Origin of the sequence: Vogesella facilis (genome assembly GCF_042648525.1) — a bacterium.
Classification (GTDB): domain Bacteria; phylum Pseudomonadota; class Gammaproteobacteria; order Burkholderiales; family Chromobacteriaceae; genus Vogesella; species Vogesella facilis.
Genome location: NZ_JBHRXN010000031.1, coordinates 156,959 through 213,568, shown reverse-complemented (window position 1 = coordinate 213,568; position 56,610 = coordinate 156,959). Strand labels below are relative to the sequence as shown.

Here is a 56,610-nt window from a genome sequence, read left to right as displayed (position 1 = left end):
CTTCAGATCGTCGATCCGCTCCTGCAGCAATGCCAGCAGTCGCTCCAGCTGCGCCTGCAATTGCTGCGGGGTGGCATCGCGCGCCGGTTCGCCATCCGGGTCCAGCAGCAAGGCATGCTGCGCCAGCAGGCTGGCATGAAAATCGCTGCCCGGCTGCGCCGGCGCTACTGGCAGCGCTTGCGGCAGCGGTGGATGCGGCAACTGCTCGCTGAGCGCGCCCGAGGCGTTCACCGGATCGATACGAATCATCACTCTCCTCCCGCAGCGCGCCGCGGGCACGCCGGCTCAAAAGCCGAACAGATGCCCCAGCTTGGCCTGCTTGGTGTTCAGGTAGTGGTCGTTGTACTCGTTGCGGCCAACCTGCAGCGGCACCCGCTCCACCACATTGATGCCGGCCTGCTGCAAGGTGGCCACCTTGCGCGGGTTGTTGGTCATGATGCGCACCGCCGGCACGTTCAGCAGCGACAGCATTTCGCGCGCGATGCGGAAGTCGCGCATGTCGGCCGGGAAGCCCAGTTGCTCGTTGGCCTCCACGGTATCGGCGCCGCCATCCTGCAGCTTGTAGGCGCGAATTTTGTTCAGCAGGCCGATGCCGCGACCTTCCTGGCGCAGGTACAGCAACACGCCGCGGCCCTCGCGGGCGATGGCCTCCAGCGCGGCTTCCAGTTGGAAGCCGCAGTCGCAGCGCAGCGAAAACAGCGCATCGCCGGTCAGGCATTCGGAATGCACGCGCGCCAGTGGCGCGTCGCCCTGCAACTCGCCCAGGGTCAGCGCCACATGCTCGCGCCCGCCTTCTTCTTCAAAGCCGTGCATGTCGAACACGCCAAACGGTGTCGGCAGTTGGCAGCTGGCCACCAGCGCAACGCGTGGCGCCTTATCGGTTTGGCTCAAAATCTACTCCGGTTATCCATGGCAGCAGCGGCATGGTAGCGACCGCGGCCCACCTCACAAAGCGCAAAGTTTTGCAGGCTATATCAAAAATTTTCAACAGGGCTGGCGGCAAGCTCCGCAAAGGGCTGCGCCAGTGCCAGCGCCAGTGCGGCCAACAGCGCCTGCCGCTGTTCATCAAAAAATCCGGCCCTGGCATCTTCGGCGTCCAGAATCCCCAGCACCGTGCCGTCGGCTGCCAGTACCGGCAGGCAGACTTCACTCTGCACCTTGGGATCGCACTCGTAGTAGGCACCACCGGCCCGCTGCCAGGCCTGCACATCGGCGATCACCGCCCCTCGCCCGCTCAGGCCGACGCGGCTGTTATTGCTGAACAGCGCGAAATCCTCGTGCAGCGGAAACTCGGCGCGACTGGGCAGGCCGCGATAGGCCAGCTTCACCAGCCGCGGCAGGCCGTCGCGCTCGAAACGGCAGTACACCCCCAGCCAGTCGGCCGGCAGCAAGCGCAGCGTGGCCTGCACCAACGCATCCAGCGCACGCAGCCGGGCTGCGGCCGTGGCGCTGCGGCCGCCCAGCCACAGCGACACGTCGTATGGCTCGGCGTCCAGCTCGTCCACCAGCGAGCAGCTGCCGCCCTCTCCCAGTTTGGGCACCCGGTAGCGGTAAAGTTCATCCTCGCTGCGCGGCGTGGCCGGCTGCGCCAGCGCCTGCTGTAGCGTGGCGATGCCCTGCTGCAGGACAGGCAACGGCAGCGTCAACCCGCTGCGCTGAAGATAGGATGCGGCATGCGGCATGAGCGACCACCCGGACAAAGTAATTTAGTCGGGTATTATCGCCCGTTTTCGCCTGCGGACTCCAGCCATATCCCCGCCGGCGGGCGGAAAAAACGCCGCCGGCCCGGCCCCGCGTGCAGACGGGCAGGGCTGCGGACTGCGGCCAACGTGTAGCGCGAACGAACGGGGACAAGAACGAAGACAGGACGGCGGCGCGCGACCGCCGGCAGCATGGCCAGATGCGCCGGCCAGGACCGGACGCCAGGGAGAAGCGTACTCACGCTGCCGGCTTGGCGCGCCAGCGGGCGCCGGGCCGGCAGCCGGCATCAGGCGGCGGCGGATGCCACCGGCGACAGCAGCCAGCCGTGCTGCTCCATGTCGCGGCCAACCAGACGGTTGCGGCCGTTCTGCTTGGCCTGGTACATGCGGCTGTCGGCCAGCTCCAGCAGCTGGCGCCAGTCGTTGACGCCGTCTTCCTGCCATTCGGCCACGCCGATGCTGGCGGTCAGCGGCTGGCCGTCCGGGCGCAGCCCCAGCCCGCCCTGGCGCAGCCGGCCCAGCGCATGCACCGCCTGGCCGGCATTGGTATTGGGCAGCAACAGCAGGAACTCCTCGCCGCCCCAGCGCACCAGCACATCACCCTTGCGCAGCTGGTCTACCACGCGCTCGGCCAGCACCTGCAGCGCCAGGTCGCCGGCATGGTGGCCGTACTGGTCGTTGATGCCCTTGAAGTGATCGATATCGATGAAGGCCACGCACAGCGGGCTCTGGCAGCGCATGGCCAGGGTCGCCTGCAGCTCCAGCACTTCCTCGCCACTGCGACGGGAGAAGGCGCCGGTCAGCGGATCGCGCACCGCCTGCTGCACCAGCGCGATCATGAATGCCAGCTGGCTGATACAGGCCAGCGCCGCCACGCCGGCAATCAGCACCTGCAGCCAGAAACTGCCCCAGAACGACGGCCAGTCCACCGTGGTCCATTCCAGCATGCCGCCCAGCATGTGCGCCGCCAGCGCCGGCAGCGCAAAGCCCAGGCTTTCGGTCAGCGTCAGCGGGAAAATGGCCAGCCCGGCCAGCAGCACGAAGGGCAGGAAGGCGTAGCCGGTGCCGATGGCCGCCGAAATCCCCTCCAGGTGGTGATTCAACAGCAACAGGTGCGACACCACATAGAATATGGAAGGAATGGCAAACAGGCACACCATGCCGCCCCACGCCTGCAGCAAGGAACTGTAGGCGCGGTAGTGGCGGTGCAGGCCGAAGAAGGCCAGCGAGGCGACGATGCGCGCCACCGCCAGCTGCCAGCTCAGCGCCAGCGGCAGCACCAGCAGATCCACCACGATCCACAGCGGCGTCAGGATGGCGAACAGGCAGGCCACCAGCCGCACGCGGTTGACGATGATGCGCGCGCGGCGGCCGTTCATCAGCGGCATGTGGCCGTGCGGGGACAACAGCCAGCGGGCCTCGCTGTGGTTGACCTCCCCCGGCAACAAGCCCACCAGCTTGAGCCACAACTGCCTGGATAAACCGCTCATTTCGCCATCCCTCATAGTGAGAGCCGAATTATCGGTATTCCGCGCTACTGCACGGTTTGCCGAAGATCAAGCAAGCCTCACTCAGGCGCAAACAAAAACGGCACCACCGCCAGGTGATGCCGTTCCGCTGTCGCACAGGGCCGGTTTAGCTGTAGACGAAGTGCGCGCGCTTCACATTGCACAGCAGCTCGTAGCTGATGGTACCGGCCTGCGCCGCCACCTCGTTCACGCTGATGCTGTCGCCCCACAGCTCCACCTCGCTACCCACCCCGGCCTGCGGCAGGTCGGTCAGATCCACCGTCATCATGTCCATGGACACGCGGCCGATCACCCGGCTCTTGGCGCCGGCGATCAGCAGCGGGCTGCCGGTGGAGGCCAGCCGCGGGTAGCCATCGGCGTAGCCGCAGGCCATCAGGCCGACACGGGTTGGCCGCGTGGTGACGAAGCTGGCGCCGTAGCCCACCGGCTCGCCCACGCCCAGCTCGCGCACGCCGAAGATGCGGGTGGAAAGCCGCATCACCGGCTTGAGGCCCTCGGCCGCCGGGTGGCCGTCCGGCAGCGGCGAAGAGCCGTACAGCATGATGCCCGGGCGGCCCCAGTCGCGGTGCGCGCGCTCGTGGATCATGATGCCGGCGGAGTTAGCCACGCTGACGTCGCCCTCCAGCCCGGCGGTAGCGGCATCAAAGGCGGCAATCTGCGCAGCGGTGGCATCGCAGCCCGGCTCGTCGGCGCGGGCGAAGTGGGTCATCTTCACGATGGCGTCCACCTTGCCGCTGGCCAGCAGGCGCTGGTAGGCGGCGGCGTAGTCGGCCGGGAAGAAGCCGGCGCGATGCATGCCGGAATCCATCTTCAGCCACACGCGGTACGGCTGGTCGGCCGGTGCGGCCAACAGCATCTCCAGCTGCTCGCGGCTTTGCACCACCAGCCACAAGTCGTGCGCCTGCACCTCGGCCAGCTCGGCCGGCTCGAACACCCCTTCCAGCAGCAGGATCGGGCCGCGAATGCCACCGGCGCGCAGTTGCAGCGCCTCTTCCAGGCAGGCGACGGCAAAGCCGTCGGCCACGTCGGCCACTGCTTGGGCGCAGCGCACCGCGCCGTGGCCGTAGGCATTGGCCTTCACCACGGCCAGCGCGCGGCCGCCGTGGCGCTGGCGGGCCAGCAGATAGTTGTGACGGAAGTGATCCAGACGAACGTGGGCAATCAGGGGACGCATATCGGGCTTCTTGGAAACGGGTTCTGGCAGACAAGAAAAATCCCGCCGCGCGCGGCGGGTCGACAACGCTGTGACCACACCGCGGGGCAGGAATTCAGCGAACGATCAGGCCTTGGCGATGGCCGGCTGGTACATCGGCACTACCAGGGTCTCGCCGCTCTTGGCGTAACGCTGCATGGACAGGCCATCCACGCTGATTTCCGGCTTGGCGCCGACGATCTGGTCGGCCAGCACTTTGCCGGAACCGGCGCACATGGTCCAGCCCAGGGTGCCGTGGCCGGTGTTCAGCGACAGGTTGGCAAAGCGGGTGCCGCCGATGATCGGCGTGCCGTCCGGGGTCATCGGACGCAGGCCGGTCCAGAACTCGGCGCGGGACACGTCGCCGCCATCCGGGTACAGATCGGTCACCACCATTTCCAGCGTGGCGCGGCGCTTGGGATTCAGGCTCAGGTCGAAACCGGCCAGCTCGGCCATGCCGCCGACACGGATGCGGTCGTCGAAACGGGTGATGGCGATCTTGTAGGTTTCGTCCAGCACGGTGGATACCGGGGCGCCCTTGGCATTGGTGATCGGCACCGTCAGCGAGTAGCCCTTCACCGGGTACACCGGAATGTCGATGCCCAGCGTCTTCACCATGTCGCGCGAGTAGCTGCCGGTAGCCACCACGTAGTGGTCGGCGCTCAGCAGCTCGCCCTCCACGCGCACACCGGTCACCTTGTTGGCATAGGTCTCGATACCGTCGATGCTCTTGCCCCACAGGAACTTCACGCCCTGCTCGGCGCACATGTCGGCCAGCAGGGTGGTAAACAGCTGGCAGTCACCGGTATCGTCGTTCGGCAGGCGCAGGCCGCCCTTCAGCTTGTGCTTGGTCTTGGCCAGCGCCGGCTCGATGCGGGCACAGCCGTCGGCGTCCAGCACCTGGTATTCCACGCCGCACTCCTTCAGCACCTCGATGTCCTTGCCCATCGCGTCCACCTGCTGCTGGCTGCGGAACAGCTGCAGGGTGCCGCCGTTGCGACCTTCGAAGTTGATGCCGGTCTCGGCCTTCAGCTCGCGGATCTTGTCGCGGCTGTACTCGGCCAGGCGCATCATGCGGCCCTTGTTGACGTTGTAAGCCTCGTAGTTGCAGTTGGCGAACATGCGCGCCATCCACTCCCACTGGTAGGTGCTGCCGTCGACGCGGATCGCCAGCGGCGCGTGCTTCTGGAACAGCCACTTCAGCGCTTTCATCGGGATGCCTGGCGCCGCCCACGGGGCGGCATAGCCCGGGGAAATCTGGCCGGCGTTGCCGAAGCTGGTTTCCAGCGCCGGGCCCGGCTGACGTTCGATCACGGTCACGTCCACCCCGGCCTTGGCCAGATACCATGCGGTAGAAATCCCTACGACACCACCACCCAATACGATGACTTTCATGCGCTTCTCCGGAACCCTCTGCGGCGGGCGAGGCCGCCTGCCTGATGTGTGTTTCGCGGCCTGGACGCCGCTCAGTGATTTTGCGTAGTATATTGAGAGAAACACAGTTTTTTTCACTTACTTTCACTACATAGCTAGTGATTTTTCTTTTGAAAATTGGTGTTCACAGTGAAATCGCAACGCACAATAAATGCGCTCCAGCGCCAGCTTGACCGCATCGATCTGAAGATCCTGCACCACCTGCAGGCCAACGCCCGCATCTCGATGACCGAGCTGGCCGACAAGGTGGGCCTGTCCACCACGCCGTGCACCGAACGGGTGCGCCGGCTGGAGCGCGACGGCGTGATCGAGGGCTACCATGCGCGCCTCAACCCGCAGGCGCTGGGCGCCAGCCTGCTGGTCTTCGTGGAGATCAAGCTGTCCGCCAAGTCCGGCGACATCTTCGACGCCTTCCGCCGCGAGGTACAGAAACTGCCGGACGTGCTGGAATGCCACCTGGTATCCGGCGAGTACGACTACCTGCTGAAGGTGCGGCTGCCGGACATGTCGATGTACCGCAAGGTGCTGGGCGACATCCTGCTCAAGCTGCCGCAGGCCAACGAGTCGCGCAGCTATGTGGTGATGGAGGAAGTGAAGGAAACCGCCATCCTGCCGCTGGATAACTAGTCCGCACCAAAGCGGCGCAAAAGGTTGGCCGCGCACCGTTTTGCCGCCTGACAGGCACCAAAATCGCCCAACGGTCGACCGCAAACCCGTATTGGTGCCTGGCTACGCCGCTGGCACCGAAATTGCTCATGAACGCCCCAATATCACGCATAACCACGGGACGCCTTCATGACCGCCATTTCTCCCAATGACGTTCTCTTTCTGCTGCTCGGCGCGGTGATGATTCTGGCCATGCACGCCGGCTTCGCCTTTCTGGAGCTGGGCACGGTACGCAAGAAGAATCAGGTCAACGCGCTAGTGAAAATCCTCACCGATTTCGCGGTGTCCGCCATCGCCTACTTCTTCGTAGGCTACAGCGTGGCCTACGGCGTGAATTTCTTCGGCGACGTGCAGCACATCAGCCAGCACAGCGGCTATGAGCTGGTGAAATTCTTCTTCCTGCTCACCTTCGCCGCCGCCATCCCCGCCATCGTCTCCGGCGGCATTGCCGAGCGCGCCAAGTTCCACCCGCAGTCCGCCGCCACCTTCCTGCTGGTGGGCCTGGTGTACCCGTTCTTCGAAGGCATTGCCTGGAACGGCCACTTCGGCGTGCAGGACTGGCTGGCGGCCAACCTTGGCGCGCCGTTCCACGACTTTGCTGGTTCGGTGGTGGTACACGCGGTCGGCGGCTGGATCGGCCTCGCCGCCGTGCTGCACCTGGGCGCGCGCCGCGGCCGCTACAGCAAGGAAGGCCGCATTGCCGCGCATCCGCCGTCGTCCATCCCCTTCCTGGCGCTGGGCGCCTGGATCCTGATCGTCGGCTGGTTCGGCTTCAACGTGATGAGTGCGCAGAAGATCGCCGGCATTTCCGGCCTGGTGGCGATCAACTCGCTGATGGCGATGGTGAGCGGCACGCTGACCGCGATGTGGCTGGGCAAGAACGACCCCGGCTTCATCCATAACGGCCCGCTGGCCGGGCTGGTGGCGGTGTGCGCCGGCTCCGACATCATGCACCCGGTAGGCGCACTGCTGGTCGGCGGCGTGGCCGGCGCCATGTTCGTGTGGCTGTTCACCCTGACGCAGAACCGCTGGAAGATCGACGACGTGCTGGGGGTGTGGCCGTTGCACGGCCTGTGCGGCGCCTGGGGCGGCGTGGCGGCCGGCATCTTCGGCCAGCATGCGCTGGGCGGCGCCGGCGGCGTGAGCCTAGCCGCGCAAATCGCCGGCACCCTGGCCGGCATCGCGGTGGGCTTTGGCGGCGGCTACCTGGTGTACGGCCTGCTGAAGCAGACCGTCGGCATCCGCCTCAGCGACGAAGAGGAATTCAACGGCGCCGACCTGTCCATCCACCAGATCACCGCCACGCCGGAGCGCGAGGCCAACTGGTAAGCCGGCAAGCGGCGCAACGCAGGCCGCATGCGGCCAACCCCGGCCCGCTTCGACCGCAGCCACATGACAACGCCCGCAGCCGGCCTCCGCGCTGCGGGCGTTGTGCTGCCGGTTCAGGGCTGCGCGTCGTGGGTTTCGAAGCGGTGGTCACAGCTGCGGCAGCGCTGGGCGGCTTCCTGCGTCCAGTACACATGGGTCACCGTCTTGCTGCCATTGCGATTCTCGCGCTCGTACACCGAGCTTCTGCCGTTGGCGGACTGCCGCACCAGCACGCCCCAGCTGCGCGGATCGTCACCGATGTCGATGTCCGCCGCACTGGCGCTGCCAGCACCTGCGGCCAAGGTGGTCACCGTATCCAGGTGCGTGTAGATCAACGTCAGCTGCTCGAAATCATGGGCATTCGGCGTGGTGCTGAGCGTGCTGCCGGCATTAGCGCCGGTATTGGAAAAGTAATCCATGCAGGTGTTCAGCGAGCCGCCGTCCACCGACTGGTGATCCAGGCCGAAGGTATGCGCCACCTCCTGGCACACCACGTGCCGTTTCTCGTTGGGCGTGTTGTAGCTCTGCAGGTTGAAGTAGGAGTCGTTCATCTTGGCGGTGCCCTGGGTGATATGGCTGCCGCCGCTGATGTTGATGGATGCCAGCCCCAGCCAGCCGTTGAAACCGTACTTGCCATTACAGACCTGGGTGGTGCCGGCCACCATGCTGCAAGTGCGCTTGCTGGAACGGCCGGCCACCAGCATCACCTTCAGCGGCGTACTACTGGCGCCAAAGCCGATCGGGTTGTTCCAGTCCTGCACGCTCAGTTGCAGATGGGTGGTCCAGTCGGCAGTCATGTTATTCCCCACCTGCAAGGCAAAGGGGTTGGCCGTGCGTGCCCAGTGATACGTGCCCCAGGCATGGCTGGCCCAACTGTGGCCGGCCAGCATGGAAAGCAGCAGCGCCAGCAGCCCGCGGCGCCAGTGCCGGTTACCAGAGTGATTCATGGTGACATCCTTTACTCAAGGGCATGGCGGACGATGCCGCGACATGCCGGCGATGGAAGGGCCCCCTTGGCACGATCAAGGCCGGGCCTGTCGGCGGCGGCACGATGTTTTCATCGTTATAGCGCGTGACGGTTTGCCAAGGCGAGTCGATGGATGTCGCGTCACGGCCAGTCGGCATAGTTGCGCATCGCCAGTGTGTCGGTGCTGGCCACCGGGCTTTTGGCGGCACTGCGGTAGCGCGCCGGCGTCAGCCCGGTGCGCAGGCGGAAGAAGCGGCTGAAATGGGTGGTGCTGCGAAAGCCCAGCTCGGCCGCCACCTGTTCGATGCTCAGGCCGGAACGCACCAGCCGCAGGCAGGCTTCGTGTGTCAGACGGTCGTGCAGCAGATCCAGCGGCGTGCGCTGCAGGCTGCGCATGCAGATATCGTGCAAGCGGTCGTGCGAGATGCCCAGCGCACCGGCGTAATCGGCGATCTTCCAGTGTTCGCGCAGATGCAGCTCGGCCAGGTGGCGAAAGCGCATCAGCAGCGCCGAGTTGGTGCTGTGGCCCTGCTGGCTGATGTCTTCCAGCCCGGACAGCCGCCAGCAGTGAATCAACACCAGCGCCAGGTGCGCGCTCAGAAAGCTCCACGATGCCTTGCCGCCGCGCTTGAGCTCGCGCTCCACGCTGCGGCAGGATTGCGCCAGCTCCTCCAGCGATTCGGCGTCTTCGAGCTGGTTCTGCACCACTCGCCGTTCCGCCAGATAGCGCAGCGGCGCCGACTCGGCACCCTGCCCCACCGCCTCCTTCACCAGCACGTCCGACAAGGACAGCAGGTAGCCGGCACTGCCGGGGCTGACACGCAGAAAGCTCTGCGGCAGCACCTCCACCCACGCCAGCGCCGGTGCGGCCAACTCGATGCTCTCCCGCCCCAGCCCGATCAGCGCGCTGCCGGCCTGCAGCACAATGGCCGCCCGCGCGGTGTCGTGGCGGCCATTGGCCAGCGCGTAGCGCCGCGCGTCCAGCGTGGTGTCGATGCGGTGCGCGGCGGCATTGGTGTTGATGCGCTGCCGGTAAAGGATGGAAGCCTGGGTCATGGATGCAAACGGTAAACGGGGCGGCAATCCGCATGATAGCGGTACTGCCGCCCTTGCCGCTTAGAACGGTACGGTCAGCCGCAGCTTGAACTCGTTGCCCTGCGGCCGGTTGGCGACGCGGGTTTCGTGCTGCCACTTGGCGGTAACGAAAAAGCCCTTGCCGTTGTCGTACTTGATCGACGGGCCGATGGCCAGCGCCTGGCCACGGTTGCCGTGCGCCGCCACGTTCGGCCCCTGGTCATCCGTGACCTGGCGATAGGCATAGCCGCCCACCCCGGCCACCCAGCCATTGCCGAAGCCCCAGCCCAGCGCGTAGTCGGCGTGCAGCTCCTGCCCGCTGCGGTAGTCGGTGTCACGGTTTTTCCAGTTGTAGTCGTACATCAGCTTCAGGTCGGCGTTGATGCCCTTGGACTGCACGTAGCTGACGGCGACCAGCGGCTCCACGTTCCAGTAGTTGCGGCCAACGTTGACCAGGTCATTTTTGTCAAACTGCCCGGTCGGCGCATTCACGTCCACGCCCACATAGGCATGCAGCTGCTCGGACAGATGGTAGGCGGCGCCACCACCCAGCACGATGTCACCCAGCTCGCGCTTGCGCTGCGGCTGGCCGTTCACCGTGGCATCGACCTCCAGCAGCGGCGTGATGGCATGCATCGCCAGCGTGCCGCCCGCCAGCGGCAGATCGCTGACCCAGATAAAGCGCGGTGCCAGCGCGTTGACCTGCAGCTTGAAATCCACCGGCACCTTGTTGCCGTTGTTGTCGCGCAGCGAGCTGGCACGGTAGCTGGAGGCATAGCTCAGCACGTAAAAGCCGGGCGGCGGCAAGGCGCCGGTCAGGTAATTCTCGTTGCCGTTGGGGTACATGCCGCCACCGCCTTCGGTGGCCCAGCTGTTGCCGGCCAGTGTGGCGAGCAACGCCGCGCTGCTAAGGGCAAGGCTTTTTCTCGATGTGTGCATGTTTCAACTCTCCGTTTTATTTATATGTCATTAATAATAGGCGTGAAAAAGCGCTGCCTGCACTACAGCGCAAGCGGGACGGGCAGCGCAGCGTCCCGCTGCGGATGTTGGCCGCAGGCCGCGCGTCCGGATGGTGACGCGCGGCCGGGCCGGCAACGGCCGGGTAAGCTGCTGCTAGATCGGGTACTGTGGCGGCTGGGTCTGGATGCTGATCCAGCGCAGCTCGGTAAATTCGTCTATCGCGCCACGGCCGCCAAAACGGCCGTAGCCACTATCCTTCAGGCCGCCAAACGGCACCTGCGCCTGATCCTGCACCGTGGCGCCGTTGATGTGGCAGATGCCGGATTCGATGCGCCGCGCCACCTCCAGCGCGCGCATCACGTCGCAGCCGAACACCGCCGCCGACAGGCCGTACTCGGAATCGTTGGCCAGCGAGATGGCCTCCTCCACGTCGTCGAAGCGCAGCACCGCCACCACCGGGCCGAACGATTCCTCGGCATACAGCCGCATCGCGGCGGTAACGTGATCCACCACCGTCGCCTCCATCACGCTGCCGCGGGCGTGGCCGCCGGCCAGCAGCTCGGCGCCCTTGTCGACCGCGTCCTGCACCATCGCCTGCACCCGGGTGGCGGCGGCGGCACTGATCATCGACCCCAGCGTGCAGCCCTTCTCGTCCGGCAGCCCGGCCTTCAGGCGCAGCGCCTTGGCCGCCAGCCGCTGCACAAACTCATCGGCCACCTTGCTATCCACGATGATGCGCTCGGTGGACATGCAGATCTGGCCCTGGTTGAAGAAGGCGCCAAACGCCGCCGCCTGTACCGCCGCGTCCAGATCAGCATCGTCCAGCACCAGCAGCGGCGCCTTGCCGCCCAGCTCCAACAGGCAACGCTTCAGGTAGCGCGCGGCGATCTCGGCGATGCTGCGGCCAACCCGGGTGGAGCCGGTGAAGTTCACCCGCCGCACCGCCGGATGGCGGATCAGCGCCTCGACCACGTTGGCCGCATCGGCCGGCGCATTCAGTACCACGTTGAGCACGCCCGGCGGCAGCCCGGCCTCGGCCAGCACCTCGCCGATCAGACGGTGGGTATACGGGCACAGCTCGGAGCCTTTCAGCACCACGGTGTTGCCGCAGGCCAGCGGCATCGCCACCGCGCGTGCCGCCAGCAATACCGGCGCGTTCCACGGCGCAAAGGCCAGCACCACCCCCGCCGGCTGGCGCAGCACCATTTCGATGGCGCCGGGGCGGTTGGACGGCGGCAACTCGCCCTGGATCTGCGTCACCAGCGCCGCCGCCTCGCGGAAGATGCCCGCCGCCAGCTGGCAGTTGAAGCTGCCCCAGGCGGCGGTGGCGCCGGTTTCCGCGGTCATGGCGCGGCTGAACTCGTCGCTGCGGGCGATGATCAGCTCCGCGGCGCGGTTCAGCAGCTCGCGCCGCTGCGGCGGCGGCAGTTGCGACCAGCCGGCGAACGCCACCGTGGCGGCATTCACCGCCGCCAGCGCACTGTCCACCGTGGCGGCGGCCGCCAGCGTCGCCACATCGCCGTCGATGGGGTTGAGACATTCGAAGGTGGCGCCATCGGACGACGCCACATCCTGGTTATTGATGAACAGCCGGGCCTGCAGCATGTGTCGCTCTCCGCATTATTCTGTGCTTGCCGCCGTTACGCTGCGCCACGCCGCCGGCACGGCTACGGCTTTTGCGCGCCGTCCGCCGGCTTGGCCGCATCGCCGTCGGCATCACCGCGCAGGCCCTGCTTGAAGCCGCGCACCGCGCCGCCCAGGTCTTCGCCCACATTGCGCAGTTTCTTGGTGCCGAACACCAGCATTACCACCACCAGCACGATCAGCCAGTGGAACAAACTGAATGAACCCATTGCGTTCTCCTTGCGCCCCGCCGCGCGGGCGGCGGGGGTGATTCAGCACCACGGCCGGCATGCGGCCAACCGTGGCCCGGCCGTTAACGCTTAGGCCTTCTTGGCGTACACGTTGCACCAGCCCTTGGCGGAAACCTGCTTGCCGCCCAGCATCGGACAGGGCGCGAAGGCGTCGGTGGCCTTGCCCTGGTAGAACTGGCAGTTGCTACAGGATTGGCCGGCGGCGTATTTCGGATGCTTGGCCTTGTCCATCTTGCTGGCATCGGCGGCATAGCCCAGTGCCACGGCGGCCGGGTCTTTCTCATCGATCTTGGCAGCGGCGGCCAGCGCGGTGCGAGCCACGGCCAGAGCGGAAACCACACCTACGCTTTTAATCAGAAAACTGCGACGCGATTGCATATTTGACTCCTGAAAGTGCCGGCAGCCAGGGCCGCCGGCATGATGCGATGAATGACGATGCTCAGAACGGATACGGGCGCGGCTGGAACTGCAGCGTTACCCACTGGGCGCGGGTGAATTCCTCGATCGCCCAGTCACCGTTGAAACGCCCAAGACCGGAATTCTTCTCGCCGCCAAACGGGGCGTTGGTCTGGTCGTCCACGGTGATATCGTTAATGTGGCACATACCGGCACGGATACCTTTGGCAAAACGCAAACCGCGCGCGTAATCCCGGGTAAATACCGCACTGGACAGCCCATACTCCGAGGCATTGGCCAACTCTAGCGCATGCGCCTCGTCGCGCGCCTTGACCACCGGCAACACCGGGCCGAAGGTCTCGTCCACCGCAATGGCCCAGCGCGGGTCGACATCCACGAACAGATGCGGCGGCAGCACATTGCCTTGCGGCGCGCCGCCCAGCAGCAGGCGGGCGCCGTCCTGCTTCGCCTGTTCGATCTTGCTCAGCACACTGTCCAGCTGCTTGCCGTTGATCAGCGGGCCGACGATGGTGGCCGGGTCGGCCGGGTCGCCGTACGGCAGCTGCTCGATGCGCGCCTTCAGCGCAGACACGAACGCATCATGCACCTTGGCATCCACGATCACGCGGTTGGTGCTCATGCAGATCTGGCCCTGATGCAGGAAGCGCCCCACCACCGCCGCCTGCGCCGCCTGCTCGATATCGGCGTCGTCCAGCACCACCAGCGGCGCGTTGCCGCCCAGCTCCAGCGCCACGCGCTTGATGTGCTGGCCGCCGGTAGCGATGCGGCCAACGTTGCGGCCCACCTCGGTGGAGCCGGTGAACGAGATCAGGCTCGGCACCGGATGGGCGACGAAGTAATCGCCGATCTCGCTGCCGGCACCGGCCACCACGCTGAACAGCCCGGCCGGCAGGCCGGCTTCCTCGTAGATTTTGGCCAGCAGCAGGCCGCCACATACCGGGGTGTCGCTGGCCGGCTTCACCACCACCGCATTGCCCAGCGCCAGCGCCGGGGCGATGGAACGCGCAGTGAGGTGATACGGGAAGTTCCACGGGCTGATCACCCCCACCACCCCCAGCGGCGCGCGGTAGACGCGACTTTCCTGATTGGGGATGGCCGAGGCCAGGATGCGGCCCTCGACGCGGTTGCAGAAAGTGGCGGCTTCCTGGGTGATGCGGCGCGCGCTGTCCCACTCGATGACGGCCTTCAGCCGCGAGCTGCCGGACTCGCGCACGATCCAGTCCTGGATCTCCTCGCCGCGCGCCAGCATGATTTCCACCACGCGCTGCAGCACCGCGGCACGTTCTTCCGGCAGCCGCGCCGCCCATTCCTGCTGCGCGGCGGCGGCAGCGGCGTAGGCCGCATCCACATCGGCACGGCTGGCCAGTTGCAGCTGCAGCAGGGTGGCGCCGGAATACGGGTTGCTGTCGGTCAGGCGCTGGCTGGATGTACCCGCCCGCCACTGGCCGCCGATCGGCTGCAGTTCGAAGCCGCTGTAGGCTTGTTTCGCTGTCGTCATATTGCTGCTCCTGCCTTAAATGCGGATGCCGGATTTGCCCGGCGCCAGAATGCCGTTCGGGTCGAGGGCGCGCTTGATCTTGCGCTCCACGTCACGCTTCACCTGGCCATAGCTGTTGGCCACCCGCTCCTGGAACGCGGTGTTGACGCGGTACACGGCGTAACCATGCTTCTCGAACTCGTCCAGCAGCTCGGCAAAACAGTCGTGGGCACGCTTGGTTTCTTCCTCGCTGGTGCGGTCGTACAGCACGTCGATGACGTGGTGCATGTCGCGCCAGCCGACGATGAACTCGCCGACGTAATCCAGGCCGTACTTGTTGAGGATGGTCTTGGCCAGCTTAGCCTGCTTGTCGCACTCGCTGCCGCGCGCCTGGCTCACCGGGGCAAACCACATCGAGCCACCGCCGCCGCGCCAGTTGTACAGGCCGAATTCCTGCAGGTTGGGCACGCCGGACATCAGCTGCGAGCGGTACTTGAACGGCTGGCGGTCGCCGGCTTCTTCCTTGGTGACGATGCGGCCCTTGCCGGCCTGCTTCAGCACATCGGTGATGATCTTCCAGTTCACGTCCACCTGCTCCTGGGTGCCATACAGCGCGGCGTACACGTTCCAGGCGCCCAGATCCTTGTCTTTCTGGATCTGCTTGATGATGTGGTCCGGGGTGTGGCCGGGGGTGGTGATGTAGTCGGCACGACGGGTGTTGCAGGTGGCGGCCTCCCACAACGTGCCGGCGATCACCACCGCGTTGGGGATCACGTTGGCGATGCGCAGCGGGCGCAGCAGCTCCACGATCTCGCTGATGTCGGCCTCGTTGTCGAACTTGATCTCGAACGGCTTGAACACCGGCGGCTTGGGCATCAACCAGAAACCCATCTTGGTACAGATGCCGTAGTTGGCCTGGGTGAACATGCCGTCCAGCGTCGGGCCGTAGCCCCACTTGAACACCTGCCAGGAGTTGCTGCCCTTCACCCCGCCCATGCCGGTGCGCAGCACGTCGCCGTTGGCCAGCACCAGCTCCATGCCGCACTGCATCAGGAAGTGCTCGCCGTACGGGGTGTAGCCGACGCCGCGGTCCATGGTGTTGCCCACCGGGCCGGCAATCGCCGACGGTGCCGAGAACGACAGCATCAGCGGCAGTTTGTGCTCCTCGATGTAGTCGTACAGCATCTGGTAGGTCACCCCCGGCTCCACCAGCGCGGTGCACAGCTCCGGGTCGATGTGGATGATCTTGTTCATCTTTTTCAGGTCGAGCACGATCTGGCCGCGCTCCACCGGCGCGGCGGAGCCGTAGCCGAAGTTACGGCCGGTGGAAATCGACCACACCGGAATCTTGTACTCGTTGCAGATCTTCACCACCGCCTGCACTTGCTCCACCGTGGTGGCCATCACCACCGCCGACGGCGTGTGCTGGGCGGCATCCACCGCCATCATCACCTTGGTGTACGGTTGCAGATGCTCGGCCGAGGTCAGGACGTTGTCCTTGCCCAGCGCGGCGCTGAATTTCTTGATCGCCGCGTCGAAACGGGCTTCGCTGACACCCTTGGGCAGGGCGAGATATTTACTAGCCATGGGAAAACTCCGTTCAGATCACGCAGCAAAAGGAAACACACAGCACGCCACTGCCGGCGGTGGCGGCGGCTACCGTCGCCGGGCGGCGCACCAGCTCATGGCCCAGCGTGGCGGCCAACTGCTGTGCAGTGGCATCGCTGTTCAGGCGCTGGTGCTGTTGCGCCAGCACGCGGCCGCCGGCGCTGCGCACCAGGTCCAGCAGCACGGTGGCGGTGGCGTCATCCACCAGCCCCACCAGCATCGCCGGCTGTGTGTCCTGCGCCAGCGTGTGAATGTGTTGCAACAGCGAGCCATCCAGGCCGTTCAGGCTCAACGCCGGCTGCTGCTGCATGCCGTGCTGCTGCGCGGCGGCGCTGACCCCGGCCAGGAACTGGCGGTCCACGGCGCTGCCGGATACCACCGCGGTCAGCGGCATCTGGCTGCCTGCGGCCAACGTGGCCGTATCCGGTAGGCCGCTGGCGGCATGCGCCAGCGAGCCGCCGGTGAAGGCCAGGCCAACAGCGGCCAGACCCTTGAGCAAGGTGCGACGATCAGTAGTCATCTGCGCTCTCCTTACGGTTTCGGCTTGGAGTTGGCGAGGTAGCTCGCCAGGCTCTGCAGCGTGTCGTCGTCGATATCGCTGACGCGGAAGGCCGGCATCGCGCGCAGGCCGCTGCGTGGAATCAGCTTGAACACCGCTTCCGGCAGGCCGCGTCCCAGCAGCACCGGGCCGATGCCCGCTTCGTGGCACTTGGCACAGACTTTCTCGTAAAAGCGCTGCCCCGCGCTGACCTCGGCCTCGCCCTGCGCGTGGGCGCTGGCCAGCGGCCAGGCCAGCAACAAGCTCATGGCCACGGCAGGCAGACGGCCTACACCCATCCTGGTCCCGTTGATCACCATTTGTTCTCCTTGATGTTGTGTGTCCGCGTGGCATCCGGCTGGCCAGGCCACGGTGTTGCCACCCTGGCGTGCCCGGCTCGCTGCCACGCTGCTTTCCCGTTCGATGGCCTTTTCTTGATGCAGTGCAAGGAAGCGGCAAGACCATTCTGCTACTGGAGCCATGACTCTAAGCGCGAAGCCCTGCCGTCTCAATGTCGCTTTTTGGGTATGTTTGACACTTTTTTGGGAAATGTAATTGGCGGATTACAAAAATGACAAAAGTCGATAACTGCTTGAGTTGCAAGGACATTCAGCGCTGCAGCGCACCACCGGCGTAATCATGCGAAACAAATCGGCAATGTCATGGTAGGGCCGACGCGGCGGCCCAGCGTGCACGTCAAGGTTGGCCGCAACGCCCGGCTTGCCGATAATCAACGGCTGATTCCCACAGACGAGGCCGGCATGAGCTTGCAATCGGTACGGGCGTTCTTCGCGGAACGCCAACTGGACATTCCCATCATCGAACTGGACACCAGCACCGCCACCGTGGCGCTGGCGGCCGAGGCACACGGCGTGGAGCCGGGCCGCATCGCCAAGACGCTGGCCTTCCGCCTGGCCGACGGTCGCGTGGTGCTGCTGGTGGCGCGCGGCGACGCCCGCATCGACAACCGCAAATTCAAGGACGCCTTCGGCAAGGGCCGCATGCTGCCGGCGGAGGAAGTACAGCAGCTCACCGGCCACCCGGTCGGCGGGGTATGCCCGTTCGGGCTGGCGCAGCCGCTGCCGGTGTATCTGGACAGCTCGCTGCAGGTGTACCAGGAAGTGCTGCCGGCGGCCGGCGACGTGCACACCGCGGTGCGCATCAGCCCGGCGGAACTGGCGCGCATCGTAGCCGGGCACTGGGTGGATGTATGCCAGGAAGTGGCCGTCGCCAGCGCATGAAAAACGGGCCCAGCGGGCCCGTTGTGTTAGCGGCCGCCGGCTCAGGCCGGCTGCGCTTGCGGCAGTAGCCGGCCAAGCGGCTGGCTGCCGGCGGTGGGATGCGCCGCGGCTGGCGGCAGGGTAAAGAAGGCGATCGCCGCCTGCAGCTCGTGCGCCATCTGCTCCAGCTGCCCGGCGGACACCGCGGTCTGCGTCGCCGCGGTGCTGGTTTCCTCGGTCATCTGCGCCACCTGCTCCACATTGCCGGCAATGCTGCCGCCAGCCGCCTGCTGCTGCGCCAGCGCCACCGACACCGCCTGGATCGCCTGGTGGATGCGGCCAACGTTGCCGCTGATGCCGGCCATCGCCACGCGCGCCTGCTGCGTCTGCTGCAGCCCGGTTTCCATCTGCGTCACCGTGTGGTGGATGCCGCCCACCACCTGCTGGCTGCTGCTCAGCATCTCGGCAATGATGGCGCTGATCTGGCTGGTGGACTGCGCGGTGCGCTCCGACAGCTTGCGCACCTCGTCCGCCACCACGGCAAAGCCGCGCCCGGCCTCGCCGGCGCGCGCCGCCTCGATGGCGGCGTTCAGCGCCAGCAGATTGGTCTGCTCGGCCACGTCGCGGATCACCGCCACCACACCGGAAATCTGCTGCGACTTGCTGCCCAGCAGATTGGCCTGCTGCTGCGATTCCCGCACCTGCTGGCTGACCTGCTGGATGGTGTCCAGCGTGCCAGCGATGATCTGCTCGCCCTCGCCCGCCAGCGTGCCGGCGCCGTCGGCATCGCGCGCCACGTCCTGGGTGGTGTCGCTGACCGCGGCAATGCTCACCGACAGCTGTTCTACCGAGGCCGACATCGCCGCCGCGGAACGGGTCTGCTCTTCGGCAGATACCGCCACCTGCTCGGAGGATGCGGCCAACTCGGTGGCATTCACCGACAGCCGGGCGCTCACCTGCTCCAGGTTCTGTACCAGCCGGCACAAGGCAGCCTGCATCGCCGCCATCGACGCCACCACGCTGCTGTCGTCGCCGGCGCGCACCGGCAGCGGCTGTCCCAGATCGCCGGCGGCGATGCGCTGCGCCAGTTGCACCACCGCGGCCGGCTCGCCGCCCAGCTGGCGCAGCAGCTGGCGGATGATATGCCAGCCCATGCCGGCGCCCAGCAGCAGGCCCAGCGCCATCAGCAGCAGCGACAGCCGCGCGCTTTGCTGCGCCGCCGCCTCGGCGGTGGCGTATTGCTCGGCCGCCACCCGCAACTGCAGTGCGATCAGCGCGGCGATGCGGCCGGATACCGGGTCCAGCGCCGGGTACAGCCGCTGATCATTGAATTGCTGCAGGCCGGCGCGGTCGTCCGCCTGCGCCAGCTGCTGCAGCTGGCCGACGCCGGCATTGGCCAGCTGCATCGCCTGCTCGGTCTCGGCTACCAGTTTTTGTTCTTCGGCGGTCAGCAAGGTGCTGCGGTAGGCCTGCCATTGCTGCTCTATGCTGTGGCGGGCGCTGCCCAGGTTCTGCAGGAAGCTGTCGCGGCTGATGGCGCCGGCACGCAGCTTGTGCGCGGCATCGACGATGCTGACGGCGTAGCCGTCCGCCACCTGCTTCAGCTGCTGCAGCGGCACCACGCGGTCGTAATAGGTGCTGGAATAATCGGCGAGAATCTTGTTTTGCACATACATGCCAAAGCCGCCGAGGGTGGCGGCAATCAGCAACAGCAGTGCCAGTAACAGGCCAAGACGCTGGCCGATGGTAAGTGGGCGGATCATGTGGGGTGCTCCGGGTGTGGTGGAATTAAATAATGAAAACTGCATTAAATTTCACTAATTAATTAACCACGCCACTACACATGTCAATGCAATAAATATCACAAACTAATTACGCCTGGCCGCGGCGTTTACCCTGCCAGTATCGCTCTGGACAATACTATGCCGCCCCTTGCTACCAAGCTTTCCATACCATGGTCGTTAAGCCGCCCGCGGGGCAGAAAATAGCAAAAATCACTGCCACAGCGCTGTCACATCACCAATTGGCGGCAACAATTCACCCCCAAAAAAATGCAATAAAAAACAACACAGCCCGCTTTTAGCGGGCTGTTTGTAATAAATATTATGGCGTTCAGGCGTAGTTTTGCGGGAACAGCGCGCGCTCCACCGATTCGATCAGGATGTGGATCACCTTGATGTGCAGCTCCTGCACGCGGTCGGCGTACTGGCCGCCCGGGGTGCACACGTCGATGTCGGCCAGCTGGCCGATCACCGAACCGGGGCGGCCGGTCAGCGCCACCACCACCACGCCCATCTCCTTGGCTGCCTTCACCGCCGCCAGCACGTTCTTGCTGCTGCCACTGGTGCTGATCGCCAGCAGCACGTCGCCGGCGCCGGCGTGCGCTTCCAGATAGCGCGAGAAGATCGCCTCGTAGCCGTAGTCGTTGCCGACGCAGCTGATATGGCTCGGGTCGCTGATGCTGGATGCCGGCAGCGCGCGGCGGTCGTTGCGGTAGCGGCCGGACAGCTCCTCGGCAAAGTGCATCGCATCGCACATCGAGCCACCGTTACCGCAGCTGAACACCCGCTTGCCGTGCTGGTACGCCGTCACCAGCGCATCGCCGGCGGCGTCGATGGCGGCCAGTGCTTGCGGGTTGGACAGCAGGGCATCCAGCGCACTGCGCGCTTCGCTCAGGGTGGCAACGATATGCGGTTTCATGATGTCAGCCTTGTTGGTCTTGATGGGCGGGCATTGTACCCGCCTCAAGCGGCCAGCGCAGTAGCTCTTCCGGCCGAAGCCCGACCTCTAGATGGGCACCGGGCCGCGGCGGCGGGCCGCCGGCCAGCTCGCGGGCGCTGAGCAGCAGCTGCCACGGCGCGTCGTCGCCGGCCACCGTCACCTGCCAGCCATCGGCCTGCGGCGCCACCGCCAGAATGGCGCGCTGCGGCTGGGCGGCGCCCAGCACGAAGGCCTGCGGCGGGATGGCGTAGTGCGCGAACACATTGTGAAAACCGACGAAGCGCGCCACCCAGCTGCTGGCCGGCCGCGCCAGAATCTCGGCCGGCGTGCCCAGCTGCACGATGCGGCCGTGCTGCAGAATGGCCACCCGCTGCGCCAGGGTAAACGCCTCGTGGCGGTCGTGCGTCACCAGCAGCGCCGGCACCTGCAGGCCGGCCAGATGCTGCGCCACGTCGGCCAGCAGCTGCTGCTTGAGGTCGGTATCCAGGCTGGAGAACGGCTCGTCCAGCAGCAGCAGTTGCGGCCGGCACACCAGCGCGCGCGCCAGCGCCACCCGCTGCCGCTCGCCGCCGGACAGGGTGTGGCAGGCGGCTGCACCGCGCCCGGCCAGCCCCACCGCCGCCAGCATCGCCTCGGCCTGCAGCCGCGCGGCGCGGCGCGGGGTGCCGCGCTCGATCAGGCCGAAGGCCACGTTGGCCGCGGCGTCCAGGTGCGGAAACAGCGCATGGTCCTGAAACATCATCGCCAGCTGGCGCTGCTCCGGCGGCAAGGCCAGCAAATCGCGGCCATTCAGCTGCACGCGGCCGCCGTCCGGCCGCTGCAGCCCGGCCAGCACCGCCAGCAGGCTGGATTTGCCGGCGCCGGACGGCCCCAGCAGCGCCAGCGTCTCGCCGGCCGTCACCTGCAGCGATACCGCATCCAGCACACGGCGGTGGCGAAAGGCCAGGTTCAGCCCGTCAATCTGCAGCACGATTCTTCTCCGGCCATTCGATGATCAAAAACGCCAGCAGCGCGAACAGCAACAGCAGGCAGGTAAGCAGCAGCGCCTGCTGCAGGTTGGCCGCACCGGGGCGCCCCAGCCGCTGATAGATCAGCGTGGTCAGCGTGGTCCACTCCGGCCGCGACAGAAACAGCGTCACCGCGAACTCGCCCACCGCGGTGGCGGCGGCAAACGCCAGGCCGCGGCGCAGCGCCGGGCGGATCAGCGGCAGGCTGACGCGGTAGAAGGCGCGCCAGCGGGTGGCACCCAACGTGCGCGCCGCCGCCGGCAAGCTGGGCGACAGGCTGGCCAGCGCGCCGGCCACCGCCTTGGCCACGAACGGGTACGCCAGCAAGGCATAGGCCGCCACCAGCAGCCACAGGCTGGCGCCGTACTGCGGGTACAACAGCAGCAGGCCGAAGGCCAGCAGCACCGGCGACACCATGAACGGCAAGAAGCCCAGCGCGCGCAGCCACCACCAGCGCGCGGCGGCGACGCCGTGCGCCAGCCCCAGCGCCAGCGCCAGCAGCACCGCCGCAGCAGAAAAGCGCAGCGTGTTGCCGATGGCGGCCAGCACTTCGCCATCCCACAGCGCCAGCCAGTTGGCCGCATCGGCCTGCAGCGCGCGCAGCACGATCGCCAGCAGGGGGGCGGCGGCGAACAGCGCCAGCAGCAGCAGGCTGGCGGCCAGTTGCAGCCATTGCGGCCAACCTTGCGGCCGCTGGCACAGCGTGGGGCCGGGGCGGCTGTCCTTCACCAGCCGGCGCTCAATCCAGGCATAGCCGCCGGCCGCCAGCGCGCCCACCGCCAGCGCCAGCAGCGCCAGCGCGCCGGCGTCGGCCAGGTTCAGCTCGTAGGCCACCAGCGAGTAGATTTCCACTTCCACCGTGGCATAGCGCTGGCCGCCCAGCAGCAGCGCCAGGCCGAAACCGGCGAAGCAGTACAGGAAGATCAGGCATAGCGCGGAGGCCAGCCACGGCCGCAGCACCGGCCATTCCACCCGCCAAAAGGTGCGCCACGGCGTGGCGCCCAGCGTGCGCGCCACCAGCAGGCGGCTGGCCGGCACCTGGCTCAGGCCATCCACCCCGGCGCGCACCAGCAGCGGCAGGTTGTAGAACAGGTTGCCGTACAGCAGCAACCACGGCGTGTCCTGCAGATTGATGCCGGCCACGCCGTGCGGGCCGAACAGCGCCAGTACGCCGAGGCCGGCCACCAGCGTCGGCATCACGAATGGCAACAGCAGCAAGCGCAGCAGCAGACGGCGGCCGGGAAAGTCGTAACGCGCCAGCGCCCAGGCCAGCGGCAGGCCGATCAGCAGGCACAGCAGGCAACTGATTAATGCCTGCAACAGCGACCACAGCAGCCGCCATTGCAGGTAGTCGTCGTGCAGCAGCGCCGGGCTGAACGCCAGCCCACCCTGCCACAGCAGCCGCGTCAGCGGCGCCGCCACCATGGCGGCGAGGAACAGCAGCGGCAGCAAGGCCAGGCCGCCGCGCAGCGGCCAGCTCATGCGCCGTGCTCCAGCAGCAGCACCAGCTCGTCGCCGTCCTGCGCGTCGTGCCAGCGGCCAACCTCGGCAAAGCCGAAACGCCGTGCCAATGCCAGCGACGGTGCGTTATGCGGCGCAATCGACAGCACGAAGCGCTGCTGGCCGTGCTCGTGCCGCGCCCAGTGCAGCATGGCGGCCAGCGCCTCGGCGGCGTAGCCCTGGCGGCGGTACGCGGCGTACACGGTGTAGCCCAGTTCCACCGCGCCCGGCGCCAGCTCATGCAGATACGCCGGTGCCGGCGGGCTGTGAAAGCCGATGTGGCCGAGCATGCGGCCGCTGTGGCGGCACAACATGGCGCGCAGCGACCACGGCGCGTAGCCGCTGTCGGCCAGCATGTCCGCCAGCCGCAGCGCCATCAGCGCCTGCTCGCCCAGCCAGTCGGCCGGCAACGCGGCGCCCAGCCGGGCGCCGGCCTCGGCGTGGCGGCCGTTGCTGCCCAGGCGCAGGGTGTCGGCATCCAGATGCCGCAGGATCAGCCGCGGGCTGTGGATGTCGGCGCAGGCACTACGCGCGGGCGCAAGGTTGGCCGCAGACATGGCGTCGGGCTCAGTTACCGGATTTCAGTACCACGCGGGTCCAACGGCTGACCCAGCCGGCGGTCTTGTGCTGCATGGCGGCCAGCTTGGGATTGCTGGCGGCCTGCGGCTGCTGCGCATGCTTGAACACCGGGTCCAGGCTGACGCCGGCCACCGCCGGGTACATCCACATCTCGGTCGGCAGCGCCTGCTGCGCCGCGTTGCCACGCAGGAAATCGACAAACGCCTGCGCCGCCTGCGGCTCCTTGCCGCCTTTTACCTTGGCCACGCCTTCGATCTGCTGGAACACGCCACCCGCCAGCAGCAGGTTGGCGGTCGGCGCTTCGCTGAGTTTTTCCTTGCTGTAGAACACCTCGGCCGCCGGGCTGGTGGCATAGCTCACCACGATGGGACGCGCGCCGCCGTTGCGGCTGAAATCGGTGTAATAGGCTTCGCTCCAGCCCTTGGCCACTTTCACGCCGTTGTCACGCAGCTTGGCCCACCACTGGAAGGCGCCCGCCTCGCCCTTGCCGGCGATGGTGGCCAGCAGGAAGGCCAGCCCCGGGCTGGAAGTGGCCGGGTTTTCCACCACCAGCAGGTCCTTGTAGGCCGGCTTGGCCAGATCGTCCAGGCTGGCCGGCAGCGCCAGCTTCTGCTTGGCGAACCAGGCCTTGTCGATGTTGAGGTTCACGTAGCCGTAGTCCACCGCCACCGCACCCGGCAGGCTGATGCCGGCCACGCTGCGGCCAACCTTGCTGCTGGTCGGCTCCAGCACGCCGGCGGCGTTGGCCTTGCCGATCAGGGTGTTGTCGATGCCGTACACCACGTCGGCGATCGGGTTGGCGCGGGTGAGGATCAGCTTGTTGAGCATCTCGCCGGCATCGCCGGCCTTGATGATGGACAGCTTGACGCCGGCCTGTTTCTCGAACTCGGCCAGCTTGTCCTTGGGCAGGCTGAAGGAGCTGTGCGTCAGCACGCGCAGCTCGCCGGCCAGGGTGGAGAGGGAAGCGCCGGCCAACGCCAGCAGCAGTACGGTTTTCTTGAACATGGCAGACATCCTCTTTTGGCAACGGCACCCAAAAGAAGAAGCGGGACGCGGCCGGGCCGCGCATCACGCTCCCTCCGCTGGTATGACCCAGATCAGGTTCTGGGGTATGTCTCAGCCCGCCGCCTGGCAGGCACCCCCGGTGATCGAGCCGCGAGTATAGCGTTTGCGCCGCGATGCTCAAAGTTGGCCGCACGCGCCGCGGCAGCCGGTTTTGCCTTTGCCGCCGTCATGGGCTATCACATGAAGCAGCCATAGCCAAACGCAAACAATCAATTAATAACAATCAATTTAACAAATCTATAAGCCAATACCATACTGCAGTCATCACCCAGCGAGGACTCGCCATGAAACGCTTTCTGCCTAGCCGCGTCATGCTCGATGACATCTGGGCCAATCTGGTGTGGCTGCAATAGCGCCACTCGCCCTGCCCGCACGGCACACCACCCTACCCCATACCACGCCGGCAGCCCGCAGCGGGCCTGCCAGGCGCCAACAAGCCAGGAGATAACCATGTCCACAGAAGCCAAATGCCCGTTTGCCGGCAGCGCCGCCCCGCAGAGCGTGGCCGGCAGCCAGTCCAATGCCGACTGGTGGCCCAATCAACTCAAGCTCGGCATCCTGCACCAGCACGGCGCCGAGTCCGACCCGATGGGCGCGGCGTTCGATTACGCCGCCGAATTCAAGACCCTGGACCTGGACGCCGTGGTGCAGGATCTGCACGCACTGATGACCGATTCGCAAGACTGGTGGCCGGCCGACTGGGGCCACTACGGCGGCCTGATGATACGCATGGCCTGGCACGCCGCCGGCACCTACCGCATCGCCGACGGCCGCGGCGGCGCCGGCACCGGCAACCAGCGCTTCGCCCCGCTGAACAGCTGGCCGGACAATGGCAACCTGGACAAGGCGCGCCGCCTGCTGTGGCCGATCAAGCAGAAATACGGCCGTAAACTGTCGTGGGCCGACCTGTTCATCCTGGCCGGCAACGTGGCGCTGGAATCGATGGGCTTCAAGACCTTCGGCTTCGGCGGCGGCCGCCCCGACATCTGGGCGCCGGAAGAAGACATCTACTGGGGCATGGAAAAAACCTGGCTCGCCACCAGCGACCAGCCGAACAGCCGCTACTCCGGCGACCGCCAGCTGGACAACCCGCTGGCCGCGGTGCAGATGGGGCTGATCTACGTGAACCCGGAGGGCCCGGACGGCAACCCGGACCCGCTGGCCTCCGGCCGCGACGTGCGCGAAACCTTTGCCCGCATGGCGATGAACGATGAGGAAACCGTGGCACTGGTGGCCGGCGGCCACACCTTCGGCAAGGCGCACGGCGCCGGCGATCCGACCCTGGTCGGCCCGGAACCGGAAGGCGCGCCGATCGCGGAAATGGGCCTCGGCTGGATCAACAAGTTCGGCAGCGGCAAGGGCGGCGACACCACCACCAGCGGCATCGAAGGCGCGTGGAAACCCAACCCCACCACCTGGGATAACGGCTACTTCGACACCCTGTTCGGCTACGAATGGCAGCTGACCAAGAGCCCGGCCGGCGCGCACCAGTGGGTGGCCAAGGACGTGAAGCCGGCAGACATGATCCCGGACGCGCATGACCCCAGCAAAAAACACCCGCCGATGATGACCACCGCCGACCTGTCGCTGCGCTTCGACCCGATCTACGAGCCGATCGCCCGCCGCTTCCACCAGGATCCGGCCGCCTTTGCCGATGCCTTCGCCCGCGCCTGGTTCAAGCTCACCCACCGCGACATGGGCCCGCGCGCCCGTTACCTCGGCAAGCTGGTGCCGGCGGAACAGCTGATTTGGCAGGACCCGATTCCGGCCGTGGACCACCCGCTGGTCGACGCGCAGGACATCGCGGCGCTGAAGATCACAGTACTGGCTTCCGGCCTGAGCATTGCCCAACTGGTGGGCACCGCCTGGGGCGCCGCCGCCACCTTCCGCGGCAGCGACAAGCGCGGCGGCGCCAACGGCGCCCGCATTCGCCTGGCGCCGCAGAAAGACTGGGCGGTCAACCAGCCGGCCGAGCTGGCGCAGGTACTGCAAACGTTGGCCGCCATCCAGCAGGATTTCAACGCCAGCGCCGCCGGTGGCAAGAAAATCTCGTTGGCCGACCTGATCGTGCTGGCCGGTGGCGCCGCCATTGAGGCCGCCGCCAGCAAGGCCGGCCACAGCGTGCACGTGCCCTTCGCCCCCGGCCGCATGGATGCCAGTGCCGAGCACACCGACGTGGAGTCGTTCCAGGTGCTGGAACCGCAGGCGGACGGCTTCCGCAACTACGCGGCGCCGGGGCTGGAAAGCGTGGTCGGCGAACTGCTGATCGACAAGGCGCAGCTGCTGACGCTGAGCGCACCGGAAATGACCGTGCTGATCGGCGGCCTGCGCGCACTGAATGCCAACAGCGACCACAGCCGGCACGGCGTGCTGACCCAGCACCCGGAAACCCTGAGCAACGACTTCTTCGTCAACCTGCTGGACATGGGTACCAAGTGGCAGAAATCGGCCACCACCGGCGTGCTGGAGGGGCGCGACCGCGCCAGCGGCGAGCTGAAATGGACGGCGACGGTGGTGGACCTGTTGTTCGGCTCCAACTCGCAGCTGCGGGCGCTGGCGGAGGTGTATGCCAGCAGCGATGCACAACAGAAGTTCGTCACCGACTTTGTCGCTGCCTGGCACAAGGTGATGAATCTGGACCGTTTCGACCTGGCCTGAGCCACCTCGTCTGCGGCCAACGTACAACAGGGCAAACCGCGCGGTTTGCCCTGTTTTTTTTGTGCCTGCCGCGCCGCCGGCCCACGCCGCGCAAATGCAAACAGGGCCTTGTCGAAGACAAGGCCCTGTTTGGTATCTGGTGCCGGCGGCAGGAATCGAACTCGCGACCCCCTGATTACAAGTCAGGTGCTCTACCAACTGAGCTACACCGGCGTTAGGCGACGGATAATAGGCAATACCTTGGGCGTTGGCAAGCTTTTTTTAATTGTTTATCGCAATTGGCGGTTTTTACAAAAAAGCGCTGTTGCTCGCCGCTAGCACCAGCCGCACTCCTTACGTCGTGGACACAGGCAGTTGCCAGATGCCGCAATTGGCCGCAAAATTAATTAGCTAGCTAATATTAACCATTGTTACTTTGACATGACTACTGAAGAACGCTTTGCCCGCGCACTGCATAACACCGCCCGCAGCTGGCGGCTGGCAGTGGACCGCCGGCTGAAAGACCTCGGCATCGGCCAGGCCGGCTGGATGGCCATCGCCACCATTGCCAAGGCCAGCGAACCACTGTCGCAGTCCGAGCTGGCCAGCCGGCTGGGGGTGGAAAACCCCACCGTGGTGGCCATGGTGGATCGCCTGGTCAAGGCCGGGCTGCTGCTGCGGCAGCCTTCGCCCAACGACCGGCGCATCAAGCTGCTGGCGCTGACCGCGCAAGGCGAGCAGCTCTATCTGCGGGTGCGCACCGAGGCGGACGCCCTGCGCCTGGATCTGCTCGCCGACATCGATCCGGCCTTGCTGGCACAAGTCACCACCCTGCTCGAACTGTTGCAGCAGCGCGCGGAGCAGGCCGGATGACGCCGCAGCTGCCGCACAACCGGCGCATGATCACGCTGTCGATCATGCTGGCCACCATCATCCAGGCGCTGGACGGCACCATCGCCAACGTAGCGCTGCCGCATATGCAGGGCAGCCTGTCCGCGTCGCAAGACCAGATCACCTGGGTACTGACCTCCTTCATCCTGGCGGCGGCGGTGGCCACCCCGCTGACCGGCTGGCTGTGCGACCGTTTCAGCCTGAAAACGGTGTTCATGGTGTCGATCGGCGGCTTCACCGTGGCGTCGATGCTGTGTGGCCTGTCGGACTCGCTGGGGCAGATCGTGCTCGCCCGCTTCTTGCAGGGGGTATTCGGCGCAGCGCTGGTGCCGCTGTCGCAATCGGTGCTGCTGGATATCAACCCGCGCGAGAAACACGGCTCGGCGATGGCGGTGTGGGGCATGGGGGTGATGGTCGGCCCGATTCTGGGGCCGACACTGGGCGGCTGGCTGACCGACAGCTACGACTGGCGCTGGGTATTCTTCATCAACCTGCCGGTGGGGCTGCTGGCCTTCTATGGCGTGTGGCGCTACATCCAGCCCAGCAAAGCGGCGCGCAGCATGCGCTTCGACGTGTTCGGCTTTGCCACCCTCAGCCTGGCGATGGGCGCGCTGCAGATGTTGCTGGATCGCGGCGAGCAGAACGACTGGTTCAGCTCGCCGGAAACCTGGATCGAAGCCGGCCTGATGCTGGTTGCCGCGCTGTATTTCGCGGTGCATACCGCCACCAGCACGCCGGGCAAATCGTTCCTCGACTACCGGCTGCTGAAGAACACCAACTATGTCACCGGCCTGCTGCTGATTTTTGTGGTCGGCATGGTGCTGTTTGCCACCCGCGCGCTGACCCCCACCCTGCTGCAGGGGCTGCTGCACTACCCGGCCGCCACCGCCGGGCTGGTCACCGCCCCCAGCGGCCTGGGCACCATGCTGGCGATGATGCTGGTCGGCAAACTGGTTGGCCGCATCGACCTGCGGCTGCTGCTGGCAGCCGGTTTTTCGATCACCGCGTTTTCCCTGTGGCAGATGAGCCACTACAGCCTGGCGCTCAGCCAGGCCGACATCATCTGGCCCGGGCTGATCCAGGGCATTGGCCTGGGGCTGGTATTCGTGCCGCTGAGCGCCGCCACTTTCTCCACCCTGGCGGCGGACATGCGCACCGAGGGCACCGCCATCTACAGCCTGGTGCGCAATATCGGCAGCAGCATCGGCATCGCGCTGGTGCAGACCCTGCTGGTGCGCAATACCCGCATCGTGCAGGGCGAGCTGGCCGCCAGCGTCAGCAACGCCAGCCCGGCCTGGCTCGACGCCCCCACCGCGGCGGCCTACCCGCTCCAGCAACTGCCCGGTCTGGCCAGCCTGGTGGCCGAAGTGCAGCGTCAGGCGGCGATGGTGGCGTATATCGATGACTTCTGGCTGATGTTTGCCGTTACCGCGCTGATCATCCCGCTGCTGTTGCTGGTGAAGCCCGGCCAGCGCCCGGCCAGCGCCGCGAGCGAGCATGCCGCGCTGGAATGACGCGACCGCCGCCAAGGTTGGCCGCAACGAACAAGGCCGCTGTCTCGCGACAGCGGCCTTGGGCATTCTGCAGCGACAGGCTTATTCGTCGCGCTGCAGCAGGTGCAGGGTCAGCGTCAGCTCGCCGTTGTCCCCCTTCACGCTCTGCACGTTCTGCAGGCTGAGGTCGGACGGCAGCAGCAGGCTGACGCCATGCCCCACCCCCACCTTGCTCCAGAACTTCTCCAGCCGCTTGGCCACGCCCTGCGCCGGCAGCGGCGCCTCGCTCTGCAGCGAGAAACCGTAGCTTTCCGCGGCGTTATCGAACAGCCGGTTCACCTCGCCCGCCGGCACGTAGCGCTCGGCCATGTCGGCCATATCGCGCGGCGACACCTCCGGCTCGCTCTTACAGTGGCTCAGCACCTCGTCGCGGAAGCGCAGCTGCGCCGCCGGGTCGGCGATTTCCTCCGCCACCTGCTCGATCACCTCGGCCACCAGCTTGCTGGTGGAGCTGCTGTCCGGCACGCGCAGCGCACGCAGGAAGTCATCCACCCAGAACTTGGCCTCGTGGCCCAGACGGTCCACCGCGTACAACGCCGGGCCGCCCTCCAGCACCAGCGCGCCCTTGTCGATCAGCCGCGGGTTGATGCCGGAAGCGTGGCTAATGTCGAACACCTCGCCGCTTTCGATAATGGTGAGGAAGTCTTCCTGGATCTCGGCCTTGAAGATGCCCAGCGCGCGCTGCGGCGCCTCGGCTTCGCCGAGGCCGGAGAACAGGATGATCAGCAGGTCGCCGGCGGCGATATTGGGGTGCTGCGAGCGCGCGTACAGGTGCTTGGCGATCTGCGCCGACACCTCCAGCAGATCCACCTCGCCACGGAAGAAGCGGCGGCTGTAGTGGTACAGCTCGTTGAGGTTGAGGTCGGTCTCGTGCACGAACTGGAACTTCTTCTTGTCCGACACGATGCCCTTCAGGTAGCCCTCCAGAATCAGCGCCGACACCGCCTCGTCCACGCCGATGGCCTTGCCGGACAGCTGCAAGGGTTCGCCGCGGCTGGGGTTGCCCACGCGGTGGATGACCAGTCGTTCTACTCTGGCTTCGCTGATCTGCATGCTGTGTCTTGCTCCTGTTCACTGGAGGCGGGATTATCGCCGCCCGCCGCGCCGGCAACAAGGTTGGCCGCATGCTCGCTGGCGGCGCCGAACTGCAATGCGGCCAACCTAGCATACAGCGGCGAGCTGGCCAGCAGCTCGTCGTGGCGACCTTCGGCCACGATGCGGCCGGCATCCAGCACCACGATGCGGTCCGCCTGCTTCACCGTGGCCAGGCGGTGGGCGATCACCAGCGTGGTACGGTTGGCCGCGGCGCGCTCCAGCGCCGCCTGCACCAGCCGTTCCGACTCGGCATCCAGCGCGCTGGTGGCCTCGTCCAGCAGCAGTATCGGCGGATTCTTCAGGATGGCGCGGGCGATGGCGATGCGCTGGCGCTGGCCACCAGACAGCCGCACGCCACGCTCGCCCAGGAAGCTGTGGTAGCCCTGCGGCAGTTTTTCAATGAAATCATGCGCCGCCGCCGCCCGCGCCGCGGCGATCACCTCGGCATCAGTCGCCTCCGGCCGGCCGTAGCGGATATTCTCCAGCGCGCTGGCGGCAAAGATCACCGTGTCCTGCAGCACGATGCCGACATGGCGGCGCAGCGCCGCCGGGTCGAGTTCGCTCACTGCCGCGCCGTTGATACTGATGCGGCCAACTTGCGGGTCGTAAAAGCGCAGCAGCAGCTGGAACAGCGTGCTCTTACCGGCGCCGGACGGCCCCACCAGCGCCACCTGCTCGCCCGGTTTCACCCACAGGCTGACATCGTCCAGCGATGGCAAGCCGGGGCGCGACGGGTAGGCAAAGCGCACGCCCTGCAGGCGGATGCCCTCGCCCGTGGCCGGCAACGGCTGCGGTGCAGCCGGCGGCGTTACCGGCGAACGGTGCGCCAGCAGCGCCAGCAGCCGCTCGGTGGCGCCGGCGGCGCGCTGCAGCTCGCCCCACACCTCGGCCACCGCGCCGATCGCCCCGGCGGTCACCACCGCGTAGAGGATGAACTGTGCCAGCTGGCCGCTGCTCATCTGCCCGGCCAGCACCGCCTGCGCCCCCAGCCACAGCACGAACACGATGGCGCCGAACACCAGCAGGATGACGATGGCGGTGAGCTGGCTGCGGGCGCGCACGCGCGCCAGCGCGGTGCCGAAGCTGCGTTCCACCGAGTCATCGAAGCGCCGCTGCTCGTGGCCCTCCTGCACAAAGGCCTGCACCGTCTGCACCGCGTTCAGCGTTTCGCCGGCCAGCGCGCTGGAGTCGGCGATGCGGTCCTGGCTGGCGCGTGACAACGCCCGCACCCGCCGGCCGTAGATCATGATCGGCAGCACCACCAGCGCCAGCGTTACCAGGATGTAGCCGGTGAGGCTGGCGCTGGTCACCGCCAGCATCACCAGCCCGCCCAGCATCAGCAGCACATTGCGCAGCCCCAGCGACAGGCTGCTGCCCACCACGGCCTGCACCAGCGTGGTGTCGGTGGTGAGCCGCGACAGCACTTCGCCGGTCTGCAGCGTCTCGAAGTATTCCGGGCTCATGGCGATGACGTGGCGGTACACCGCGCGGCGCAGGTCGGCGGTGACGCGCTCGCCCAGCCACGACACCAGGTAGAAGCGCAGCGCGGTGAACAGCGCCAGCACCGCCGCCACACCGAACAGCGCCAGGAAGTAGCCGTCCACCGCCGCGCGCTGGGCAAAGGCGTGGTCGATCAGGTAGCGGAACGCCACCGGCAGCAGCAAGGTGGCGCCGGCGGCCACCAGCAGGGCGAGGCCGGCCAGCGCGAAGCGGCCGCGGTACGGCCGCAAAAACGGCAGCAGGCCGGACAGCGGCGCAAGGCGTTGCAACAGGGTAGGCTTGGTCACCGCAGCTCCAGACGAGGTTCAGGCCATCAACATGGCCCCGGCCACGCCGATTTCAAGCGCCGCGGCGCTTGCGTTCGGCCGCGGTATCGCTGCAGCATGGCAGCGCCCGGCAGCGTGTCAAGCAGCCGCCTGCCCGCCGCCGTTGCGGCCAACCTTGCCGGGCCAACACAACAACAGGCGCCGTCACGAGGCGGCGCCAGCGGAGAGCACACAATGCTGATCAACTGCGTTGCCTACCAGAACGGCCAGAAGCTGGCCGACCTGCAGCAGGAGGAAATCCACGACTATCTGCTGCGCCCGGACTGCTTCGTGTGGGTGGCGCTGCGCGACCCGGCGCCGGAAGAGCTGGGGGGCATGGCGGCGCAGTTCGGCCTGCACGAGCTGGCGGTGGAGGATGCGCAGAACGGCCACCAGCGCCCCAAGCTGGAGGAATACGGCGACACCCTGTTCTGCGTGCTGCAGACGCTGGAACCCACCGAATCGGGCGAGCTGCGCGTGGGCGAGGTCGACCTGTTCGTCGGCGCCAATTTCGTGCTGTCGATCCGCAACGGCACGCGCCAGGGCTTTGTCAGCGTGCGCGACCGCTGCGAGCACGAGCCGGAGCTGCTGCAGATCGGCGCCGGCTTCGTGTTCTACGCGCTGATCGACGCAGTGGTGGATCGCTACTTCGCGGTGATGCACCAGTTGGAGGACGAGCTGGACGAGCTGGAGGAACGGCTGTTCAGCCGCAAGAGTTCGGCGCGGCGCAATATCGAGGACCTGTACGCGCTGAAGCGCAAGCTGGTGACCGTCAGCCACGCGGTGCTGCCGCTGCACGAGGCGGTGGCGCGACTGCACGGCGGCCGCGTGCCACGGGTGTGCGGCGGGCTGCACGACTATTACCGCGACGTGGACGACCACCTGGCGCGCATCATCCGCAGCCTGGAGTCGCAGCGCGACATGCTGTCCACCGCCATCCAGGTGAACCTGGCGATGATCTCGCTGGACGATTCCAGCGTCAGCAAGAAACTGGCCGCCTACGCCGCGCTGTTCGCGGTGCCGACCATGATCGCCGGCATCTACGGGATGAACTTCGACAATATGCCGGAGCTGAAAAGCAGCGACGGCTACCCGCTGACGCTGGTGATAATGCTGGTGCTGGACGTGCTGCTGTGGTGGCGCTTCAAGAAGGTGGGCTGGCTGTAAGGTTGGCCGCAGAATGCAAAAACCCCGTGTCGCGAGACACGGGGTTTTCTTTGTTCTGGTGGCGGGAGAAGGATTCGAACCTTCGAAGGCAGAACCGTCAGATTTACAGTCTGATCCCTTTGACCGCTCGGGAATCCCGCCAGAAGAGGAGGCGAATATTAGCGAGCACCCCGCCGGCCGTCAACCGCTAATTGTCATTTTCCTGCATTTCTTTTTTTAAATAAAAAAATACGCAGGAAAATCAAAACCATGCCAAATGGTTACCACCACCAGAACAGCCAGCCCCAGGCGCTGTCCACCCAGGCCAGCACCGCTACGAAGGCCAGCAGCGGCGGCAGCATGCGCCAGCCGCCACGCCATTGCCGCACGATGCCCTGCGCCAGCCACAACGACCACAGACTGGCCGCCAGCAGCAAGGCCAGGCGCAGATCGTTGATCCAGTGCCAGTACACGCCCTCGCCGCGCAGCAGGGTCAGCGTCACCGCGGTCAGCCCCAGGAACACGCCGCAGCCGGCCAGCGGAATCAACGCCTGTGCCAGGTGGTGCAGGCGCTGCCACTGCCAGCGACCGCCGCTGCGCACCGCCAGCGCCAGCAGCAGCGAGCTGACCGTGCCCAGCACCAGCGCGGTGGCGCCGATATAGGCCAGCAGCAGGCTGCCATCCAGCCAGCTGAACACGTCGTTCTTTTCCGGGTAGTGGGTGAACAGCCACCACGGCGCATCGCTATCCAGCGCCCAGAACCACTCGCGCTCCACCAGCCATTCCGCCAGCGCCTGCTTGATGGCGACGAACCACGGGCTGGCGCTCCAGTGGAAGGCGCCGATAGCCACGCCCAGCAGGCCGAACACGATCAGCAGCGTCTGCCAGCCATCGGCCTCGCGCGCGCCGACGCGCACGATTTCGTCCGACGGCGAGCGCAGGCTGAGCGTCACCGCGTCGCGGTGGCTGCTGCAGCGGCCGCACATATGACAGCCGCTGCCGCCCTGCATCTGGCTGATCGGCTGCAGCGGCGCACAGTCCACCGCCTTGATGACGATGGTGCGCTTATTGGCCACCGAATTCTGCCAGGCGGCCTCATTCACCCGGAAGTGCACCGGCGCCAGCTTGGACAGCAGCGCGAACACGCCGTTGACCGGGCACAGGTAGCGGCACCATGCGCGCTTGCCGCGGGTGTACCAGTAACCCACCGCCACCGCGGCCACGGTGGAGCCGCCCAGCACCAGCAGCGCCGCCTTCGGGTACTGGTAGACGCTGACCATCTGCCCGTACACGGTGGTACAGACGAAGGCGACGAACGGCCAGCCGCCCCAGCGCATCCAGCGCGGAATCGGCCGGCCGCGGCCGCGGCGCGCCGCCCACTCGGCCAGCGCGCCTTCCGGACACAGCACGCCGCACCACAGCCGGCCGAACAGCAGCATCGACAGCAGCACGAACGGCCACCAGATGCCCCAGAACGCGAACTCGGCCAGCACGGTGATGTGGTTCCACACATGCGCGGTGTCGTCCGGCAGCGGCAGCATGGCCGGCACCACCAGCAGCACCGCGTACACCAGCACCACCAGCCACTGCAGGCCGCGGATCAGGCCGGCATGATCGCGCAGCCAGTCGCCGAGGCGCGCCAGGCGGCCGCCCGGCCGGTACAGGCTGCCAGCAGGAGCGCCGCAACTCATGCTGCGCGCTGCCCGGCCGGCTGGCGGTGGCGCCAGCGCAGCAGTGCCGCGATCAGCAGCCAGTAGCCGCCGTAGGCCAACAGACTGGTCAGCGACGGGTGGGCGCGGTAGCCGGTCAGCGCCGCCAGCACGCCGCCGGCCGGCGACATGTCATCCACCAGCGCCGAGCTGTCCCACAGCGGGTCGATCAGCGTCGGCAGCAGCTCCATCGACTGCAGCCGGTCCACGCCGCTGATGAACAGCGCCGCGGCCAACAGCAGCAGCATGATTTCGGTGACGCGGAAGAACAGCCGCCACGACAGGTATTTGCCACCCAGCTGCAGCAGCCAGAACGTCAGCAGCGCCAGCACGAAGCCCAGCACGCCACCCAGCGCCATGCCGCCCAGCTCGCTGCCCTGCGCGCTGGCCAGCATGCCGTACAGGAACACCACCGCCTCGCTGCCCTCGCGCGCGACGGCAATGGCCACCAGCAGCAGCACGCCCCACCAGTTATTGCGTTCCGCGTTGGCCGCCAGCCCGCTTTCCAGCTCGCGCTTCAGCGTGCGGCCGTGCGCGCGCATCCACAGCACCATCTGCACGATCAGCGCCGCGGCCACGAACACCATGCCGGCCTGGAAGGCGTCCTGGTGCGGCCCCAGCAGCTCGGCGGCGGCAAACAGGCCGAAGGCCAGCAATGCAGCCAACACCAGCCCCAGGCCCACACCACCCCACAGCCAGCGCTTGCCGCCGCTGTCGGCGGCGTTGTGCGACAGCCAGGCATGCAGAATGCCCACCACCAGCATCGCCTCCACGCTTTCGCGCCAGACGATGAACAATACCTGTCCCATGCCCTGCCCCTTACTTGACCACGATCACGCCCTGCGTGGTCGCCATGTGGAATTCGTCGTAGAACTTGTATTGCCCGGGCGACAGCGGCCCCAGCACCACGAAGCTGTCCGCCCCCGGCGCCAGCACTTTTTCCTTGCGCAACTGCAGGCTCTCGAACTCGGCGGCGGTCTTGCCCTTGTTGACGATCTCGATCTTGAAACGGCTGCCGGCCGGCACGGTCAGCAGCCGGGTGTTGATCTTGCCGTCGTTAAGTTCCAGCTTGTACGTCGGCAGATCGGCGGCGATGGCGCCGGCGATGGCGCCCGGCAGCAGCAAGGCGGCAGCCAGCTGGCGGAGGGTATTGCCCATGTCGATTGTTCCCATGGCTTGAAACGGAAAAAGCGCCGCGACATACAGTCGACGGCGCTGCCTCTGGTCCGGGCGGCTAGCCAGCCCGGCCAGCCGGGCTTAGTAGCCGCCCTTTTTGCCGATGCCGGCGTAGGTGAACTCGTAGTTGAGGTCAAACGGCTTGAACCAGGCGCCAACGCCGGTTTCCTTGTCCACGTGACGGCCGAAATGGGCGTGCTGGTTCATGCTCGGCGGCTGAATGGTGAACTTGAGCTTGTACTTGCCCGGGCCCATCAGCTTGACGTTGTCGCCGTAGTGCGGGCCGTCGGAGGCCACCATCGGCATGAAGTCGCCGGAGATCACCTCGTTGCTGCCCACTTTCTGCAGCTGGTACTTGATCACCAGGTACGGCACCCAGTCGCCTTCGCCGAAGCCGTTGGGATTGCCCTTGGCGGCGTGGATGTCGGCTTCCAGGTGCACATCGGATTCTTCCGCCTTGCGCATCATGCCGTCCGGATCCATTTTCACCGGCTGCAGGTAGACGGCAGCCACTTCCAGCCCGCCCTTGATCTGCGGTTTGCCGATCGGATATTCCGCTGCCGAAGCCAGCAGCGGCAGAGTGAACAGGCTTGCGGCCAACAGTGCGCTACGCATACGCATCATCGATTCCCTTTTCAGTAAGCAATGTCGCCAGCCGGTAAATCTCCGACCGGACAAAGTTCAAATCAGAAGTACATTAAGAACCATTATCAATAATATGCCGGCGCTGGCAATTGATGCAGATCAACCGACAGCCCCCGCCGCTGCCGCCAAAAAATTAAGCCGCTGTTTTTAAACGGCAAACTCGCAGCAGGCCCAACATTTGGATACAAACTTCCTGCTTCAGTCCCAGTAGCCGGGCGCAGCGTACACCGCGCGTAGATGCTCGATGAACAGCCGCACCCGCCCCGGCAGGTAGCGGCGCTGCGCCATCACCGCGTACACCGGGTAGTCCGGCGACGAATACTTGTCCAGCACCGTCACCAGCCGGCCGTCGCCGATGTCGTCCTTCACCTCCCACATCGAACGCCAGGTCAGCCCCAGCCCCTGCAGTGCCCAGTCGTGCAGCACCGCGCCGTCGTTGCATTCCAGCGCGCCACGCACCTTCAGGTTCACCAGCTCGCCGCCCACCTTGAAGGTCCAGCCGCGGCTCTGGCTCTCGCCCAGCGACAGGCAGTCGTGCTGCTCCAGGTCGCGCAGTGTTTTGGGGGTGCCGTGCTGCGCCAGGTAGGCCGGCGATGCCACCACCACACGGCGGTTTTCCGCCAGCCGCACCGCGATCAGGCTGGAGTCGGCCAGGTCGGAGATGCGGATCGCGCAGTCGATGCGGTCGCGCGCCAGGTCCACCAGCCGGTCGGACAGATCCAGCGTGACGCGCAGGTCCGGATGCGTGCGCAGGAAGCTGGCCACATGCGGCGCCACATGCTGGCGACCGAAGCCGGCCGGCGCCGACACCCGCAGTTGGCCGCGCGCGCGCGCGCTGCCGCTGGCCACCGCCGATTCCGCCTCGTCCAGCTCGGCGAGAATGCGCAGGCAGTCCTCGTAGAAAGCGCTGCCCTCCTGCGTCAGCGCGATGCTGCGCGTGGTGCGCACCAGCAGCTTGACGCCCAGCCGGTGCTCCAGCGCGTCCAGCCGGCGGCCGATGATGGCCGGCACCACCTGCTCCTGCCGCGCGGCGGCGGACAGGCTGCCGAGATTCACCACCGAAACGAAGGTTTCTAGTTGCTTGAACACGTCCATTTGCGCACCAAAAGTAAAAAATGTTGTGGCATTTTAGCGCTTTGCGCAGCGCAGCAACATGGCTACACTGGCCGTCATAACAGCATGGCCGGCAAGCCTGTGCGCCAATGCCACAGCGCCCTGCCGGCCGCACCAGACACCGACAAACACGTCTACAGAGAGAGCCATCATGACTGCACGCATCCAGAAACAGCGCCTGGCCGTTGCGGCCAACCTGCACGACTTCATCGAACAGGAAGCCCTGCCCGGCACCGGCATCGCCAGCGATGCCTTTTGGCAGGGTTTCGATGCCATCGTGCACGAGCTGGGCCCGAAAAACCGCGCCCTGCTGGCCGAGCGTGACCGCCTGCAGGCCGCCATCGACGACTGGCACCGTGCCCACCCCGGTCCGATCGCCGACATGGCCGGCTACAAGGCCTTCCTGAGCAGTATCGGCTACCTGCAGCCGCTGCCGGCCGACAGCCGCATCGACACCAGCAATATCGACAGCGAACTGGCCGAGCAGGCCGGCCCGCAGCTGGTGGTGCCGGTGATGAATGCCCGCTACGCGCTGAATGCGGCCAACGCCCGCTGGGGTAGCCTGTACGACGCGCTGTACGGCACCGATGCCATCAGCGAGGCCGACGGCGCCGGCAAGAGCGGCGGCTACAACCCGCTGCGTGGCGGCAAGGTCATCGCCTTCGGCCGCGAGTTCCTGGACCAGGCCGCGCCACTGGAAGGCGGTTCGCACCAGGACGCGGCGGCTTATCGCGTGATCGACGGCCAGCTGCAGGTAGTGCTGCAGAACGGCAGCGTGTGCAGCCTGAAGCAGCCGGCGCAGTTCATCGGCTACAACGGCGATGCCGCCGCCCCGAGTGGCGTGCTGCTGAAGAACAACGGCCTGCACTTCGAGATCCAGATCGACAAGGGCAGCGCCATCGGCGCACAGGATGGCGCCGGGGTGAAGGACATCGTGATGGAGGCTGCCATCAGCACCATCATGGACTGCGAAGACTCGGTAGCCGCGGTGGATGCCGACGACAAGGTGGTGGTGTACCGCAACTGGCTGGGCCTGATGCTGGGCACCCTGGTGGAAGAAGTGGCAAAAGGCGGCAAGAGCTTCACCCGCCGCCTGAATGCCGACCGCCGCTACAGCGCCGCTGCCGGCGGCGAGCTGACCCTACACGGCCGCAGCCTGCTGTTCATCCGCAACGTTGGCCACCTGATGAGCAACCCGGCAATCATCGACGGCGAAGGCTGCGAGATCCAGGAAGGCATCATGGATGCGGTAGTGACCACCCTGATCGCGCTGCACGACCAGCAGCGCAAGGGCAACTCGCGCACCGGTTCCATCTACATCGTGAAGCCGAAGATGCACGGCCCGGCGGAGGTAGCCTTTGCCGACGAGCTGTTCGGCCGCGTGGAGCAGCTGCTGGGCCTGCCGCAGTACAGCGTGAAGCTGGGCATCATGGACGAAGAGCGCCGCACCAGCGTGAACCTGGCCGCCTGCATTGCCGCCGCGCGACAGCGCGTGGCCTTCATCAACACCGGCTTCCTCGACCGCACCGGCGACGAGATGCACACCGCGATGGAAGCCGGCCCGATGATCCGCAAGGGCGATATGAAGACCTCCAGCTGGATCACCGCCTACGAGCGCAACAATGTGCAAGTGGGCCTGGCCAGCGGCCTACGTGGCCGCGCGCAGATCGGCAAGGGCATGTGGGCGATGCCGGACCTGATGGCCGAGATGCTGAAGCAGAAGATCGGCCACCCGAAAGCCGGCGCCAACACCGCCTGGGTGCCCTCGCCCACCGCCGCAGTGCTGCACGCGCTGCACTACCACCAGGTGAACGTGCAGCAGGTACAGCAGCAGCTGGAAGCGCAGCCGGCCGCCGAGCTGCTGGACGATCTGCTGACCATCCCGGTGGCAGCCAACCCCGACTGGTCCGCCGCCGACATCCAGCAGGAGCTGGACAACAATGCGCAGGGCATCCTGGGCTACGTGGTGCGCTGGGTGGACCAGGGCGTGGGCTGCTCCAAGGTGCCGGACATCCACAACATCGGCCTGATGGAAGACCGCGCCACGCTGCGCATCTCCAGCCAGCACATCGCCAACTGGCTGCGCCACGGCATCGTCACCGAGGCGCAGGTGCGCGAGACCCTGCAGCGCATGGCCGCGGTGGTGGATCAGCAGAACGCCGGCGATGCCGCCTACCGCAATATGGCCGGCAACTTCGACAGCTCGGTCGCCTTCAAGGCCGCCAGCGACCTGGTGTTCAAGGGCTGCGCCCAGCCGTCCGGCTACACCGAGCCGCTGCTGCACGCCTGGCGCCAGGTGGCCAAGGCCGAGGGCTGATACGCCGCAGTCGTCACCACAAGCGCCCCGCGGGGCGCTTTTTTCATGCCCGCGGGCCTGCCGGCACCGCGCCTGGCCGCAGACCGTGCGGTTTTTTTTAATGCTTTGTCCATACCGGACACGGCACTTTATGCCAGAATTCTTAATTACTCTGCCCGCTGCCCACCGTGACACTGCGGCCAACCTGTTCCCATTCCCGGCCTGTGGAGGTCCTCGTGGAAAGCTTGCTGCCCGGCCCCGCCGAATCCGCCTGTTGTTACCGCCCGGTATCGCCGCGTCGCCTGCGGCAAGCCGCGCTGCCGGTGCGCAGCCTGCTGCTGGGCGCCTGGCTGCTGTCGCTGCTGGCCGCCGTCGTACTGGGGCTGGGCGTGGTGATCTGGCAGTGGTCCGGCATGCCGATGCACTTCGGCGGCGTGTCGTTCTACGTGTCGGTGTACCCGCCACTGACGCTGTGCCTGCTGTGGTGCCTGCTGTTCGGCCTGGGCTGGGGCGCGCTGCCGGCCTATGCCGCCACCTTCTGCCTGTCGCTATACGCCGGGCTGCCGCCGGGCTGGGCGGCGCTGTTCGCGCTGTCCAACCCGCTGGGGCTGGCGGTGTTCACCATTGCCTACCGCGCGCTGCCGGTGCCGCTGCACCTGCGCACCGCCGATTCGCTGTTTTTCTTCGCGCTGATGGCGTTTTTCAGCAGCGTGTTCAGCGCCAGCGGCGCCTTCATCTGGATCTACACCAACCGCATCGGCTCCAGCGATGCCTTCGGTGTGTGGCAGGGCTGGTGGCTGGGCAATTTCCTGCAGATGCTGTTGATCTGCGGCCCGCTGCTGTACCTGCTGGCACCGGCGCTGAGCGCCTGGCGCGACCGCCAGCTGTTTGCGCTGCCGCAGCCGCGGCAGACCAGCCTGCGCTGGATTCTGCCGGCCGCCGGCATGGTGGTGAGCGGGGTGTACCTGTATATCGCGCTATCGTTCTGGCTGAGCCGCAACGCAGTACGCGCCAGCCGGGAGCTGGGCACTCTTGCCGGCTGGCAGCACGCGGTGGAGCTGATCGCCGCCTCGTCGTCCGCGGTGTACATGGTGGTGGCCATCATGTTCCTGGCGATGGGCTTCCTCGGCTACCGCTTCGTGCGCAGCTGGACCCGCCAGCTGCAGCAGGCGGTCACCGCCGCCGAGGAGGCCAACCGCGCCAAGTCCGGCTTCCTGGCGCGCATGAGCCACGAAATCCGCACGCCGATGAATGCCATCACCGGCCTGACCGGGCTGGCGCTGCAGCAGACACTGGCGCCGCGCGAGCGCGACTACCTGCAGAAGATTCGCGCCGCCGCCGATTCGCTGCTGGTGATCATCAACGACATCCTGGATTTCGCGCGCGCCGAAATCGGCACCCTGACGCTGGAACAGCGGCCGTTCCAGCTGGAGGTGCTGCTGCAGGCGCAGGCCGACCAGCTGCGCCAGCAACTGGATGCCAAGCAGCTGCAGCTGCTGGTGCAGATCGCGCCGACAGTGCCGCTGACGCTGCATGGCGACACCGTGCGGCTGGGGCAGGTGCTGCTGAACCTGCTGAGCAACGCCGTCAAGTTCACCGAGGCCGGCGAAATCCGCCTGGCGGTGACCTGCCTGCAGCGCGACGATAGCCGGGTGACGCTGCAATTCAGCGTGCGCGATAGCGGCATCGGCATCGATGCGGCCAACCTTGGGCGGCTGTTCCAGCCGTTTGCCCAGGCCGACGAATCCATCACCCGCCGCTATGGCGGCACCGGGCTGGGGCTGGCGATCTGCCGCCAGCTGGTGGCGGCCATGGGCGGCGACATCCATGCCGACAGCCAGCCAGGCCAGGGCAGCTGCTTTTACTTCCAGCTCAGCCTGCCGTACCTGCCGGCCAGCGAGCTGCCGGCGCTCGACACGCCGTTGTCGGTGCTGCTGATCGAGCGCAACGACAGCAGCCGCCAGCACAGCCAGCGCCTGCTGCAACAGCTGGGCGCCAGCGTGAGCAGCACCAGCGGCATCGGTGCCGCGCGCGCCATGCTGCAGGATGGCAGCCCGCCACCGCAGCTGATCATTGCCGACCTGCCGGAACAGGGCGATCGCCACGAGCACCTGGCGCTACTGCAAAGCCTTAGCGGCAGCCGCAGCCCGATCCTGCTGCTGGAGCCGGCCTACAGCACGCGGCTGGACAGCGATGGCCAGCCGGTGCTCATGCTGGATCGCCCGCTGCTGCCCAGCGTGCTGCGTGCCGCCTTGCTGGCACCGCAGCCGGCAGTGGCCGAACCGACGCCCATCGCCACACCGACCGACCCGCGGCTGCAAGGCAGCCGCATCCTGCTGGCGGAAGACAACCCGATCAACCAGCAGATTGCCTGCGAACTGCTGCAGGCCGCCGGCGCGCAGGTCAGCTGCGCCGAAAACGGGCTGCAGGCGGTGGACATGGCGCTGCACGACCTGTTCGACGCCATCCTGATGGACATCCACATGCCGCAGCTGGACGGCCTGGCCGCCGCGCGCCGCATCCGCGAACACGGCCTGCGCCTGCCGATCATCGCCGTGACCGCCCATGCCTTCGATGATGCCCGCGAGGAAGCACTGGCCGCCGGCATGGACGACCACCTGGCCAAGCCGTTTACCCCGGAGCAGCTGTACCAGGCGGTGGCGCGCCATCTCGACCCCGAGCTGGCGGCCAGCGCGATCGCCGGCATCGTGCCGCAGCCGGCGGCCGGGCTGAGCGCCGCACAGCACCTGTCGCTGCTGTACAAATTCCGCAAATACCACGCCGGCGATGCCGACACCCTGCGCCAGGCGCTGGACGAGCAGCGCGTCACCGACATCCAGCGCATTGCCCACAACCTGAAAAGCGTGGCGCACTACATCAACGCGCCGCAGTTGCAGCAGCTGGCGCAGGCGCTGGACGACAGCGCCAAGGACGGCACCATCGCGCCGGCGCTGGTGACCGCGCTGGCCAGCGAGCTGGACACCATACAGCAGGCGCTGGCGCGGCAGCTGCCAGCCCAGGATTAGGCCCGACCACGCTTGTCGGGCAATAGCGACGAGCCGCCAAGCCGGTTCGTTTCACACCAGGGAGCAAACATGAAAAAAGCACTGTTGGCCGCAGTACTGGGCAGCCTGTCACTGGCGGCATTCGCCAGCGATGTCGATGTCGACCTGGGCAAGCGCGACGATGTCGCCGCGCTGTTCTCCTACCCCAATTGCCTGCAACACTGCCCGGAACCGGCGCCGTCGCTGGAAATGACGGTCAGCCACTGGCTGATGCAGAACGTGCTGCGCGACGCCAGCGGCAGCAAGCTACAGCCGGCAGTGAAGGTGCGCAACGAGGACGACCACATCAAGGTGCGCATCACCGATGCGCCGTCCGACGACTACGGCCAGCTGCTCACCAACTATCTCGCCATCGGCGCACAGGGCTACGACGGCGCGCAGGACATCAAGCAGGCCGGCGGCTGGAAGAGCGACTGGCGCTTCTTCCTGACCCTGGGCATGGCCATGCGCAACCACCGCACCGTGCAGCTGCTGCACTTCCCGCCGGACACCGTGCTCAACGACAGCCAGGACTACCTGACCGCCGCCACCACGCTGCGCTGGGCGCAGGTGCTGGGCTACAACGGCATGAACACCCGCGACAACGGCCTGTACCAGACCATTGCCGACATCGCCCCCATCGCCGCGCCGGCCAGCGCCGGCGAAGAGCTGACGCAGGTGTACAGCTACTTCACCCCCTACACCAGCGCCCTGCTGCAAAGCTGGACCGCGCCGCAGCCCGGCAGCAGCAGCGTGCGGCCGATGGTGGCGCTGGGCGGCCCGGCGCGCGCCTGGTTCGCCCAGCAGTACCTGCCCACCGGCAGCAGCTTCGACGTGCTGCAGCTGGCCAAGGTGGATATCGGCAGCAACAAGCAGGTGCCGGTGCTGGGCGGCAACCACCCCAGCTACATCTGGTATGCCGGCACCGACCAGGACGGCATCGCCATCATGCAGCAGGATCTGTCGGTGGCCTGCTGGCAGAACGCCATGGGGCAGAAGCCGGACAGCGATGCGCAGAGCGTGCTGAACAGCTGCGTCACCACCTGGAAGAACGACAGCAACATGGTATGCCGGCTGTACTACACCTCGATCAAAAACCTGGACGCCGCCAGCGCCAAGGCCAAGTGCCAGTAAGCTGAACCCCGTGGCGGCCGCGTGCCGCCACGGCCCCCTCCGCGCGCGCCGGCATTTGGTAAAGCGCGCCGCGGTTGCCTAGTATTGATGGCAACAGCGCCCGACCCGCACACCGCCTCCCGCCACGCGCCACTGCCTGTCGTCATGGTCGGCCGCCCTGCCCCGTCGCCAGCAACCACGCGCGTAAGCCATGAGCCGACCCACCCCACCACCGCCCGCACTATGCAGCCGCAGCCCCGTTCCCGCTCGCTGTCCCCGCTGATGCGGCAGCTGATCCTGCTGGCGGGCTGCTGCGCCATCGCCGTGGCGCTGCTACTGGCCTGGAATGCCTACGAAGAGGCACTCAGCCGTGGCCGCCAGGAGCTGCTGGCCGGCGGCGAACGGCTGGCCAGCAGCGTGGATCACGAGCTGATGATCCGCCGCCACACCCTGTACACCATGCAGGTGCTGGCCGAGCAATACCTGGCCGAGCGCAGCCCCTTGAACTGGGAAGTGCACCCCTATCTGTACCCACAGCCACAGCATCACGGCTATGCGCTGCAGCTGCCGGCCGGCTTCACCAACCAAGCGCTGGGCAATATCACCGGGCTGGGGCCGATCCCGGCGGCGGATTCGGCAGTGGTGCGCGAAATGCAGATGGCGCTGGCGCTCACGCCGATGTTCCGCACCCTGATCGCGCGCGACCCGGACACGCCGTGGGTGTACTACACCTCGGCCAAGCAGTTCCTGTACCTGTACCCGCGGGTGGGAGTGGCCGACTACTTCGTCACCGAACAGACCTTCGGCATGGATTTCTTCATGAAGGCGCACCCGGCGGAAAACCCGGCCGGCGAACTGGTGTGGACCCCGGCCTACCAGGACCAGGCCGGCCGCGGCTGGATGGTGACCATCTCCGCCCCGGTGCACGAGCGCGGCGTGTTCCGCGGCGCCATCAGCGTGGACATCACCACCAGCCGGCTGGCCTGGCTGCTGGAGCGCGTGCCCATCGAGCACAGCAGCCGCCACCTGCTGCAGGCCGATGGCAAGAAACTGGCCAGCGCCGGCGGCCCGGCGCCGCAACTGCAGCCCGGCAGTTGGCCGCAACATACGCTGCTGGCACGCGGCCAACGTTTGCTGGCGGTGTTTCCGCTGGAGGTCAACACCTGGTATCTGGTGCTGGATGGCGACGCGCGGGCGCTGCAGCGCGAGGCCATGCGCCAGTCGCTGCCGTTCTGGCTGCTGGTGCTGTTTCTCAGCGGCAGCCTGGGGCTGGTGGTGATCCTGCTGCGCAGCTGGGCGCGGGTGGAGCAGCTGTCCACCCACGACTGGCTCACCGGGCTGTGGAACCGCCGCGCCTTCGACGAGCAGCTGCACGACGCGCTGGGCCACCTCAAGCGCGGCGGCAGCTCGCTGGCGCTGATCCTGTTCGATGTCGACAACTTCAAGCACTACAACGATACCCTCGGCCACCCGGCCGGCGACAAGGCGCTGCAGGACATCTCGCGCGTGGTGCAGCTGGTGGCGCAGCGCCAGGACGACCGCGTCTACCGCCTGGGCGGCGAGGAGTTCGCCATCGTCACCAGCCTGCCGGACCAGCCGCGGCTGCAGGCGTTCATGGACCGCGTCGCCGCCGCGGTCTGCGACGCCCGCATCCCGCATCCGGGCAGCGAGCACGGCGTGCTCACCATCTCGCTGGGCGGCGTGTTGCTGCTGCAGGGCGCGCAGCCGGACGCCGCCGAAGCCTACCGCCAGGCCGACAAGGCGCTGTACCGCGCCAAGGCCAGCGGCAAGAACCGCGGCTGCCGCCACGACGACGGCTGAACTACACCTGCACCGACGGCACCGACTTCATGCAGCGCAGCGTGAAGTGCGAGCGGCTGTGGCGGATGCCGTGGATCTTGTACAGCTTCTCGCGCAGGAAGCGCTCGTAGCCGGCGGTGCCGTCCACCGCCACCTTGATCAGGTAGTCGTATTCGCCGCTGAGCAAATGCGCTTCCAGCACCTCCGGCAGCGCCGCCAGCTCCTCGCCGAAGCGCGCCAGGGTGTCCTCCTCGTGCGCGTTCAGCGTCACCTCGATGATCACCGTGTCGCGCAGCCCCATCTTCTTCTGGTCGATCAGCGCCACATAGCCCTGGATATAGCCGGCCTGCTCCAGCTGCCGGGTGTGCTTCCAGCACGCCGACGGCGACATGCCCACCCGCTCCGCCAGCTCGGCATTCGACAGCCGCGCATTGCGCTGCAGCTCGCGCAGAATCTTTCTGTCCTGCGCGCTGAGGGTGAATTCGCTTTCTTCCATTTCGCCACCAAAAAAGATTGTTCGCCAAAAACCGCCATTCAGCGAACATTCTATCCATCCCAGCAGCAAATGACAGCCACTTCGAAAGCCCTTGTACCGCGGCGCGCGGTACAGTTTTCCCACTGCCCCACCCCGTGCAGACAGCTGGCCACCAGCCGGTTGCCCACCCGCCGCCACCCACGCGGCGGGGCTGCCAACGCCACTGCCACTGTGCCCACCACGGCCAGCCGGCGGCCGGCAGCGGGTGGCAAAGAAGCAGGTCGGCAACGACCGGGACAAAGACCGACGGCCCACCAACAGAGCGGCGCCGCGCACAAAAGCATGCGGCCAACCTTGCATCCCCCAAGGTTGGCCGCATGGTCTTGTCCGCCGGCGACTCAGTCGCGCTGCTGCAGCGCGCGGGTAATGAAATGGCGCGGCACCCGCGACTTGGGTACCCGCACGTCGAACCACTGCTGCACGTTCATCTCCAGGCCGATTCCGTGCATGAAGTTGTACAGCGCCTTGTTCAGCCCGCGCCCCATGGCTTCGTGGTCGGTGCCGGTGGGGTCGATGAAGCCCACGTCGTTACGGGCGAAGGTGATTTCCGGCTGCGGAATCAGCTGCACGCCGTATTCGTCCGGGTTCTGCCCTACCGGCGAGTGCACGGTGCAGGCAAAGCGGTGGAAGAAGCCGCTCTGGATACAGCCGTTGTCGAACAGCTGGCGCACATATTCCAGCGCGTCCACGGTGTCCTGCACCGTCTGGGTGGGGAAGCCGTACATCAGGTAGGCGTGCACCAGGATGCCGGCCTCGGTAAAGCCCTGCGTCACCCGCGCCACCTGCTCCACCGACACCCCCTTCTTCATCAGCTTGAGCAGCCGGTCGGAGGCCACTTCCAGCCCGCCGGAAATGGCGATGCAGCCGGATTCGGCCAGCAGCTGGCACAGCTCGGGGCTGAAGGATTTCTCGAAGCGGATATTGCCCCACCAGGAGATGCTCACCTTGCGGCGCAGCAGTTCCTCGGCCAGCGCGCGCAGCATCTTGGGCGGCGCCGCCTCGTCCACGAAGTGGAAGCCGGTCTGCCCGGTCTCGGCGATGATGGCCTCGATGCGGTCTACCAGCACCTCGGCCGAAGCGGTCTCGTAGCGCGAGATGTAGTCCAGCGTCACGTCGCAGAAGCTGCACTTCTTCCAGTAGCAGCCGTGCGCCACCGTCAGCTTGTTCCAGCGCCCGTCGCTCCACAGCCGGTGCATCGGGTTGAGCATGTCCAGCAGCGACAGGTAGCGGTCGATGGGCAGCCCGTCCCAGGTGGGGGTGCCCACCTCGGCGAACGGCACGTCGGCTTCCATCATGTTCACGTAACGGACCGCGGCCTTCCCGTCTTCCCCGGCTTCGCGCAGATAGGTGCGCACCAGCCGGCTGGTGCCGCGCTGGCCGGCGAAGTGCTCCAGCAACGCCAGGATCGGCTTCTCGCCGTCGTCCAGGGTGATGAAGTCGAAGTAGTCGAACACCCGCGGCTCTTTCAGCTCGCGCAGCTCGGTGTTGACGAAGCCGCCGCCCAGCACGGTGCGGATCTGCGGCCAACGTTGCTTTATCGTCTGCGCGATGCGGAACGCCGCGTACACCGAGCCGGGGAACGGCACCGACAGCAGCACCACGTCCGGCTGGTGGCGTTCGATGGCGGCCACGGTCAGCTCGGCCAGCGCGTCGTCCACCAGATTGGGCTTGGCCGCCAGCGCCTTGGCCAGCGGCTCGAAAGTGGGCTGCGCCATGGCCAGCGATTCGGCATAGCGCACGAACTCGAAGCGCGGGTCCACCGCCTCGCGCAGCACATCGGCCACGTCGTTCAGGTACAGCGTGGCCAGGTGGCGGGCGCGATCGTAGCTGCCCAGCGCACCGAACGCCCACGCCAGCGGGTCGCCGCCGTCCGGGTCGTCCGGGTCCAGGTAGTTGTCCAGCGAGGCGAAGCGCGCGCCTTCCGGCAGGTAGCCGCGGCTGGCAATGCGGTAGGCCAGCGTGGCATCGCGCCCCTGCAAGAAGGCGATCACGCGGTCGATGGTGGCCAGGTACTGCTCGCGGTGTTCGATGAAGTGCCACAGCTGCTGGCTGCGCTTCTTCTCCGGCACCGCCGCCACCGCCGGGCCGATCGCCTGCAGCCCGGCGCGCGAGAACAGCCGCAGCACCAGCGCCAGCGCCAGGTCTTCCTGCACCGCCGCCACGCCGCGCGAGCGCAGGAAGCCGGTGATATAGGCGGTGGACGGGTACGGCGTGTTCAGCTGCGTCATCGGTGGGATCAGCGACAGCACGCGGGGCGAAGCAATCTGGGACATGGCGGGTTCCGGCTAAAAACAAGGCGGGCAGCCGTGGCTGCCCGTGATGGCGCGATTTTCTCACGAAACTGCCGGCTTGGCATGGTTGGCCGCCGCGCCATGCCAACACCACGCCACGGGATGCCATCTCATGCCATGCAATTTCCATCGCCCGCCGCCGCCACTGCCTATAGTGACAACAGCCTCCACCACGCCCCGCGACCTCACCGCCATGAACGATATCCAGATCGACCTGGTGCAACGCGCCTGGGACCAGTTGTCCTACGACCGCGACCAGTTCACCCACGACATCTACGACGCGCTGTTCCGCCTCGACCCCAGCCTGCGCCCGATGTTCAGCCTGCCGCAGGAGCGGCTGGTGCAGAACCTGGGCCGCACGCTGAACACCGTGCTCACCAGCCTGCACGATCTGGACAGCATCCGCTTCATCATCATCGGCCTGGGGGCGCAGCATTACCGCTACGGCGTGCAGCCGGAGCATTTCGCCATCCTGAAGGCGGCGATGACCGAGGTGCTGCAGCAGCACCTCGGCAAGCAGCTGACGCCGGAGCTGGCCGAGGCCTGGTCACAGGCCTACGACCTGATCGCCGGCCTGATGCAGCAGGGGCTGGCGCAGGCCGCGGCGCGGGCGCAAGCGGCGCGGCCATGAACAACGGCGCCCGCCGCCGCCGCGGCCGGGCGCCGTCATATAGCTAGGCCAGGTCGAACAGCAGCGCCTGCAGCGGCTCGCGGCCAACGTTGCGCAAGGCGTAGGCCGGCTGCGCGGTGACCTTGGCGGCATCGCCCGGCCCGATCTGCTCATCGACCAGCTGCAGCTGCCCCTTCACCACGTGCACATAGCTGCAGCGCCCCGGCTGCTGGCTGAACTCCAGGCTCTCGCCCGGCGCCAGGATCAGCTGGTACAGCCGCGCATCCTGGCGCATCTGCAGGCTGCCGTCGGCGCCATCCGGCGACGCCACCAGCGTCAGCCCCGGCGCCAGGCCGAAGTCCTTCTGCTGGTAGCCAGGCGTGCCGCCGCGCTCGGCCGGCTCGATCCAGATCTGCAGGAAGCGCAGTTCTTCGCTGTCGCTGGCGTTGTACTCGCTGTGCAGGATGCCGCGGCCGGCGCTCATCAGCTGGAACTCGCCGGCGCGCAGCACCTCCTCGGTACCGGTGGAATCGCGGTGGCGGATGGCGCCCTGCAGCACGTAGCTGATGATTTCCATGTCGCGGTGACCGTGGGTGTCGAAGCCGGCGCGCGGCAGCACGCGGTCGTCGTTGATCACCCGCAGATCGGAAAAGCCCATGTGCGCCGGATCGTAGTAGCTGGCGAACGAGAAGCTGTGGCGGCTTTGCAGCCAGCCAAAATCAGCCTGGCCACGGGAATCGGCGCGACGGATGTCGATCATGGTGAATTCTCCTGAATAAGTTGCCCTGCAGGCCGGTGGCGCGCCAGGCGCCATGTCCGGCTGCAGTACTAGCTACTTTACCCGCTGCGCCGGCCAAGCAAAATCGCATAATTCCGCGCAGCTATTTCAGGAAAACCGAACAAGCAATAGACCGGCGCGAAGCAGCGGCCGCCACCGCCGCGCGGCGTCGCCCGCACCAGCACGCGCCAAACCCGCAGTAAGGCTGCGCCTGGCAGCGCAACACGGCATCAGGGTCCGGCTGGCGGCACGCTGCGGCCAACCTGTTGCCCGGCCACATAGGTGGCCGCCACGCAGCGCTCGTCGCCCAGGGTGGCCAGCGCAAACAGCCGCTCGGCCAGGCTGGTCACGCCCTGCAGGCGGAACGCCAGCTCCGGCGTGGCCGCCGGCGCCAGCACCACGCAGTCGGCCTCCTTGCCCACCGCGAAATTGCCCAGGCAGTGTTCCAGCCGCAGCGCCTCGGCGCCGGCCAGCGTGGCCAGATACCAGCCGCGCAGCGGCGGCAACGGCTGCTGCCGGCACTGCGACACCTTGTAGGCATCGCCCAGGGTGCGGATCAGGCTCAGCGAGGTGCCGGCGCCGATGTCGCTGGCCAGCCCCACCGCCACCCCGGCCTGCCGCGCGGCGTGGTAATCGAAAAAACCGCTGCCCAGAAACAGGTTGGAGCTGGGACAAAACGCCAGCGCGGTGCCGCTCGCGGCCAGCAGCTGCCGCTGCGCGGCATCCAGATGAATGCCGTGGCCGTAGATGCAGCGCGGCCCCAGCAGGCCGTAGTGGCGATACACGTCCAGGTAGTCGCTGCGCCCGGGAAACAGCTGCGCCACCCACTGGCACTCGGCGCGGTTTTCCGCCAGGTGCGACTGCACGTACAGCCCGGGGGTACTGGCATACAGCTCACCGGCCAGTTGCAGCTGCCGCGGCGTGGAGGTGGGCGCGAAGCGCGGCGTCACCGCGTAGGCCAGTCGCCCCTTGCCATGCCAGCGCGCGATCAGCGCGGCGGATTCGGCGGCGCCGCGCTCGGCGCTGTCGCACAGCGCCGGCGGTGCGTGGCGGTCCATCAGCACCTTGCCGCCGATCAGCCGCATATTGCGCGCCAGCGCCGCCGCCATCAGCGCATCCACCGATACCGGGTGCACGGTGGCAAACACCGCCGCGGTGGTGGTGCCGTGCGCCAGCAGCCGGTCGAGCACGAAATCCGCCGTGCGCCGCGCCAGTTCGGCATCGGCAAACGCCGCCTCGGCCGGAAAAGTGTAGTGCTGCAGCCAGTCCAGCAGCTGGCGGCCGAAGGCGCCGATGATGCCGGCCTGGGCGTAGTGCAGATGGCAGTCGATCAGCCCGGGCAGAATCAGCCGACCGCGGTGATCGTGCACGTTGGCCGCAGCCAGGCTTGGCGCGCTCAGCGCCGCCCAGTCGCCGCAGCCGGCGATCCGGCCGGCGTGGATCGCTACATAGCCGTCCGGCCAGTGCTGCCAGGCCGCGGCGTCGTCGTCCGGCCCCGGATCACGCAGAAAATGCAGCACCTCGCCGCGCAGAATGATGTCTTGCACAAGCCCGCCCCCGTCCGTTGCCGACAGTTTCGTTATGACGCATCCGGCGGCCGTTGTCCGCCGCGCGGCGGCGGCGAAATCACTGGTGGGCGCCGCGCGTATGGTCTTCACTGAAGCGGGAGCGCGCCGGCCGTCGCCGGCAGCGCGGCACCGATTGACGCCGGATCTGCCGGCAGGGAGCACATCATGCACATCGCCATCATCGGCAAGGGCAATGTCGGCAGCGCGCTGCAGGGCGGGCTGACGCAACTCGGGCACCAGGCGCGCGCCGTCGGCCGCGACCCGCTGCTGGTCCACCAGGCGGCGCTGGCCAGCGAGCTGATCATCCTGGCCATGCCGTTCAGCGAAACCGACAACGTGGTCACCGCGCTGGGCGTGGCGGCCAACGGCAAGGTGGTGGTGGACGCCACCAACCTGCTCACCGACAGCCTGCACCTGGCCGCAGGCTTCGACACCAGCGGCGCCGAACAGCTGCAGCTGAAGCTGCCGGCGGCGCGGGTGGTGAAGGCGTTCAACACCTGCTTTGCCGGCACCATGGCCAGCGGCCACGTCAAGGGCGAGCAGCTGGTGGGGCTGGTGGCCGGCGACGATGCCGCCGCCAAGCAGACGGTGCTGGCGCTGGTGGCGGCGCTGGGCTTCGACGCGGTGGACGCCGGCCCGCTGCAGATGGCGCGCTACCTGGAACCGATGGCGCTGCTCAACATCCGCCTGGCCTATGTGCAGGGGCTGGGGGCGGACATGGGCTTCCGGCTGGTGCGCTAGCGCCCAAGGTTGGCCGCAGCAAAAAAAAACGCCCCGCATCACGAGGATGACGGGGCGCCCAAGGAGGCATGAATTCTGTGTGGCCTAGCCAGCGGCCACGTCGCTGCGGATCAGGTGGTCGAAGGCGCCGAGCGCGGCCTTGGCGCCCTCGCCCATGGCGATGATGATCTGCTTGTACGGCACGTCGGTTACGTCGCCGGCGGCGTACACCCCCGGCACGGTGGTGTCCTGCTGGCGGCCGACCAGAATCTCGCCACGGCTGGACAGCTCCACGCTGCCGCGCAGCCAGTCGGTGTTCGGCAACAGGCCGATCTGCACGAAGATGCCGTCCAGCGCGATATGGCGCGCTTCTCCGCTGACGCGATCAATATAGTCGAGTCCGTTCACCTTGCTGCCGTCGCCGCGCACCGCAGTGGTCTGCGCCTGCAGGATCACCGTCACGTTGGGCAGGCTGCGCAGCTTGTGCTGCAGCACCGCATCGGCCCGCATCGCATCGCCGAACTCCAGCAGCGTCACGTGCGACACGATGCCGGCCAGGTCGATGGCCGCCTCCACGCCGGAGTTACCGCCGCCCACCACCGCCACCCGCTTGCCCTTGAACAGCGGGCCGTCGCAGTGCGGGCAGTAGGCCACGCCCTTGTTGCGGTATTCCTGCTCGCCCGGCACGTTCATTTCGCGCCAGCGCGCACCGGTGGCGATGATCACCGTCTTGGCCTGCAGCGTGGCGCCGCTTTCCAGCTGTACTTCGGTGAGACCGCTGGCGGTTTCGCTGGCCGGCAGCAGCTTGCGGGCGCGCTGCAGGTTCATGATGTCCACCTCGTAGTCGCGCACATGCTGCTCCAGCGCCATTGCCAGTTTCGGCCCTTCGGTTTCCTTTACCGAGATGAAGTTTTCGATGCCCATGGTGTCCAGCACCTGGCCGCCGAAGCGCTCCGCCACCACGCCGGTGCGGATGCCCTTGCGCGCAGTGTAGATGGCTGCCGCCGCGCCGGCCGGCCCGCCGCCGACCACCAACACATCAAATGCGTCCTTACCGGCAATTTTTTCGGCCTCGCGCGCCGCGGCGCCGGTATCGAGCTTGGCGACGATTTCCTCCAGCCCCATGCGGCCCTGGCCGAACACTTTACCGTTCAGATACACGCTGGGCACCGACATGATCTGCCGCGCGGCCACTTCGTCCTGGAACAGCGCGCCGTCGATCATGCTGTGGCGGATGGCCGGATTCAGCACCGCCATCAGGTTCAGCGCCTGCACCACGTCCGGGCAATTCTGGCACGACAGCGAGATATAGGTTTCGAAGCGGTATTCGCCTTTCAGGCCCTGCACCTGCTGGATCAGTTCCTGCCCGGCCTTGGACGGGTGGCCGCCCACCTGCAGCAGCGCCAGCACCAGCGAGGTGAATTCGTGGCCCAGCGGCACGCCGGCAAACTGTACACGGGCGGCGTCCTCGCCCGTGCGGCCAACGGTGAACGACGGCTGGCGCGCATCGTTGCCGTCAAGGCGCACGCTGACTTTATCCGACAGCCCGGCGATGTCGAGCAGCAGGCCGCGCACCTCTTCGTCCTTGGCGCCATGGCCCAGCGAGGCCACCAGTTCGATCGGGTATTGCAGCTTGGTGAGATAGCTTTGCAGTTGGGTCTTGATGGTGTTGTCCAGCATGATGTGCTCCTTGGTATACGGGTACCCGGGAAAACCGCCGCAAAGTTGGCCGCAAGGGTTTTCCGGGGCACCCGGCAATGAATGTCGGGTGTTGGGGAATGTTTATCCCACCTTGTTTCCGCCGATGATTCGGCCCGAGAGCGCGAAGGCAAGCAAGCGGGGGCGCAGACAGTACATGGAGTACGGCAAGCCCCCGCGCCGCCGACAAAGCTATCGGGCCGAAGGGCGGCGGAAACTTAGATCTTGCCGACCAGGTCCAGCGACGGTGCCAGCGTGGCATCGCCTTCCTGCCACTTGGCCGGGCACACTTCGCCCGGGTGGGCGGCCACGTACTGGGCGGCCTTCACCTTGCGCAGCAGTTCGGCGGCATCGCGGCCCACGCCACCGGCGTTGATTTCCACGATCTGGATCTTGCCTTGCGGGTCGATGACGAAGGTGCCGCGGTCGGCCAGGCCGGCTTCCTCGATCAGCACGCCGAAGTTGCGGGCGATCAGGTGGGTCGGGTCGGCCAGCATCGGGTACTGGATCTTCTTGATGGTGTCGGAGGTGTCGTGCCACGCCTTGTGGGTGAAGTGGGTGTCGGTGGAGACCGAGTAGATTTCCACGCCCAGCTCGCGGAACTGCGGGTACAGGTCGGCCAGGTCGCCCAGCTCGGTCGGGCACACGAAGGTGAAGTCGGCCGGGTAGAAGAACACCACCGACCACTTGCCCAGCAGAGTCTGATCGCTCACCTCGATGAACTTGCCGTTGTGGAAGGCCTGGGTAGCGAACGGTTTGATCTGGCTGTTGATGATGGACATGCTTGGCTCCTTGAATGAATTGGGTGCTGCGCATCAAACCGTATCTTGTGGCGTGATGCCGCTCATCGGCGGCGCCCGGTCTGTCTGCAGCGCTTAGTCGTTATCGACAGGTGAATGATGCGGCAGTGTGATAGATAAATCTAATTGAATAATTTTCTACGATAGTTTTATTTTCTTTATCGGCCACCATAGCCGGTTTTGATCGCAAGCAGCGGAGTGTCGCCTCCAGCCGCAAGGCCTACAGTCAGAGCAGGAACACCAGGGAGCCACGGAAGGGAGCCACAGCATGAAACAGTCCACGCAAGACAGCGGCACCAGCAGCAGCGACCCGCGCTGGCAGGCGGTGCTGGCGCGCGATGCCGGCGCCGACGGCCAGTTCGTGTACGCGGTGCAGAGCACCGGCATCTTCTGCCGCCCCAGCTGCCCGTCGCGCCATGCGCGGCCGGAAAACGTGCGCTTCTACCCGGACGCCGCCGCCGCCAGCGCCGCCGGCTACCGCCCCTGCCGCCGCTGCCGGCCGGAGGCCGAATCGCCGGCACAGCAGCAGGCGGCGCTGATCGCCCGGCTGTGCCGGCAGATCGAGGACGCCGAGCAGGCGCCAACGTTGGCCGCACTGGCCGCCAGCGCCGGGCTCAGTCCCTACCACCTGCAGCGGGTGTTCAAGGCCGCCACCGGGCTCAGCCCCAAGGCCTACGCCAGCGCCCACCGC

General features: G+C 66.9%; 49 protein-coding genes, 2 tRNA genes and 1 riboswitch (2 of these 52 only partly in view). Of the genes, 14 read left to right on the top strand and 37 right to left on the bottom strand.

Annotated features, from left to right (window positions below):
* From ACFOLG_RS12230 to ACFOLG_RS12205, 6 genes are all read right to left on the bottom strand, one after another.
* A protein-coding gene (locus tag ACFOLG_RS12230) for a hypothetical protein (protein WP_386092162.1) crosses the window boundary here: on the bottom strand, positions 1-249 show its beginning. Its footprint begins 270 nt before the window's first position; only the first 249 of its 519 coding nucleotides appear in the window; it begins with the start codon at positions 247-249; the stop codon falls past the left edge of the window.
* Between the two features lie 36 nt (positions 250-285).
* On the bottom strand, positions 286-891 hold the full coding sequence (gene ribA / locus ACFOLG_RS12225) for a GTP cyclohydrolase II (RefSeq protein ID WP_386092160.1): 606 nt from the start codon (positions 889-891) through the stop codon (positions 286-288).
* Between the two features lie 83 nt (positions 892-974).
* Positions 975-1,682 carry a GAF domain-containing protein gene (locus ACFOLG_RS12220; RefSeq protein ID WP_386092158.1) on the bottom strand — a complete coding sequence of 236 codons (708 nt, stop codon included), beginning with the start codon at positions 1,680-1,682 and terminating at the stop codon, positions 975-977.
* 305 nt (positions 1,683-1,987) lie between these two features.
* Positions 1,988-3,190 (bottom strand): GGDEF domain-containing protein, encoded by a 1,203-nt coding sequence (locus ACFOLG_RS12215; RefSeq protein ID WP_386092156.1) that lies wholly within the window; start codon positions 3,188-3,190, stop codon positions 1,988-1,990.
* A 145-nt stretch (positions 3,191-3,335) separates the two neighbouring features.
* Complete coding sequence (gene alr, locus ACFOLG_RS12210; RefSeq protein WP_386092153.1) at positions 3,336-4,403, bottom strand: alanine racemase; 1,068 nt, start codon at positions 4,401-4,403, stop codon at positions 3,336-3,338.
* Positions 4,404-4,508: 105 nt separating this feature from the next.
* Positions 4,509-5,816, bottom strand: coding sequence for a D-amino acid dehydrogenase (locus ACFOLG_RS12205; RefSeq protein ID WP_386092150.1), 1,308 nt, complete (start codon positions 5,814-5,816; stop codon positions 4,509-4,511).
* A gap of 168 nt (positions 5,817-5,984) precedes the next feature.
* Between ACFOLG_RS12205 and ACFOLG_RS12200 the strand changes: the two genes are divergently transcribed.
* Together ACFOLG_RS12200 and ACFOLG_RS12195 are read left to right on the top strand one after the other, a co-directional pair.
* Positions 5,985-6,482: a winged helix-turn-helix transcriptional regulator gene (locus ACFOLG_RS12200; RefSeq protein ID WP_386092148.1), complete on the top strand. Its 498-nt coding sequence runs from the start codon at positions 5,985-5,987 to the stop codon at positions 6,480-6,482.
* Between the two features lie 168 nt (positions 6,483-6,650).
* Positions 6,651-7,850 carry an ammonium transporter gene (locus tag ACFOLG_RS12195; RefSeq protein ID WP_386092145.1) on the top strand — a complete coding sequence of 400 codons (1,200 nt, stop codon included), beginning with the start codon at positions 6,651-6,653 and terminating at the stop codon, positions 7,848-7,850.
* 113 nt (positions 7,851-7,963) lie between these two features.
* On the opposite strand, the gene ACFOLG_RS12190 is transcribed toward ACFOLG_RS12195, so the two are convergent.
* From ACFOLG_RS12190 to ACFOLG_RS12145, 10 genes are all read right to left on the bottom strand, one after another.
* Positions 7,964-8,836 (bottom strand): hypothetical protein, encoded by an 873-nt coding sequence (locus ACFOLG_RS12190; protein ID WP_386092143.1) that lies wholly within the window; start codon positions 8,834-8,836, stop codon positions 7,964-7,966.
* A 161-nt stretch (positions 8,837-8,997) separates the two neighbouring features.
* Positions 8,998-9,912, bottom strand: a complete 915-nt coding sequence (locus ACFOLG_RS12185) for a helix-turn-helix domain-containing protein (protein WP_386092141.1) — start codon at positions 9,910-9,912, stop codon at positions 8,998-9,000.
* A 60-nt stretch (positions 9,913-9,972) separates the two neighbouring features.
* Positions 9,973-10,869 carry a SphA family protein gene (locus ACFOLG_RS12180; RefSeq protein ID WP_386092138.1) on the bottom strand — a complete coding sequence of 299 codons (897 nt, stop codon included), beginning with the start codon at positions 10,867-10,869 and terminating at the stop codon, positions 9,973-9,975.
* Positions 10,870-11,043: 174 nt separating this feature from the next.
* Positions 11,044-12,495, bottom strand: a complete 1,452-nt coding sequence (locus ACFOLG_RS12175) for an aldehyde dehydrogenase (RefSeq protein WP_386092135.1) — start codon at positions 12,493-12,495, stop codon at positions 11,044-11,046.
* 62 nt (positions 12,496-12,557) lie between these two features.
* Positions 12,558-12,743 carry a Sec-independent protein translocase subunit TatA gene (gene tatA / locus ACFOLG_RS12170; RefSeq protein ID WP_386092132.1) on the bottom strand — a complete coding sequence of 62 codons (186 nt, stop codon included), beginning with the start codon at positions 12,741-12,743 and terminating at the stop codon, positions 12,558-12,560.
* Positions 12,744-12,833: 90 nt separating this feature from the next.
* The gene (locus ACFOLG_RS12165) at positions 12,834-13,142 is read right to left on the bottom strand and encodes a high-potential iron-sulfur protein (protein ID WP_386092129.1); all 309 of its coding nucleotides are present in this window, start codon (positions 13,140-13,142) and stop codon (positions 12,834-12,836) included.
* A gap of 61 nt (positions 13,143-13,203) precedes the next feature.
* On the bottom strand, positions 13,204-14,679 hold the full coding sequence (locus tag ACFOLG_RS12160) for an aldehyde dehydrogenase family protein (protein WP_386092126.1): 1,476 nt from the start codon (positions 14,677-14,679) through the stop codon (positions 13,204-13,206).
* Positions 14,680-14,694: 15 nt separating this feature from the next.
* Entirely contained in the window at positions 14,695-16,245 is a 1,551-nt protein-coding gene (locus ACFOLG_RS12155) for an FAD-binding oxidoreductase (protein ID WP_386092125.1), read from the bottom strand.
* A 13-nt stretch (positions 16,246-16,258) separates the two neighbouring features.
* Positions 16,259-16,786, bottom strand: a complete 528-nt coding sequence (locus ACFOLG_RS12150) for a hypothetical protein (protein WP_386092123.1) — start codon at positions 16,784-16,786, stop codon at positions 16,259-16,261.
* Positions 16,787-16,797: 11 nt separating this feature from the next.
* Entirely contained in the window at positions 16,798-17,073 is a 276-nt protein-coding gene (locus tag ACFOLG_RS12145) for a c-type cytochrome (protein WP_386092121.1), read from the bottom strand.
* Between the two features lie 492 nt (positions 17,074-17,565).
* Here ACFOLG_RS12145 and ACFOLG_RS12140 point away from each other — a divergent pair, with 492 nt between their 5' ends.
* Positions 17,566-18,045 carry a YbaK/EbsC family protein gene (locus tag ACFOLG_RS12140; RefSeq protein WP_386092119.1) on the top strand — a complete coding sequence of 160 codons (480 nt, stop codon included), beginning with the start codon at positions 17,566-17,568 and terminating at the stop codon, positions 18,043-18,045.
* A 41-nt stretch (positions 18,046-18,086) separates the two neighbouring features.
* Here the strand turns inward: ACFOLG_RS12140 and ACFOLG_RS12135 are convergent, their stop codons facing one another.
* From ACFOLG_RS12135 to ACFOLG_RS12110, 6 genes are all read right to left on the bottom strand, one after another.
* Positions 18,087-19,787, bottom strand: coding sequence for a methyl-accepting chemotaxis protein (locus tag ACFOLG_RS12135; RefSeq protein WP_386092116.1), 1,701 nt, complete (start codon positions 19,785-19,787; stop codon positions 18,087-18,089).
* A gap of 349 nt (positions 19,788-20,136) precedes the next feature.
* Positions 20,137-20,724, bottom strand: coding sequence for a D-sedoheptulose-7-phosphate isomerase (locus tag ACFOLG_RS12130; RefSeq protein WP_386092115.1), 588 nt, complete (start codon positions 20,722-20,724; stop codon positions 20,137-20,139).
* Between the two features lie 4 nt (positions 20,725-20,728).
* Positions 20,729-21,715, bottom strand: coding sequence for an ABC transporter ATP-binding protein (locus tag ACFOLG_RS12125; RefSeq protein ID WP_386092112.1), 987 nt, complete (start codon positions 21,713-21,715; stop codon positions 20,729-20,731).
* Positions 21,702-23,234 (bottom strand): ABC transporter permease, encoded by a 1,533-nt coding sequence (locus tag ACFOLG_RS12120; protein ID WP_386092110.1) that lies wholly within the window; start codon positions 23,232-23,234, stop codon positions 21,702-21,704. The genes ACFOLG_RS12125 and ACFOLG_RS12120 overlap by 14 nt, the downstream gene beginning before the upstream one ends.
* Positions 23,231-23,809 carry a GNAT family N-acetyltransferase gene (locus tag ACFOLG_RS12115; RefSeq protein ID WP_386092108.1) on the bottom strand — a complete coding sequence of 193 codons (579 nt, stop codon included), beginning with the start codon at positions 23,807-23,809 and terminating at the stop codon, positions 23,231-23,233. Before ACFOLG_RS12115 ends, ACFOLG_RS12120 begins: the two co-directional genes overlap by 4 nt.
* 10 nt (positions 23,810-23,819) lie before the next feature.
* A complete protein-coding gene (locus ACFOLG_RS12110) occupies positions 23,820-24,836 on the bottom strand; it encodes a thiamine ABC transporter substrate-binding protein (RefSeq protein ID WP_386092105.1) in 1,017 nt (338 codons plus the stop codon).
* Positions 24,837-24,887: 51 nt separating this feature from the next.
* A riboswitch (TPP riboswitch) is annotated at positions 24,888-24,984 on the bottom strand.
* Positions 24,985-25,346: 362 nt separating this feature from the next.
* On the opposite strand from ACFOLG_RS12110, the gene katG reads away from it, so the two are divergent.
* Positions 25,347-27,554 carry a catalase/peroxidase HPI gene (katG, locus tag ACFOLG_RS12105; protein ID WP_386092103.1) on the top strand — a complete coding sequence of 736 codons (2,208 nt, stop codon included), beginning with the start codon at positions 25,347-25,349 and terminating at the stop codon, positions 27,552-27,554.
* A 137-nt stretch (positions 27,555-27,691) separates the two neighbouring features.
* Here the strand turns inward: katG and ACFOLG_RS12100 are convergent.
* Positions 27,692-27,767, bottom strand: a tRNA-Thr gene (locus ACFOLG_RS12100).
* A gap of 207 nt (positions 27,768-27,974) precedes the next feature.
* Between ACFOLG_RS12100 and ACFOLG_RS12095 the strand changes: the two genes are divergently transcribed.
* Together ACFOLG_RS12095 and ACFOLG_RS12090 are read left to right on the top strand one after the other, a co-directional pair.
* Positions 27,975-28,406 carry a MarR family winged helix-turn-helix transcriptional regulator gene (locus tag ACFOLG_RS12095; protein WP_386092100.1) on the top strand — a complete coding sequence of 144 codons (432 nt, stop codon included), beginning with the start codon at positions 27,975-27,977 and terminating at the stop codon, positions 28,404-28,406.
* Positions 28,403-29,938, top strand: coding sequence for an MDR family MFS transporter (locus tag ACFOLG_RS12090; protein ID WP_386092098.1), 1,536 nt, complete (start codon positions 28,403-28,405; stop codon positions 29,936-29,938). Before ACFOLG_RS12095 ends, ACFOLG_RS12090 begins: the two co-directional genes overlap by 4 nt.
* Before the next feature lie 81 nt (positions 29,939-30,019).
* Here the strand turns inward: ACFOLG_RS12090 and ACFOLG_RS12085 are convergent, their stop codons facing one another.
* Both ACFOLG_RS12085 and ACFOLG_RS12080 read right to left on the bottom strand, forming a co-directional pair.
* A complete protein-coding gene (locus ACFOLG_RS12085; RefSeq protein ID WP_386092095.1) occupies positions 30,020-31,030 on the bottom strand; it encodes a nucleoid-associated protein in 1,011 nt (336 codons plus the stop codon).
* The gene (locus tag ACFOLG_RS12080) at positions 31,006-32,859 is read right to left on the bottom strand and encodes an ABC transporter transmembrane domain-containing protein (RefSeq protein WP_386092093.1); all 1,854 of its coding nucleotides are present in this window, start codon (positions 32,857-32,859) and stop codon (positions 31,006-31,008) included. The genes ACFOLG_RS12085 and ACFOLG_RS12080 overlap by 25 nt, the downstream gene beginning before the upstream one ends.
* A 213-nt stretch (positions 32,860-33,072) precedes the next feature.
* Between ACFOLG_RS12080 and corA the strand changes: the two genes are divergently transcribed.
* A complete protein-coding gene (gene corA / locus ACFOLG_RS12075) occupies positions 33,073-34,044 on the top strand; it encodes a magnesium/cobalt transporter CorA (RefSeq protein ID WP_386092091.1) in 972 nt (323 codons plus the stop codon).
* A 56-nt stretch (positions 34,045-34,100) separates the two neighbouring features.
* Here the strand turns inward: corA and ACFOLG_RS12070 are convergent.
* From ACFOLG_RS12070 to ACFOLG_RS12045, 6 genes are all read right to left on the bottom strand, one after another.
* Positions 34,101-34,185, bottom strand: a tRNA-Tyr gene (locus tag ACFOLG_RS12070).
* Between the two features lie 119 nt (positions 34,186-34,304).
* Positions 34,305-35,714 carry a 4Fe-4S binding protein gene (locus ACFOLG_RS12065; RefSeq protein WP_386092088.1) on the bottom strand — a complete coding sequence of 470 codons (1,410 nt, stop codon included), beginning with the start codon at positions 35,712-35,714 and terminating at the stop codon, positions 34,305-34,307.
* The gene (locus ACFOLG_RS12060; RefSeq protein WP_386092085.1) at positions 35,711-36,541 is read right to left on the bottom strand and encodes an FTR1 family iron permease; all 831 of its coding nucleotides are present in this window, start codon (positions 36,539-36,541) and stop codon (positions 35,711-35,713) included. Before ACFOLG_RS12060 ends, ACFOLG_RS12065 begins: the two co-directional genes overlap by 4 nt.
* 10 nt (positions 36,542-36,551) lie before the next feature.
* Positions 36,552-36,890, bottom strand: a complete 339-nt coding sequence (locus ACFOLG_RS12055) for a cupredoxin domain-containing protein (protein WP_386092084.1) — start codon at positions 36,888-36,890, stop codon at positions 36,552-36,554.
* A gap of 99 nt (positions 36,891-36,989) precedes the next feature.
* Positions 36,990-37,532: an iron transporter gene (locus tag ACFOLG_RS12050; protein WP_449369290.1), complete on the bottom strand. Its 543-nt coding sequence runs from the start codon at positions 37,530-37,532 to the stop codon at positions 36,990-36,992.
* A 219-nt stretch (positions 37,533-37,751) separates the two neighbouring features.
* Complete coding sequence (locus tag ACFOLG_RS12045; RefSeq protein WP_386092082.1) at positions 37,752-38,648, bottom strand: LysR family transcriptional regulator; 897 nt, start codon at positions 38,646-38,648, stop codon at positions 37,752-37,754.
* A 169-nt stretch (positions 38,649-38,817) separates the two neighbouring features.
* Here ACFOLG_RS12045 and ACFOLG_RS12040 point away from each other — a divergent pair, with 169 nt between their 5' ends.
* From ACFOLG_RS12040 to ACFOLG_RS12025, 4 genes are all read left to right on the top strand, one after another.
* Positions 38,818-40,983 carry a malate synthase G gene (locus ACFOLG_RS12040; RefSeq protein ID WP_386092080.1) on the top strand — a complete coding sequence of 722 codons (2,166 nt, stop codon included), beginning with the start codon at positions 38,818-38,820 and terminating at the stop codon, positions 40,981-40,983.
* 215 nt (positions 40,984-41,198) lie between these two features.
* Positions 41,199-43,988: an ATP-binding protein gene (locus ACFOLG_RS12035; RefSeq protein WP_386092077.1), complete on the top strand. Its 2,790-nt coding sequence runs from the start codon at positions 41,199-41,201 to the stop codon at positions 43,986-43,988.
* A 69-nt stretch (positions 43,989-44,057) separates the two neighbouring features.
* Positions 44,058-45,140, top strand: a complete 1,083-nt coding sequence (locus tag ACFOLG_RS12030; protein WP_386092075.1) for a hypothetical protein — start codon at positions 44,058-44,060, stop codon at positions 45,138-45,140.
* 222 nt (positions 45,141-45,362) lie between these two features.
* On the top strand, positions 45,363-46,940 hold the full coding sequence (locus ACFOLG_RS12025) for a sensor domain-containing diguanylate cyclase (RefSeq protein ID WP_386092072.1): 1,578 nt from the start codon (positions 45,363-45,365) through the stop codon (positions 46,938-46,940).
* 1 nt (position 46,941) lies between these two features.
* On the opposite strand, the gene ACFOLG_RS12020 is transcribed toward ACFOLG_RS12025, so the two are convergent.
* Together ACFOLG_RS12020 and ACFOLG_RS12015 are read right to left on the bottom strand one after the other, a co-directional pair.
* Positions 46,942-47,415, bottom strand: coding sequence for an Lrp/AsnC family transcriptional regulator (locus ACFOLG_RS12020; RefSeq protein WP_386092069.1), 474 nt, complete (start codon positions 47,413-47,415; stop codon positions 46,942-46,944).
* A gap of 377 nt (positions 47,416-47,792) precedes the next feature.
* On the bottom strand, positions 47,793-49,727 hold the full coding sequence (locus ACFOLG_RS12015) for a B12-binding domain-containing radical SAM protein (protein WP_386092067.1): 1,935 nt from the start codon (positions 49,725-49,727) through the stop codon (positions 47,793-47,795).
* 130 nt (positions 49,728-49,857) lie between these two features.
* On the opposite strand from ACFOLG_RS12015, the gene ACFOLG_RS12010 reads away from it, so the two are divergent.
* On the top strand, positions 49,858-50,376 hold the full coding sequence (locus ACFOLG_RS12010) for a globin domain-containing protein (RefSeq protein ID WP_386092065.1): 519 nt from the start codon (positions 49,858-49,860) through the stop codon (positions 50,374-50,376).
* A 43-nt stretch (positions 50,377-50,419) separates the two neighbouring features.
* On the opposite strand, the gene ACFOLG_RS12005 is transcribed toward ACFOLG_RS12010, so the two are convergent.
* Positions 50,420-51,115 carry a pirin family protein gene (locus ACFOLG_RS12005; RefSeq protein ID WP_386092063.1) on the bottom strand — a complete coding sequence of 232 codons (696 nt, stop codon included), beginning with the start codon at positions 51,113-51,115 and terminating at the stop codon, positions 50,420-50,422.
* A 248-nt stretch (positions 51,116-51,363) separates the two neighbouring features.
* On the bottom strand, positions 51,364-52,680 hold the full coding sequence (gene guaD, locus ACFOLG_RS12000; RefSeq protein ID WP_386092060.1) for a guanine deaminase: 1,317 nt from the start codon (positions 52,678-52,680) through the stop codon (positions 51,364-51,366).
* A 186-nt stretch (positions 52,681-52,866) separates the two neighbouring features.
* On the opposite strand from guaD, the gene ACFOLG_RS11995 reads away from it, so the two are divergent.
* Positions 52,867-53,442 carry an NADPH-dependent F420 reductase gene (locus ACFOLG_RS11995; RefSeq protein ID WP_386092057.1) on the top strand — a complete coding sequence of 192 codons (576 nt, stop codon included), beginning with the start codon at positions 52,867-52,869 and terminating at the stop codon, positions 53,440-53,442.
* An 84-nt stretch (positions 53,443-53,526) separates the two neighbouring features.
* Here the strand turns inward: ACFOLG_RS11995 and ahpF are convergent, their stop codons facing one another.
* Both ahpF and ahpC read right to left on the bottom strand, forming a co-directional pair.
* Positions 53,527-55,101 (bottom strand): alkyl hydroperoxide reductase subunit F, encoded by a 1,575-nt coding sequence (gene ahpF, locus ACFOLG_RS11990; protein WP_386092054.1) that lies wholly within the window; start codon positions 55,099-55,101, stop codon positions 53,527-53,529.
* Positions 55,102-55,337: 236 nt separating this feature from the next.
* On the bottom strand, positions 55,338-55,901 hold the full coding sequence (gene ahpC, locus ACFOLG_RS11985; protein WP_386092051.1) for an alkyl hydroperoxide reductase subunit C: 564 nt from the start codon (positions 55,899-55,901) through the stop codon (positions 55,338-55,340).
* Positions 55,902-56,187: 286 nt separating this feature from the next.
* On the opposite strand from ahpC, the gene ada reads away from it, so the two are divergent.
* Positions 56,188-56,610 carry the 5' portion of a bifunctional DNA-binding transcriptional regulator/O6-methylguanine-DNA methyltransferase Ada gene (gene ada, locus ACFOLG_RS11980; RefSeq protein ID WP_386092048.1) on the top strand. 711 nt of this gene lie beyond the right edge of the window, so 423 of the gene's 1,134 nt are visible here — the first part of the coding sequence; the start codon lies at positions 56,188-56,190; the stop codon falls past the right edge of the window.

Bases quoted from the DNA above. Each gene is read 5' to 3' on its own strand.
- ACFOLG_RS12220 (WP_386092158.1), bottom strand. From the start codon at position 1,682: ATGCCGCATGCCGCATCCTATCTTCAGCGCAGCGGGTTGACGCTGCCG.
- ACFOLG_RS12215 (WP_386092156.1), bottom strand. From the start codon at position 3,190: ATGAGCGGTTTATCCAGGCAGTTGTGGCTCAAGCTGGTGGGCTTGTTG.
- alr (WP_386092153.1), bottom strand. From the start codon at position 4,403: ATGCGTCCCCTGATTGCCCACGTTCGTCTGGATCACTTCCGTCACAAC.
- ACFOLG_RS12205 (WP_386092150.1), bottom strand. From the start codon at position 5,816: ATGAAAGTCATCGTATTGGGTGGTGGTGTCGTAGGGATTTCTACCGCA.
- ACFOLG_RS12195 (WP_386092145.1), top strand. From the start codon at position 6,651: ATGACCGCCATTTCTCCCAATGACGTTCTCTTTCTGCTGCTCGGCGCG.
- ACFOLG_RS12190 (WP_386092143.1), bottom strand. From the start codon at position 8,836: ATGAATCACTCTGGTAACCGGCACTGGCGCCGCGGGCTGCTGGCGCTG.
- ACFOLG_RS12185 (WP_386092141.1), bottom strand. From the start codon at position 9,912: ATGACCCAGGCTTCCATCCTTTACCGGCAGCGCATCAACACCAATGCC.
- ACFOLG_RS12180 (WP_386092138.1), bottom strand. From the start codon at position 10,869: ATGCACACATCGAGAAAAAGCCTTGCCCTTAGCAGCGCGGCGTTGCTC.
- ACFOLG_RS12175 (WP_386092135.1), bottom strand. From the start codon at position 12,495: ATGCTGCAGGCCCGGCTGTTCATCAATAACCAGGATGTGGCGTCGTCC.
- tatA (WP_386092132.1), bottom strand. From the start codon at position 12,743: ATGGGTTCATTCAGTTTGTTCCACTGGCTGATCGTGCTGGTGGTGGTA.
- ACFOLG_RS12165 (WP_386092129.1), bottom strand. From the start codon at position 13,142: ATGCAATCGCGTCGCAGTTTTCTGATTAAAAGCGTAGGTGTGGTTTCC.
- ACFOLG_RS12160 (WP_386092126.1), bottom strand. From the start codon at position 14,679: ATGACGACAGCGAAACAAGCCTACAGCGGCTTCGAACTGCAGCCGATC.
- ACFOLG_RS12155 (WP_386092125.1), bottom strand. From the start codon at position 16,245: ATGGCTAGTAAATATCTCGCCCTGCCCAAGGGTGTCAGCGAAGCCCGT.
- ACFOLG_RS12150 (WP_386092123.1), bottom strand. From the start codon at position 16,786: ATGACTACTGATCGTCGCACCTTGCTCAAGGGTCTGGCCGCTGTTGGC.
- ACFOLG_RS12145 (WP_386092121.1), bottom strand. From the start codon at position 17,073: ATGAGCTTGTTGCTGGCCTGGCCGCTGGCCAGCGCCCACGCGCAGGGC.
- ACFOLG_RS12140 (WP_386092119.1), top strand. From the start codon at position 17,566: ATGAGCTTGCAATCGGTACGGGCGTTCTTCGCGGAACGCCAACTGGAC.
- ACFOLG_RS12135 (WP_386092116.1), bottom strand. From the start codon at position 19,787: ATGATCCGCCCACTTACCATCGGCCAGCGTCTTGGCCTGTTACTGGCA.
- ACFOLG_RS12130 (WP_386092115.1), bottom strand. From the start codon at position 20,724: ATGAAACCGCATATCGTTGCCACCCTGAGCGAAGCGCGCAGTGCGCTG.
- ACFOLG_RS12120 (WP_386092110.1), bottom strand. From the start codon at position 23,234: ATGAGCTGGCCGCTGCGCGGCGGCCTGGCCTTGCTGCCGCTGCTGTTC.
- ACFOLG_RS12115 (WP_386092108.1), bottom strand. From the start codon at position 23,809: ATGTCTGCGGCCAACCTTGCGCCCGCGCGTAGTGCCTGCGCCGACATC.
- ACFOLG_RS12110 (WP_386092105.1), bottom strand. From the start codon at position 24,836: ATGTTCAAGAAAACCGTACTGCTGCTGGCGTTGGCCGGCGCTTCCCTC.
- katG (WP_386092103.1), top strand. From the start codon at position 25,347: ATGTCCACAGAAGCCAAATGCCCGTTTGCCGGCAGCGCCGCCCCGCAG.
- ACFOLG_RS12095 (WP_386092100.1), top strand. From the start codon at position 27,975: ATGACTACTGAAGAACGCTTTGCCCGCGCACTGCATAACACCGCCCGC.
- ACFOLG_RS12090 (WP_386092098.1), top strand. From the start codon at position 28,403: ATGACGCCGCAGCTGCCGCACAACCGGCGCATGATCACGCTGTCGATC.
- ACFOLG_RS12085 (WP_386092095.1), bottom strand. From the start codon at position 31,030: ATGCAGATCAGCGAAGCCAGAGTAGAACGACTGGTCATCCACCGCGTG.
- corA (WP_386092091.1), top strand. From the start codon at position 33,073: ATGCTGATCAACTGCGTTGCCTACCAGAACGGCCAGAAGCTGGCCGAC.
- ACFOLG_RS12065 (WP_386092088.1), bottom strand. From the start codon at position 35,714: ATGAGTTGCGGCGCTCCTGCTGGCAGCCTGTACCGGCCGGGCGGCCGC.
- ACFOLG_RS12060 (WP_386092085.1), bottom strand. From the start codon at position 36,541: ATGGGACAGGTATTGTTCATCGTCTGGCGCGAAAGCGTGGAGGCGATG.
- ACFOLG_RS12055 (WP_386092084.1), bottom strand. From the start codon at position 36,890: ATGGGCAATACCCTCCGCCAGCTGGCTGCCGCCTTGCTGCTGCCGGGC.
- ACFOLG_RS12050 (WP_449369290.1), bottom strand. From the start codon at position 37,532: ATGATGCGTATGCGTAGCGCACTGTTGGCCGCAAGCCTGTTCACTCTG.
- ACFOLG_RS12045 (WP_386092082.1), bottom strand. From the start codon at position 38,648: ATGGACGTGTTCAAGCAACTAGAAACCTTCGTTTCGGTGGTGAATCTC.
- ACFOLG_RS12040 (WP_386092080.1), top strand. From the start codon at position 38,818: ATGACTGCACGCATCCAGAAACAGCGCCTGGCCGTTGCGGCCAACCTG.
- ACFOLG_RS12030 (WP_386092075.1), top strand. From the start codon at position 44,058: ATGAAAAAAGCACTGTTGGCCGCAGTACTGGGCAGCCTGTCACTGGCG.
- ACFOLG_RS12025 (WP_386092072.1), top strand. From the start codon at position 45,363: ATGCAGCCGCAGCCCCGTTCCCGCTCGCTGTCCCCGCTGATGCGGCAG.
- ACFOLG_RS12020 (WP_386092069.1), bottom strand. From the start codon at position 47,415: ATGGAAGAAAGCGAATTCACCCTCAGCGCGCAGGACAGAAAGATTCTG.
- ACFOLG_RS12015 (WP_386092067.1), bottom strand. From the start codon at position 49,727: ATGTCCCAGATTGCTTCGCCCCGCGTGCTGTCGCTGATCCCACCGATG.
- ACFOLG_RS12010 (WP_386092065.1), top strand. From the start codon at position 49,858: ATGCCATGCAATTTCCATCGCCCGCCGCCGCCACTGCCTATAGTGACA.
- ACFOLG_RS12005 (WP_386092063.1), bottom strand. From the start codon at position 51,115: ATGATCGACATCCGTCGCGCCGATTCCCGTGGCCAGGCTGATTTTGGC.
- ACFOLG_RS11995 (WP_386092057.1), top strand. From the start codon at position 52,867: ATGCACATCGCCATCATCGGCAAGGGCAATGTCGGCAGCGCGCTGCAG.
- ahpF (WP_386092054.1), bottom strand. From the start codon at position 55,101: ATGCTGGACAACACCATCAAGACCCAACTGCAAAGCTATCTCACCAAG.
- ahpC (WP_386092051.1), bottom strand. From the start codon at position 55,901: ATGTCCATCATCAACAGCCAGATCAAACCGTTCGCTACCCAGGCCTTC.